Consider the following 57,012-nt stretch of genomic DNA (forward strand, 5'->3'; position numbering starts at 1 on the left):
GGCAATCGGTGCGACGGTCAAGAATATTGCGAATCTGGTGTCGGATCGCGATCCTATTGCGATCGTGCGCCTGATGTCAGACATTTATCCTGCTGACAATACATAACAAATTAACATACTTGCGCCTGGATCAGTTTATATACGCCCGATTACGCGTTGGTACGCCGGAGTACGATATTCGTCGAATCTCTTGTTGCGATCGGGAAACGCGTGCCTCTTCTATTTGTCCCCGTTGCAGTCCGGGTAGGCCGGACGGCTCAACGCATCGGGGACGATCATGCGAACATCCGCTCTTCACGAGGCCGCCGGCATGCGCGGCATTTCCATGCTGCGCACTGCCATGGGACCGGCAATCGCGCGACATCTATCGGACCCGTCCACCGTCGAAGTGATGCTGAACCCGGACGGGCGGCTGTGGATCGACCGGCTGTCCGAGGGACTATCCGATACGGGCGAGACGATTGCGCCGGCCGATGCCGAACGCATCGTACGCCTGGTCGCGCACCATGTCGGCGCCGAGGTGCATGAGGCAGCGCCGCGTGTGTCGGCGGAATTGCCGACCGGCGAGCGGTTCGAGGGCCTGCTGCCGCCCGTCGTAACGGCCACGAGCTTCGCGATCCGCAAGCCGGCGGTCGCGGTGTTCACCCTCGACGATTATGTCGCCGCCGGCATCATGACGGCAGCGCAGGCGATTTATCTCCGTCGCGCCATCGCGGGTCGGAAGAACATCCTGGTCGCCGGGGGCACCTCGACTGGCAAGACCACGCTGGTCAATGCCCTGTTGTCTGAAGTCGCCAGAACCGACGATCGCGTCGTCCTGATCGAAGATACGCGCGAGTTGCAATGCGCGGCCCCGAATCTGGTGGCGCTGCGCACCCGCGACGGCGTCGTGTCGCTCTCCGATCTGGTGCGCTCGGCCCTGCGTCTGCGTCCCGATCGTATTCCGATCGGCGAGGTGCGAGGCCCCGAGGCTCTTGATCTCCTCAAGGCCTGGGGCACCGGCCATCCCGGCGGCATCGGCACCCTGCATGCCGGTACTGCGATCGGCGCCCTGCGTCGGCTGGAACAACTGATCCAGGAAGTTGTCGTCACCGTACCCCGCGGCCTGATCGCCGAGACGATCGACGTGATCGCCGTGCTGTCCGGCCGAGGCAATGGCCGCCGGCTGTCCGAACTCGCCGAAGTCGATGGACTGGACACCATGTCCCGCGATTATCGGCTCAACACCTTGAATGCGCCCGTTACCCGCGACCGGCGTCCTGACCCTGCCAATCAGTTCGATTTCGAGGAAACACTCTGATGTTGCAGACTCTGTCCGCGCGCGCGGTCGCGCGCGCTCCCTCCGGTCGCCTGTCTCGCCTGACGAGCATGGCCGGCATCGCCCTCTTCGCCACCATGTCGTCGGCATGGGCCTCCGGGTCCGGCATGCCGTGGGAAGAACCGCTCAACCAGGTTCTGGAATCGGTGCAAGGGCCGGTGGCCAAGATCGTGTCGGTGATCATCATCACCGTCACCGGCCTGACGCTGGCCTTCGGCGAAACGTCCGGTGGCTTTCGCCGCCTGATCCAGATCGTTTTCGGCCTGTCGATCGCTTTTGCGGCGTCCAGCTTCTTCCTGTCCTTCTTCTCCTTCTCCGGCGGAGCGCTGATCTGATGGCGCCCGGCTATGACGACGACGCGGTACCAGGCTTCCACGTTCCGGTGCATCGCTCCCTCACCGATCCGATCCTGCTGGGTGGCGCGCCCCGAGCGGTCGCGATCGCCAACGGGACGCTCGCTGCCGCGATCGCGCTGGGCCTGCGTCTGTGGCTGATCGGCGCCGCGTTCGGGATCGTCGGCCATACCCTGGCGGCGTGGGGGGCGAAGCGCGATCCGCTGTTCGTCGAGGTGGGGCGGCGGCATCTCCGCTATCCCGCCTGGCTGCGCGCGTGAGGAGGGCAGGACCATGATGTCACTTGGCGAATACCGCAATCGCGCTTCCCTTCTGTCCGACTTCCTGCCCTGGGCCGCCCTGGTGGAAGAGGGTATCGTCCTGAACAAGGACGGTTCCTTCCAGCGCACCGCGCGGATCCGCGGGCCGGATCTCGACAGCGCGACGCCCGCTGAATTGGTCGGTGTGACGGGACGCCTCAACAACGCGCTCCGGAGACTGGGTTCTGGCTGGGCCGTGTTCGTGGAAGCGCAGCGCGTGCCGGCGACACTCTATCCCGAGAGCGACTTTCCCGATGCCGCCAGCCAGATGGTCGATCTGGAACGGCGCGAGGCATTCGAGGATGAGGGTGCGCACTTCGAGAGCCGGTATTTCCTCACGCTAGTCTGGCTTCCGCCCGTGGAATCTTCCGATCGCGCCGCCAGATTTCTCTATGAGGGTATCGAACGTGACGGTCCGGACCCGCATGGCATGCTCAGGAGTTTCATCGATCGTACGGACCGGATGTTGGCATTGCTGGACGGCTTCATGCCCGAAGCCATCTGGCTGAACGACGGCGAGACGCTGACCTATCTGCATTGCACGATTTCGACCCGGCAACAGCGCGTGCGGGTACCGGAAATTCCGATGCATCTCGACGCGCTGCTGGTGGACCAGGAGCTTTCCGGTGGTCTGGAGCCAAAGCTCGGCGACGCGTTCCTGAAGACGCTCACGGTCACGGGATTCCCGTCCCGGACCTTTCCCGGAATTCTGGACGACCTGAACCGGCTGGCGATGCCCTATCGCTGGTCGACGCGTGCCATCCTGCTCGACAAGACGGACGCTGCCAAAGTGCTGACGAAAATCCGCCGCCAGTGGTTTGCAAAACGCAAGAGTATCGCAGCCATTGTCCGGGAGGTCATGACCAACGAGGCGTCGGTGCTGGTCGACAGCGATGCTGCCAACAAGGCCGCCGATGCGGATCTCGCCCTGCAGTCCCTCGGTGCCGACAATGTCGGACAGGCCTATATCACCACGACGATCACGGTCTGGGATGGCTCTCCCTCGGTGGCCAGCGAGAAATTGCGGCTGGTCGAGAAGATCATCCAGGGCCGGGACTTCACCTGCATGACGGAAAGCCTCAACGCCGTGGAGGCATGGCTGGGATCGTTGCCCGGTCATGTCTACGCCAATGTGCGCCAGCCGCCAGTCTCGACCCTGAACCTGGCGCATATGATCCCGCTTTCGGCGGTATGGGCGGGGCCGGAACGGGACGCGCATTTCAGGGCGCCGCCGCTCTTCTACGGCAAGACCGCGGGCGCCACGCCATTCCGGTTTTCGCTCCATGTCGGCGACGTCGGCCATACGCTGATCGCCGGTCCGACGGGCGCGGGAAAATCCGTCCTGCTGGCGCTGTTGGCGCTTCAGTTTCGACGCTACGAGGGATCGCAGCTCTTCGCCTTCGATTTCGGCGGCTCACTGCGGGTGGCGGCGTTGGCCATGGGCGGGGATTGGCATGATCTTGGTGGAGGCTTGACGGACGGAGATGCCGATATGCCCGCCGTGTCGCTCCAACCGCTGCTGGGGATCGACGATCCGAATGAGCGCAAATGGGCCACCGAATGGGTCGGCCAGATCCTCGCGGATGAAGGGATCACGCTCACCCCCGATGTAAAAGCCCATCTCTGGTCGGCGCTCAACTCCCTCGCGTCGTCGCCGGTTCATGAACGAACCCTGTCGGGCCTGGTGGCGCTCCTGCAGTCGAATGCCTTGAAACAGGCCCTGGTCCCCTATTGCCTCGGCGGTCCCTATGGGCGGCTCTTGGACTCCGATTCCGAGCGGCTGGGCGACGCGGAAATCGTGACGTTCGAGACCGAGGGGCTGATCGGCTCCGGCGCCGCGTCGCCGGTGCTGTCCTATCTTTTTCACCGCATCGAGGGCCGTCTCGACGGGCGGCCGACCGTGCTGGTGATCGACGAGGGCTGGCTGGTTCTGGACGACGGGAACTTCGCGGGCCAGCTGCGTGAATGGCTGAAAACCCTTCGTAAGAAGAATGCGTCAGTGATTTTCGCGACGCAGTCCCTGTCCGACATCGCCAATTCTCCGATCGCCCCGGCGGTGGTGGAAAGCTGCCCGACCAGGATCTTCCTGCCCAACGAGCGGGCGATCGAGCCACAGATAATGGCGATCTATCGTGATTTCGGGCTGAACGACCGGCAGATCGCCATCATCGCCCGCGCGACACCCAAACGCGAATATTACTGCCAGACCCAGCGCGGCAACCGGCTGTTCGAACTGGGGCTCGGTCCCGTCGCGCTGGCGCTCTGCGCGGCCTCCGGCAAGGACGATCACCGGCTGATCGACCAGGTGCTGGCCGAGCATGGGCGGAACGGATTCCTGCTGGCCTGGTTCGCGGCGCGGGGTGTGGCCTGGGCTGCCGACCTTCTCCGGGAAGGACATGTGCCATGAAGCAGGTCCTGCTTTTTGGTGGCATCGTCAGCGTATTGTCTCTTTCGATCACCCCAGCCCACGCCCAATGGGCGGTGTTCGACGGTGCCAATTTCGGCCAGAACGTGATGATTGCGGCGCGGGAACTCCAGCAGATCGACAACGAGATCTCGTCCCTCGCCAATCAGGCACAGATGCTGGTGAATGAGGGCCGCAATCTCGCGACGCTGCCGCTTTCGACATTGTCGACGCTGCAATCGACTATGTCCCAGACGACGGCTTTGCTCGCCCAGGCGCAGAACATCGCCTACAGCGTTCAGTCGGTCGAACAGCAATATCAGCAGGCCTATACGTCAGTCTCGTCCGGCATGTCCAACAGCGCCCTGTTCAGCCAGGCCCAGACCCGCTGGCAGAATTCCGTCGGCGGGTTCGAGGACGCGCTCAAGCTCCAGGCCCGTGTGGTCGGGAATATTCCGAGTGACAGCGCGGCGATGACGCAGCTCGTCTCGGCCAGCCAGACCTCGGCCGGCGCGCTTCAGGCGGCCCAGGCGGGCAATCAGCTCCTGGCCCTGCAATCGCGGCAGCTCTCCGATATCCAGGCGGAACTGGCGGCCAATGGCCGCGCCGCGGACCTTGATCGGGCACGACAAGTGGCCAACGAGGCCGCGGCGGAAGCGCAATATCAGCATTTCGCGCAGTACGACGCCTATGTTCCAGAAGCCGTATCCGTCCCCAATTCCGGAAACTGAACGATGGATCCGAATAATGTCGGGATCATCGACGGGTTTCTGAATATTTTCGAAACCACGATCGATTCCGGGTTCGGGCTGGTGCAGGGCAGCGTCATGTCACTGGCGCGCTCGCTGTCGGTCCTCGACATCATGCTCGCCGGCCTGTTCTGGGCCTGGGCAGCGGACGAGGACATCATCCAGCGGCTGGTGAAGAAGACGCTCTATGTCGGGTTCTTCGCTTTTATAATCGATCATTTTTCCAACCTGTCTTCGGTCGTGTTCAACAGCTTCGCCGTTCTCGGCCTCAAGGCCGGCGGAGGTACGCTGGCGCTCGGGGATTTCATGCACCCCGGCCGGCTGGCCGCAACCGGCCTGTCCGCCGCCCAGCCGCTGCTGGACGCGGCGACAAAGCTCGCCTTCTCCTTCGGTGTCCTGACCGGCGTGGTGCAGATCCTCGTCCTGGTGTTGTGCTGGTTCATCGTGCTCGCGGCATTCTTCATCCTCGCCGTGCAGCTCTTCGTGGCGATCGTCGAGTTCAAGCTGACCTCGCTCGCCGGTTTCGTGCTGATCCCGTTCGCCCTGTTCAACCGCACGGCCTTTCTTGCCGAGAAGGTGCTGGGCAACGTCGTGTCCTCCGGCGTGAAGATCATGGTGCTGGCGGTGATCTCCGCCATCGCCTCCGTTCTCTTCAAACAGTTTACCACCTCCTACGGAGACAGTGCGCCGACCATCGGGCAGGCGCTCTCCGTCGTGCTGGCGTCGCTGTGCATCGTCGGACTTTCGATCTTTGGCGGCTCCCTGGCCAACGGACTGATCTCCGGCGCGCCGCAGCTTGGCGCGGGTGCCGCCGTCGGCACCGGCATGGCAGTGGGCGCCATGGGAGCGGCCGCTGTCGCGGCACCCGCTGCCATTGCTTCCGGCGGTGGCGCCGCTCTGGCCGCGACGGCCGCTGCCGCGCGCGGCGGGGCCGCGGCGGCGGGGGCTGCTTCTACGGCCTATTCGATGGGCACGATGAGCGCCGCCGGTGGCAGCGCGGGCGCACGGATGGCCGCCGGTCTCGGCGGCGTCGGTCGTGCCGCCGGCGCCGCCGCGATGAACGCCGCGAAGAGCAAGGCATCCGGTGCGGCGGCCTCCATGAAGCAGAGCTATGGCGCTGGGGCGCGCGGCGCCTTTACCGCGACAGGGGGACGCTTCACGGGCGGCGCATCGTCCAATGACGGCGGCGGAGATTCCGGCGGTCCCTCGGGCAGGGGCGGCGATGGTGCAGGCGGCGGCTCCGATCCTGACGGCAAGCCGCCCCGTTGGGCACGAAACATGAAACGCCGCAATGCCGCGGCTCATGCGGCCGAGGCCGCCAATGTCATCCGTTCGGCCGACGGCGCCGGCGGATCCGCATCCATCGATCTCTCGGAGAAAGAATGATGTTTCGTCGTTCCACCACACGCTACGGGGACTCGCCGATACCGGTGACCCCCTATCAGAAAGCCGCCCAGATCTGGGACGAGCGGATCGGTTCGGCTCGCGTCCAGGCGCGTAACTGGCGCTTGATGGCGTTCGGCTCGCTCCTGCTCGCCGCTGCATTGGGCATGGCGCTGATCCAGCAGGCCGCTCGCGGCACCATCGTGCCCTGGGTGGTGCAGGTCGACCGGTTGGGACAGGCACAGGCCGTCGGACCCGCGACCACGGCCTATGTGCCCACCGATCCGCAGGTGGCGTGGTATCTGGCGCGCTTCATCGAGGATGTGCGCGGTCTGTCCGCCGACCCGATCGTCGTGCGGCAGAACTGGCTGCGCGCATACGATTTCACGGCCATTGGCGGGGCACAGGCGCTCAACGACTATGCGCGCCTGAACGATCCGTTCTCGCGGATCGGGCACGAGCAGGTCGAAGTGGATGTGTCGTCGGTGATCCGGGCGTCGCCGAACAGTTTCCGCGTCGCCTGGACGGAGCGTCATTATCGCGGTGGTGCGTTCACCGGCACAGAGCGCTGGACCGCCATTCTCACGGTGATGATCATCACGCCGCGCACGGCCGACCGTCTGCGGAAGAATCCGCTCGGCATCACCATCACCGCCATCAACTGGTCGAAGGAACTCGGACAATGATCCGCACGGTCTTGCGCGCCCTGCCGCTGCTGCTGCTCGCCCTGTCCGCCTGTGCCGGGCCCTATCATCCGCCGACCATCCGCTATGATGACGCCGTGCGCGCGACGCGGCTGCCGGACCCGCCGAAGCCGGTGCAGGTCGTGGAGGTGCCTCAGCCACTGCCCTTGCCCGGGCAACTGAAGCCCTTGCCGCCGCGCAGGTCGAGGATGCGGCATGTCACGCCGGACGTCGCAGACCCGACCGCGCGCGTGACTCAGGCCAATCTGGCGGCGCGAATCCAGCCGACGCGGGCCGGGTTCATCAATGCCGTTCAGGTCTATCCCTACAGCCCCGGCGCGCTCTATCAGGTCTACGCCTCCCCTGGCGAGATCACCGACATCATGCTCCAGCCCGGCGAGAAGCTGGTCGGCTCCGGTCCGGTCGCGGCCGGCGATACCGTGCGCTGGGTCATCGGCGACACGTCGAGCGGCACGGGGGCCGCCAAACGGGTGCATATCCTGCTCAAGCCGACGCGTCCGGACCTGACCACCAACCTGATCGTCAACACCGACCGGCGGACCTATCTGGCGGAGCTACGCGCAACGCCGGCGACCTATATGGCGTCCGTGTCGTGGGACTATCCCGAGGACGATCTGATCGCCTTGCGTCGGCAGGACGACGTGGCTGACGACGAGACGCCTGTCGATACCGGGTTGAATCTCGACGCCCTGAATTTCCGCTACGCGATCCAGGACGTGAAGGGCGGCCCACCACCCTGGCAGCCGCTACGGGCCTTCGATGACGGACGGAAAGTCTATATCGCCTTTCCAGGCGGGATCGGGCAGGGGGACCTGCCGCCGCTGTTCGTGCTGGGTGCCGATGGCGGCCCGCAATTGGTGAATTACCGCGTCCGCCAGAATTGGATGATCGTCGACCGGCTGTTTGCCGCCGCCGAACTGCGGCTGGGCGATAAGCACAGCGAGCAGTGGGTGCGCATTGTTCGCACCGATGGGAGGCCGTCATGAGCGACGAGCCGGAGAGCAACGGACGGTCGGAGCCGGTCGCGGCGCCGCCCGACTTGCGCCTGCGCGCTGACCGGCCGCGCGTGGTGCGGTTGTCGCGCACCGTCATCTGGTCGCTGGGCGGGATCGGCGTCATCGCAGTGGCCTTTGCGCTGGGCTATGCGCTGGAAGCCAGCCATCGACCGCCACCGGGGCCGGCCGGACCGGACAACGCATCGCCGCCCGCCGCGGCCGGACTGGACAATTTGCCGAAAGATTATGCCGGCGTGCCGAAACTGGGCCCCGCGCTGCCCGGAGATCTTGGCCGGCCGATCCTGCATGCCCAGCAGCAGGGGAAATCGATCCCCACAAATGCCATCGGCAACGAGGATGCGCGCCGGGCACAGCAGGAGGTCGACGCCGCTATCGGCAGCAAGCTGTTCGCCTCGATCGAAGCCCGCGAGCCGCATGACGGGCAGCCGATCCCGACCTTGACCTCCGCCTCGCCCGGTCAGGGGCAGGGAACAGCCGATACCGGACCGCAGGCCGGAAACCGCGCTTTCCTCGCGGGGCAGCCTGATCGCCAGACCCTCAGCCCGGACCGGATCATGCCGCTTGCGTCGCCCTATATGCTCCAGGCGGGAACAGTGATTGCCGGTGCGCTGAACACGAAGATCAGCTCCGACCTGCCGGGGCAGATCGTCGGTCACGTCACCCAGAACGTCTATGACAGCCCGACCGGCCGTTATCTTCTGATCCCGCAGGGCAGCACGCTTTACGGCGCCTATAACAGCGGGATTTCCTTTGGCCAGCAGCGCACCCAGATCATCTGGACGCGGCTGATCTTTCCGGATGGCGAGAGCCTCGTGCTGGAGAAGCTGCCGGGCGCGGATGCGATCGGCCAATCGGGACTGTCCGACGAGATCGATAATCACTGGGGTCAACTGTTCAAAGCCGCGCTGGTGACCACCCTGCTCAGCGTCGGCTCGGAAGCCGGCACGAGCCAGAGTGAGAACAATCTGGCCCAGGCCATCCGCAGTGGCGCCAGCAACGGGTTCTCCATGGTGGGCAACCGGCTGGTCGATCGCAGCCTCGATGTCCAGCCGACGCTGACCGACCGGCCGGGACTGCCGCTCACGGTTCTATTGTCGCGGGATTTGATTCTCAAACCGTATGTCACGCAAGGAGGCACACGTCGTGGATAAGCTCCGAATCACTGAAATTCCTGATCACCGTCCTATCCGAGTGACGGTCGCATTCCCCGCTGAGATCCATCGCGATCTTGTCCTTTACGCCCAGTTCCTGGCCGAGGAGCAAGGAGCGGCCCGCGGGAACTCAGCCAACCCGGCCCGGCTTGTCCCGGTGATGGTCGCGCGGTTCATTGAACGCGATCGCGCCTTTCTGAAAAGACGGCGGGATAATCCAGAGATCATTTCCACGCCCTCGCTTAGGCAAAAATGATTCGCCCAAGGTGGGAAAATGCAATTGGAAACCGGAACAGAAGCCTGATACCTCTAATCCGACGCAGCGGCCTCCCGCACATGCCGAGCGGCCAAAAAGGGAAGCCGGCGCCGACTTTGTCCGGCCATACCTGAACCAGTCATGGAACCGGCGCATATATGGCAACGTCTCGCAACCCATCCGACCACTGGCGACTCTGTTGCAACGGACCTCAGCGTCTGTGCTCGGGTCCAACGTGCCCTGCTCAGACGCATATGCATCGGCGTTCGTGGTCGCTCGCTACGGTTTGGGCCAATCCAACCTGGCGGCACCGGTACACGCTGGCCGTTCAGGTGATATAGTAATTGAACGGAACGGTCGTTCGTGGTTCTCTTATATTCCTCGAACGACCCGCCGAACCCCGCGTTTCGATTGGTTCGGAGAACTGCGATTGTGCGCTTGAACCGGAGGCCTCGCAATGACACAAGCCGTGATCAAGAAGCGCGGCGGCCGCCCGAATAATCGAGCTCATATCCTCGACACGGCGAGCAGCCTGTTCGTGAGGTTCGGCTTCCGCGACGTCAGTGTCGACAAGATCAGCGAAGCCGCCGGAGTTACGAAACAAACACTATATTATCATTTTCGTAACAAAGACCAAATCGTGATCGAAGCCCTGGATGACTGCTTGGAGAACATCTCGCTATCGCTTGCTGCCTCAGTCAGAGCCCGTAGCGCACCCCGAGACCGTCTTAAGGCGATTTTCGATTGGTATACCGACTGGTTCAGTCAGCCCGATTTTACGGGATGCGTTTTTATGCGCGCGGCATTGGAATATAATGGCCAGAACAGCGCGATCAACGAACGGGTCACGCTGCACAAGCAGACTTTGAGGGGAGCGCTCAAGTCGCTGATCGAAGACGCCGGTGTCCCAAAGAACAGGTCTGATAGCGTCGCGCGCGCCTTCGCGTCATTGCTGGATGGCGCCGTCGTCAGCGTCATGGTGCTCGGAGAGAAGGACGCCGCATGCACGGCCTGGAAAGGGGCACTGACGGTGTTGTCAAACCAGATACCAAGCACGTAGCCTGCGCACTCGGAATTTATCGATGCGCGTCCCACGCACCGACAGCCTGCCGAAATCGGGAGGGGCGCCTTGCTGCCATGCGCTTGGCTGACCGGAAGGACGACGTGAAGGCCTCCTATGATGACATTGTGATTGCTGCCCGCGAACTGCTCCGAGAACGGGGCTATGCCGGTGCATCGATGCACGACATCGCCGCGCGAGCAGGACTCAGGAAATCCAGTATCTATAATCGTCTGCCGAACAAGGAATTCCTGGTAACGGCGGTGCTTGATCTTACGTTGCGCGAGTTGCTTGAGGGACTGCCGGACCCCATGTTGGACTGGCGTCAAAGCTATCGTGAGTTAATCATGCGAATCGCGAACGTTCTTGGAGAACACGGCGGATCAGTGGTCTTTCACCTGGCATTGAGCGTGCCGAAGGATGCTCCAACAGCAAAAGCGGCCATCTGCAAGTTCGTATTCCGACTCCGTGCGCGCCTGGCCTTGATTCTGAGTGTGGGGGGCTTCGCAGATCCGATGGCTGCCGCGACCGACGCGCTGACGCGCCTACAGGGTGCAACGTTGTGGTTGGCGGCGCTTGGGGAAAACCAGCCGTTGCAACGCGAGGCGCTCGGGGTCCTCGCCGCGGCCGGGATCGATGTCACGTGACCGGTCCTCTTGTGGCTTCGGCGTCCTTCTTCCGAAAAAAGTAACATGAACAACGTGCCGGGATCGCACGTTGATCAATGACGGACCAGTCTGTATTTTGCTGTGCGCATAGCCGGCTCAATGATAGGCTGCCTTACTACGTTGGATCAGGACGATGGACGAGGTGGCAACCGGATTTCACGAAGGCGAACGGCGTGCGCAGGCGCTGTCCGGAGTTGCGTCACCATCCAGCGCCTTCATCCGGCCTTTCATGCCGGAGCAGCATCGTGGCTTCTTTGCCACGCTGCCCTATGTCGTCCTGGGCACGCTTTCTCCCGACGGATGGCCGATCGCCACATTCGCGGCTGGACCACCTGGTTTCCTTTCCAGTCCCGACGAGACGACGCTTTTCCTTGGCTGGAAGCCGCCCGCTGGCGATCCCGTAGCCGTGGCCATCGGTCCGGGCGCTCCCATCGCCGTCCTTGGGATCGAATTCGCGACGCGCCGACGTAACCGTGCCAACGGCGTTGTCCTCGCGACCGGTCCAGATGGTGTTCGCGTGCGGGTTCTACAGAGCTTCGGAAACTGTCCGCAATATATTCGCACGCGCGACGTACTGCCGGTGGGGGGCGCGCCTGGACCTGTGGAACGCCTGTCCGAACTCGATGCCGAGGCGCATGGCCTGATCGCGGCCGCAGCCACATTTTTCGTGGCGTCTTGCGCGCCAGACATTGCCCTTGGCGGCATGGATGTCTCGCATCGTGGCGGTCCCGCCGGCTTCGTCCATGTCAACGGCGACATCGTCACCGTCCCGGATTATCCGGGCAATCGGTATTTCAATACCTTGGGAAACTTTCTAAAAAACCAACGAGCTGGTCTTATGTTCATCGACTTTGCAAGCGGCGACGTTTTGCATGTTGGAGGCACCGTATCCGTTTCATGCACCCCACTAGAGCGGTCGTTCAGCCTTCGTGTCCGGGAAATTATTCGACGGCGACGGGCTGTGCCGTTCGAGTGGAGCGAGGGGCCGCAAGTCAGGGAACCGATGCCGCGCGCGTCAGGGTAATGGCGGTCGACGTCGTGAACGCGGCCAGCCACGCCGTATCCTGACCGTGGCTCATTCCGCCGGCCGGTCTGACCTGAAACGTCATCGTCGATCACGGGATGTGCGACCTCACACTGCCCGTGAGCCCGCCCGTCGTCTGACGGCCTGTCGCGCACGCGCTTGGTTCGGGCCGTACGTCGCTTCCTGGCGCCGATGATCAAATCTGGTGACGGATCACCGCTTGACCCGCTATTATACTCATCGGTACAAAACAGCATATCGTATGGAGGGCCTGCGCGATGAATCCAAATCATGCACTCGCGGAAGACCCGGGGGCTGGTCACTATCTCAGTGTAGCGATCGACCGGATCGGTGGTAAATGGAAAGGCCTCATACTTTACGCATTGATGACGCGCGGACCACTGCGTTTCAATGATCTTCGCCGGTGTCTGCCCAAAATCACCCACCGCGTTCTGACGATGCAACTGCGCGAATTGGAGGACACCGGGCTGATCGATCGAGAAGTACATCTGTCCGCTCAGTTGCGCGTCACTTATATGCTGACGCAATATGGCGAGGCGCTTCATCCGGTCATGGCCGCTCTGGAGGCCTGGGGTGCGCGAGGCAGAACCTCCGAAACGCGTGGTCATTACGATTCGCGGGACGATGTCCCGACTATTGCGTGTGAGGAGTCCCTGCTGGTCAGGGGCAGGCAACGCAGCGCGCACGTTCGGGTCGCAACCTGATCACGATATGGCTGTAACACGAACGTTCCCGCCGCGTTTCAGGACCTGCCGTCCTGTCGCGCGGTCGCATGCGCCACAGGTCCCAGGAAGTGTGCTGCTGTCGGAGACAGGCGGGCTACGGCGGGTACGCCAGCCAGATCTTCCGGCCGGAAATGCCGGGTCGCGTTGACCTTCACGCTTGCGACCCGGCGACAACTCAGTCGCGTTCAGGCGCGAGATGCACCTCGAAGCCTCTTACGCCCGGCGGGACCAAGTTCGGCAGCACTTCCATCGTCGGAATCTGATAGTCGCCGAAGTTCTGTCGCCGATAGGGGATCGGCTTGGTCGTCTCCAGGGTCCGCACGCGCTCGCGCAGTTCGTCCGCGACCACGCCAAACGTCGTATCGTCGAGGCGATCCACGCGGTAGGCGACAAAAGGCGGCAATACGGTGAAGCCGGGGTAGAAGAGGATTCCGTGATTGATCGGGAACAGCAGGTCATCGATCGGGCCGTTGATCCCGCGTTCCGAATAATGTTCGGGCCAACCACCGGCCGTGACGATCAACATCGCGCGCTTGCCTTCCATGACGCCCTCGCCATAGCGATCGCCCCAGCGCTGTTCGCTGTGCTCCCCGACCCCGTAGGCGAAGCCGGAGGCATAGACGCGGTCGACCCATCCTTTGAGGATGGCAGGCATGGCGAACCACCACAATGGAAACTGCAGGATCACCGTGTCGGCCCAGCGCAGCTTTTCCTGTTCGGCCTTCACATCTTCCGTCAAATCACCTGCCGCGAACCCGTCATGCGAGGCCTTCCACACCTTTAGCGGCGCGTCGGACGACAGGCCGGGAAAATCGCCACGGTCCACGGCAGATTTCCAATGCATGGCGTACAGGTCCGACACCTGAACCTTATGGCCCTGCGCTTCCAACTCTCGCACGGCGACGTCCAGCAGTGCCCCATTCAGCGATTGCCGTTCCGGATGGGCGAAAACGATCAGAACATTCATGGGCGCATACCTCTCTTCAAGACAATTTGCACAGCCCCGTGAAAATAGGCGATATGGTATTGTCGGCCCATAGGGTTCCACCGGATAGGACTATGCCGAAAAATGGAACAATCTGGCATCTCACTCGACCGTATGCGCACCTTTGTGCGGATCGCGGAGCGAGGCAACCTCTCCGGCGTGGCACGGGAGACTGGAGCGGGACAGTCGACCATAACGCGCCATCTCCGTGAGCTGGAAGATGCCCTCGGGGTGGTACTCCTTCGGCGCACGACCCGTCGGGTGTCGCTCACGGAGGAAGGCACCCGCTACTATGGTCACTGCCAGCAAATCCTCGGCCTCGTCGAGGAGGCCCAGCAAGAATTACGCGCGACAGGACGGTCGATGGCGGGTTCGGTCCGGATTTCCTGCACGGCAGCACTCGGCGTCCTGCATGTCAGCCAGTCGATCTTCGATTTCCAGGACGAGCAGCCGGATATCCGCATTGCGTTTAACTTGACTGACGATCGCGTCGATCTGGTCCAGGACGATGTCGATATCGCCATTCGCCTGGGGCCGCTGACGGATAGCGCCATGCGATTGCGCTCTTTGGGCACCAGCCAGCGCGTGCTGGTCGCCGCGCCGATGTGGGTCGAGCGGTATGGCGCGCCACGCCGGCCGGCGGACCTCGCTGAACGTGACGGGGTCCGGCTTTCGCGCGTTCTGGGCTCGGACCGGTTGGTCCTGCAGGGTAAGGCAAAGGCTGGAAAGCCTGCCATCCTGCCATTTCATGCGCGCCTGAACGTCGATCACGGACTTGCCCTGCGCGAGGCGCTGCTCGCTGGGCGCGGCTATGGGCCGGCCCATCTCTGGCTGGTCGAGGATTGTCTCGCCGATGGCCGTCTGACGCGCCTTCTCCCGTCTTGGGCGCTCATGCCGGTCCCGTTGAGCATGCTGATCGCGCCAGAACGCGCAAACCTCGCTCGCGTCAGGCTGTGCGCCGACTTTCTGTCTGAAAGGATCAAGCGGCTTCCCGGCATCCGCCGTTAGCGCACCCGCCTGGCTGGCATGCCTGCCGCGAGATGTTGGCAAGCGTGCGGCGACGCATTGCGCCGCTGACCGGGCGGATCAGATACCAGTATGGCGCAAAGCGTCGGCGTGTAGCTGACATCGGGCAAAAAATACTGGTTTCGGTGATGAGGCGGACCGTCCTGTATCCGATCTGCGCCACGCGGAAACTCAGAACGAGGCGGCAGACGTCGGCGCGCCGCAGTGTCAGAAATTCGTGGCGGCTTGCGCAACGGACAAGGCCGAAACCCGCTTGCCAGAAAGCGCCAACGAGACCGAAGCCGAGCCAGGAATCGCCCTCGCGCCCAAGATCGACAAAGCTGTCCATGTCGAAAGGGCGCGCAGGCTGTCGCCCAAGCCGCCGCCCCGGCAATTCGCGTACCGCGAGAGCCAATCGCAAAGCCGGATCCTGCCGGATCTGAAAGCGGGCAGCGCAGTCGAGGACTCTTTTCGCCGATGCCGCGATCACCCAGTCGTGGCACTCCCGGAAGTCTGGCGTGGGCAGAAAGTTGTCGAACATAGGTACTGGCTCTCCATGTCGGCCGTGGGACTTCCAGAGGCCCCGCCAGAACGTGTCCGTGTGCAGGGGCAGCCCGTCTCGCCGTTTATTGTACGTATTAACTCTATCGACAGACAAACATCCGGCGATAGGATGACTGAGTCATGTCCCAGGATTCCTTCTCGCCACATGCTGTGGCTCTGCCCCAGGCCCGACGCCAGTCTCTCGTCGACTCCGCCCTTGAAGCCTTGAGCGAACACATCGCCTCGGGAATGTGGCCGGTCGGCGCGCGCATCCCCACAGAGGGGGAGCTCGGTGAAATTCTCCGTGTCGGGCGCAATACGGTGCGCGAAGCAATCCGGGTGCTGTCTCACGCGGGCATCCTCGAGGTGCGCCAGGGTGACGGCACGTATGTCCGCTCTCTGGAAGACCCGGGGACGCTGATGCGGACAATCAGTCGGTCGAGCCTGCGCGAACATTTCGAATTGCGGACGATGCTGGAGATCGAAACCGCCCGCCTCGCGGCGCTGCGCCGCTCAACAGGTGACCTGCAGCGAATCAAGGCCGGGCTCAATGCGCGGGGGGAATGGGCTGAGGGCGAGAGTGTCGACGCCTTCCTTGAACGCGATTCGGCTTTTCATCGCGCCATCGCCGAGGCGAGCCGCAATGGTGCGCTGATCCAGCTCTATCGCTATTTCCTGGGCACCGCGCGGGACGCCGCGCGCGCGGCTATATTGGAACACGGCGTCACGGAACCGAGTCTGTCGCTTCATGAGGGTCTGTATCACGCAATCGAAGCGAGCGATCCCGCCCGTGCGGCTCGGGCCGCGCGCGCGATCCTTCGACCGCTGACCAAGGCCTTCAGTCTGGACCGCGACCCGGCAGCTATCGGCGCCCGTCGGCGGAAGGACCCGACCATGACGAGACATCCGCGCTAGTCCAGTGCCGCTTCCGTCTTTGTCACGTCGATGGCCGGCTTCCGCGAGGTAACACGAGGAGACATAACCTGCGTCACCGTGCGCCGAAGCCATTGGTGGACCTGGTCGTTCTCGTGCCGCGGGTGCCACGCCTGAAAGATCGCGACGGGATTGAGGTCGATCGGCATCGGAAAGGCAAAGAGTCCCAAACGCTCGAGCGGAGCGGCGTTAATGACAATATCGGGCACCGGAAGGACCAGATCGGTCTGGGATAGTCCTTGAAGCGCGGCGTAGAAGGACGTGAGTAAAAGAGCGACGTTGCGCGTCAGGCCGTACTGATCGGACAGAACGTCGTCGATCGGTCCCCGTCGCCGGCCCCGGCGCGAGACGGCGATGTGATCGTAGGCCACCAGCGCCTGGGGTGTGATGTCACCCAGCAGGATCGGATGACCGGCGCGTACGACCCCCAGAAAACGGCTTTCGAACAGGGTCTGGCGCATGATTTCGGGGCGCAGGAACGCCGTGGCGCCGATATAGAGATCGATCCCACCCTGCCGCAGGAAATCGCTGTCGTCGCTGTTCGATTCCGCCGTGAAGATCAATGTGGTGTCCGGGCAGTCGGCACGCAGGGCGCGCAGCAGCGCCTCGGCGTAGGGGCCGATCACCACATCGGCGGCCCGAATCCGGAAGGTCGGCGTCAGGCCGGTGAAATCCAGGGCATGCCGCGGGCGATATAGATCGCTGATCGCCGACAGGATCTGGCTGACGCGCGGCTGCATCTGCAGGGCGCGCGGTGTGGGCACCATGTGCCGGCCCGACTGCACCAGAATGGCATCGTGGAACGTCTCGCGCAGGCGGGACAGGGTGCGGCTCATGGTCGCGGCACTCACCTGTAGCTTCTCGGCCGCGCCCGTGACACTCGACTCCTCAACCAGCACGTTCATGGCCTGCAGAAGATTGAGATCGTAGCCACGTGCCACGTTTGCCATCGCGTATTCCTTTTATCGTGAAAGCTGACCTGAGGCCGGGGGAAAACAGCCTATCATAGGATGAATATATGCTCCCAAGGGCGTGTTTCGGCTGAAGCTGGCAGACACGGCGCCAGGTCGCAATCGAAATCTGATATCCGACCATTCCATATCTGCTTCCCGACGATTTCATAATTGAGTGTTCCCAAACATAGGACGTTTCTTCAAGACTGTCGGCATTCTCCAATGATGTCGCCGCGAGGTGTCCCGTGGACCACGCCGATAGCCTGACGCTGCCGCCACCCGTCGCCGACGCGGAGTCTTCCCACATGGCGACGCGCCCCCAACCCCCGCCGGCGCCCCCGAAAGCGCCCGTATTCGGTCCGCGCCTGGCGACGGGATTGGCGGGTGTGCTGCTGGCGGTCCTGCTGGCGGGATTCAACGAGCACACGACCGAGGCGGGGCTCGCCGATATCCGGGGCGCGTTCCATCTGGGGCACGACGAGGGGACCTGGATCACCGCCCTGTTCGAGGCGTTCAACATCGCCGCGATGGCATTCGCGCCGTGGTGCTCGGTGACGTTCTCCATACGCCGCCTGACGATCGCGATGACCGCTCTGGTCGGGGTGCTGGGGATGGCGGCCCCCTTCATGCCGAACCTGTCGTCCCTGCTGCTGCTGCGCTGCGTGCAGGGGCTGGCCTGCGGCAGCCTGCCGCCGATGCTGATGACGGTGGCGCTGCGGTTCCTGCCGCCCAACATCAAGATCTACGGCCTTGGCATCTATGCCCTCACCGCGACGTTCGGGCCGAATCTCGGCGGCGCGCCGCTGGCGGGGTTCTGGTTCGAATATCTCGGCTGGCCGTTCCTGTTCTGGCAGATCGTGCCGCTGTGCCTGATCTCCATGGCCTGCGTGGCCTGGGGCCTGCCGCAGGACCCGATCCGGCTTGAGCGTTTCCGCCAGTTCGACTGGCGCGGCCTGCTGACCGGGCTGCCCGCGATCTGCATGCTGGTGATCGCGCTGGAACAGGGGGACCGGCTGGACTGGTTCCGCTCGCCGCTGATCACGCACCTGTTCTTCGCCGGCGGGTTTCTGTTCGTGCTGTTCATCGTCAATGAATGGTTCCACCCGGTGCCGTTCTTCCGCATCCAGTTGCTCAAGCAGCGCAACGTGACGGATGCGCTGCTGACGCTGGCGGCGGTTCTGGTGCTGGGCGCGGTCACGGCGGAAATCCCGGCGGTCTATCTGGAGGAGGTGCGCGGCTATCGCCCGATCCAGATCGCGCCGGTCATGCTGATCCTCGCGGTGCCGCAGGTGCTGGCGCTGCCGCTGATCTCCGCCCTGTGCAATATCCGCCGGGTGGATTGCCGTCATGTGCTGATGGCCGGGCTGGCGATCCAGGGTCTGTCCTATTTTCTGGGCACCTGGATCGATGCCGACTGGGTGCGCGAGAACTTCTACGCCATGCAGCTCTTGCAGGTGGCCAGCGAGCCGATGATGGTCATCGCCATCCTCATGCTGGCGACGATGGGCCTCGGCCCGGCCGACGGGCCGTTCATCTCGGGCATGTTCAACATGACCAAAGGGCTGGCCAACGCCATCGCAGCCGGTGTCATCTCGGCCCTGCTCCGCCGGCGCGAGCAATTCCATTCCACCATGCTGCTCGACACCTATGGCACCAACCATAACGCGTTGCAGTCCTGGGGCGACCCGGCGCAGGCGCTGCTGGCGCCGCACATCGCCGATCCGGCCTGGCTGGACTGGAACATGACCGTCCTGCTGCACGGCGAGGCGTCGGAGCAGGCGCTCATCCTGGCCTGTGCGGACATCTACACGATCATGATCGGCGTCTGCGCGGCCCTGTTCGCCCTCAATCTGGTTCTGCCGCAACGGGTCTATCCGCCCCGCGCGCCCTCCACCACCGCTCCCGCGCGCTGACGGCGGCGGACAGTATGTCATGCGAGATTAATATGAAGACCAGTTCGTATCGGGATACGCGCCGACTGCGGCATCCAGACATCCCATCATCGGATCAAATGGGCAACGCGACGGCATCGAGATGGACGCTGCGCGACCGCATTGAGGGGTACTTCGTCGCTCTTGTCGTGACGCTCTACCTGAAGCTGACCTGACGGTCCCGCGCATCCGCGACAGACGACGCGGCCGCCGGGGCCGCCAGAGGGAATATTCATGAACGGAACAACGAAGGCGCTGCTGCTGGCGGCCGGCGTGGTGGTGCTGGGGGCCGCGGCCTGGGGCGGCGACCGCCTTGTGCTTGGAGACGGCGTGCGGGTCGAGACCAACGACGCCTATGTGTCGGCCTATTCCTCGGTCGTCGCCCCCAAGGTCGGCGGTCGCATCGAAGCCGTGATGGCGCAGGACAACGAGCAGGTCCGCAAGGGCGAGGTGCTGGCCCATATCGAGGATGACGACTACCGCGCGGCGCTCACCGTGGCGCGGGGCAATCTCGCCGCCGCGCGCGCCGACATCGCCAATCTGCAGGCGGAATTCACCCGGCAGGACGCACTGATCGCGGCGGCGCGGGCGGCGGTGCAGTCGGACGACGCCCAGCTCGTCTTCGCGCAGCAGGACGAGGCGCGCTACCGCAACCTGGCGGCCGGCGGCGCCGGCACGACCGAGCAACGCCAGCGCACGGCGGCGCAGACCCGCGAGGCCACGGCCGCGAAAGCCCGCGACGAGGCGAGCGTGCAGGCCGCGATCCAGGAAAAGGATGTGCTCGCCGCCCAGATCGCGCGCGCCAGGGGTAATCTGACCCGCGCCGAAGGCGAGGAGCAACGGGCGGAACTGGACCTGTCCTATTGCACCATCCCGGCGCCGGTGGACGGCGTGGTCGGCGCGCGTGGCGTGCGCGTGGGCAACTACGTTAATCCCGGCAGTGCGTTGATGGCGGTCACCCCGGTCCAGGATGCGTTCGTGGTTGCCCATTTCCAGGAGACGCAGCTCACGCACGTTGTGCCGGGGCAGAAAGCGACGGTGTGGGTCGATACGTTCCCAGGTCAGCCGCTCCGTGCCCATGTCGACAGCATCCCGCCGGCGACCGGTGTCGCGTTCGCGCCGATCCAGCCGGATAATGCGACCGGCAACTTCACCAAGGTGGTCCAGCGTCTGCCGGTGCGCATCACCTTCGATCCGGGGCAGCCTCTGGCGGCGCGGGTCCGGGTGGGGATGTCGGTCGAGGTGGCAGTCGATACGGCATCGCGCCCGGAAGGTCCGAAGGCGGACGACCCCCGCTATGCGTGGCGGTGAGGGACGGATCATGACCGCAGTCCTCAACCGCCGCATGCTCGCTCTGGCGAGCGCGCTCCTGCTCGGCGCCTGCACGGTCGGGCCCGACTATCACAAGCCCGATCTCGCCAGCGCGCCGCACTGGCATCGCGGCCTGGCGGATGCCGAAAGCCACCCGGTGGAAAGTGCCGCCGATCCGCAATGGTGGACGATCTATCGCGATCCGGTGCTGACCGCGCTGGAACAGCAGGTGGCGTCCGCCAATCTGGATCTGCGCGCGAGCGCCTATCGCCTGGCGGAAAGCGTCGCCGAGCGGCGGATTGCGAGCGCGGCACAGTTCCCGCATGTGGAGGGGAATGCCTCCTACGCACGCGAGCGGGCCAGCACCAACGGTATCCTCGGCCTGCTTGGCACGCTGGAGCGCGCCGGCGCGGGCGATGTCGCCAGCGGCGCGCAGGGCTTCGGCCCCGTGGCCGTGCCGGGCACGGTCGGCAATCCGTCCTTCAACCTGCCGCAATACGGCATGAGCGCGTCCTGGGAGGTCGATCTCTGGGGTCATGTCCGGCGCCAAGTCGAGGCCGCCACCGCGGCGGTCAAGGCGACGCAGGACATGCAGCGGGATGTCCTGGTCTCGCTGATGGCCGAGACCGCGCAGGATTATCTCGATCTGCGCGGCGTGCAGGCGCAGATCGCCATCGTCGGCCGCAATATCGACACTGCCCGGCACAGCGTTGCCCTGACGGGCCTGCGCTTTGCGCAAGGCGCCTCCACCCAACTGGACGTGGCGGATTCGCGCGGACAGCTCAGCGAATTCCAGTCGCGCCTGCCGATCCTGCAGAGCCAGGAAGTGCATCTGATCAACGCGCTGAGCTTTCTCGTCGCGCGAGAGCCGGGCGCCCTCAAGACGCAACTGGGCACGCCGGCTCCGATTCCGCCGGTGCCCGATGCGGTGCCGATCGGCCTGCCGTCGGAACTGGCGGAACGCCGGCCGGACATTCGCGTGGCTGAAGAGCAGTTGCATGTCGCCACCGCCAGCATCGGCGTGGCCGTGGCGGATTTCTTTCCGCGCGTTACGTTGTCCGGCAGCCTTGACGTTCAGGCGCTGCAATTCAGCGGGCTCGGCTCCTGGGCGTCCCGGCAGTACGGGTTCGGCCCGACCATGACGCTGCCTTTGTTCGAGGGCGGTCGCCTGACCGGGCAATTGCGCCTGCGCCGGGCGCAGCAGAAGGAAGCGGCGATCACCCTGCAGCGCACCATCCTCAAGGCATGGCAGGAGATCGACGACGCCATGGCCGATTTCTCCGCCGCGCAACAGCAGCGCGACCGGCTGAAGGAGACCGTGGCCCAGAACGAAACGGCCGTACGTCTGGCCCAGCAGCAGTATGTGCAGGGGGCGTCGGATTTCCTGAATGTGCTGACCTTGCAGAACGCGCTCCTGGCCAGCCAGAACCAGCTCGTGCAGTCGACGACGGCGGTTTCGGTCTCGGTGACCCACCTTTATCGCGCGCTCGGCGGCGGTTGGGAGGCGCGTTATCCTGTCACGACCGCCCAACGGTCGATGCTTCCCCGCTCGAGGCAGGGAGAGCGCCAGGGATGATCACGGTCCGGCATCCTTCCGAGCTGGGCCATTTGGTCCAGGAGGGCGTCAAACTCGACTGTCACTTCGCGTTCCGAGATTACGTCCACTCGGCTCCCGTGCATTGGGGACGGCTCCGGGTGCTCAACCGGATCGAACTGGAGGCGGATGCTGCCTTCAGGCTGGACCATGAAAGCGCGATGGAGATCGTGACTCTGGTGCTGGAAGGCGCCGTCGTGGCAATGGCGGACGATCTGGGCGACAGCCTATTGAAGCCGGGCGATTGTCATGTCGTCAGTACCGGCGATGGCGTGGCGCTGGCAACGTGGAAAACCGGCGGTGCGCCGGCCTCGCTCCTACAGCTATGGCTGCTGCCCGAAGAGGACGGGGGCGCACCGGAAATCGGCCTGCGCCGCAACGGGGATCGCTTCGGGCATCAGCATGCCCTGCTGGCCAGCGGCTTTCCCGCCGACGATCCGGAGGAAACGGATCAGGGGCGGTCGGGTGACCCGCTGCCGCTGAAGGCGCGCGCCCGCGTGCTTCGCCTCACGCTCCCGGTCGGTGGACAGGCCGTCGTCCCGACCTATGCGGATCGCTGCGTCTATGCTCTCGTCGTTGCGGGACGCGTGGAAATTCTTGGGCACGACGCCGACGTGGGCTGTGGTATTGCGATCACGGGATGCGAGACGGTGACTGTGCATGCGCTCGAGCCATCCACCCTGGTCGTCTGCGATTCTGACTGAAGTAGACGAGCCTGAAGGCGGGGGCGGGGAAACCCAAGCGTGTATGGAATTGCCGGACATCCGTGGCGGGCCCCAGCGGCGATACGCTCAGTCTCGGCGCCGCCGGTAGAAGGAGGATATAATTATGAGGCTCTGTCGCTACGGCGCTCCAGGGGAAGAACGGGCGGGACTGGTGGACGCGGCGGGTGGCTTGCGCAGCCTGGCGGGTGTAATCGGGGATGTATCGCCGGAGGTTCTGGCTCCGGCGCGCCTAGCCGCTCTGGCGGACATCGATCTCCGGACCTTGCCGCCCGTGGAGGCGGGTGTGCGCCTCGGGGTGCCGGTTGCGGGGATCGGAAAATATGTCTGTATCGGACTCAATTACCGGGACCATGCCGATGAGGCGGGTCTACCGGTGCCCGAGGAGCCGATTGTGTTTCTCAAGGCGATTACGGCGCTCTCCGGGCCTGACGATCCGATAATCCCGCCGATTGGCGCAACACAGTTGGACTGGGAAGCCGAACTCGCGGTCATCATCGGTACGTGCGCGAAGAACGTCACGGTGGGCGAGGCGCTGGACCACGTCGCGGGTTACTGCATCGCCAATGACGTCTCCGAACGCGCCTTCCAGATGCAGTCCAGCCAGTGGGACAAGGGCAAGGGCTGCGACACGTTCGGTCCGCTCGGCCCGTGGCTGGTGACCCGGGACGAGGTGCCCGATCCTCAGGACCTGGCGATCTGGCTCGAGGTGAACGGGCGCCGGATGCAGAGCGGCAACACGCGCACGATGATCTTTTCCGTGGCCGAGATCGTCGCGTACGTCAGCCACTACATGACGCTGATGCCGGGCGACGTCATCGCCACCGGAACCCCTCCGGGCGTCGGGATGGGGATGCGGCCGGAGCCCGTCTATCTCCAGTCCGGCGACGTCGTGGAACTCGGCATTGATGGGCTTGGCCGGCAGAGGCAATGCGTGGCCTGATGGGCTTCGCGCCGCGTGCGGAGCAGATTGAACAGAGGCAGAAAGCATGATGAACGCGATTTTGGACACAATGCTCGCGCGGCGGGCGACGAAGCGCTTCGATGGGACTCACAGGATTCCGGACGAGACGCTGGCCGCCATCCTGCACGCCGCCCGGACGGCGCCCACGGCCTTCAATATCCAGAACTGGCGTTTCCTGGTGGTACGCGACCCCGCCGTGCGGGCCGAGATCAAGGCGGTGGCGTGGAACCAGCCGCAGATTGAGGAATGTTCGGCGCTGATCGTCCTGTGCGCGGACATGCATGCCTATGCGAAGAATCCTGGTCGCTACTGGAAGGACGCACCGGAGGCGATGCGGGAGAAATATGTCGGCATGATAACCCAGTTCTACGAGAACAACCCGGCGATGCAGCGTGACGAGGCGTTCCGCTCCGCCGGCATGGCGGCCTATGCGCTCATGATGGCGGCAACCGCGCATGGCTACGATACTTGTCCGATGGACGGGTTCGATTTCGAGCAGGTGGCGGAGATCATCCGGTTGCCGAAGGACCACGCCCTGGTCATGTTCGTCGCGATCGGTAAGGGGACCGGCGAACTGCCGCCGCACGGCGGACGCATCCCGGACGCCGACATCATTGTCCATGACCGGTTCTAGGCGCGCTATGTCACGCAGGTATGGGGACGCACGGTCGCGATAAGGGTCGCGACGGCGGTGGGGTTCGCAAGGGTCGAAAGGTCGCCGAACCCTTCCGTGTCGCCGCTGGCGATTTTCCGCATTAACCGCCGCACGATCTTACCCGATCGCGTCCGCGGCAGATCGGGGACGACATACACGCGCTCCGGCGCGGCATAGCGGCCGAGCCGCGTTGAGATGGCCCGCGCGACGCGCGACAGGATGTCATCCGGTGCAGGGCCGTTCGACACGACGAAGACCACGATCGCCTGTCCCTTCAGGGCGTGAGGAACACCGACCGCCGCGGATTCGGCGATGGCGGGCTCAGCGGCCAGGGCGTCTTCGATTTCGGCCGATCCGATACGATGGCCGGACACGTTGATCACGTCGTCGACGCGGCCTGTGAGCCAGAAATAGCCATCCCGGTCGCGTCTGGCACCGTCACCCGTGAAATAGAAGCCGGGGAAGGGTCGCAGATAGGTCGCATGGAAATGCGCCTCGTTGCCCCAGATGCCCAGTGCGCGACCCGGCCAGGAACCGGCAATGCACAGCATGCCTTCCGCCTCGCCCTCCAGAATAGTGCCCGATGCGTCCAGCAGGAGCGCGGTGACACCCGGGAGCGGGAATGTCGCCGCACCCGGCCGCGCCTCGATCGCGCCGGGAACAAGCGAAATCATGATGCCACCCGTTTCGGTCTGCCACCACGTGTCCGCCAAGGGACAACGCCCGCCGCCGATCGTGGCATGAAACCATCCCCAGGCTTCCTGGCTGATCGGTTCGCCGACCGAACCCAGGACGCGCAGGCTGGAGAGGTCGTGGCGTTCCGGAACCGCGTCGCCTTCCGCCATCAGCGCGCGGATCGCTGTCGGTGAGGTATAGAACCCCGTCACGCGGTGCTTTTCGATCACCCGCCACCACCGCCCGGGATGGGGATGCGACGGCATGCCCTCGAACAGCAGGATCGTGCCGCCATTCGCCAGCGGGCCGTAGACGACATAGCTGTGGCCCGTGATCCAGCCGATATCGGCGGTGCACCAGAAAATGTCGCCAGGCGCGTGCGCGAAGACCAGGGCGTGCGTATAGGCGGCCCACAGCAGATAGCCCCCGGTCCCATGTACGATACCCTTGGGTTTCCCCGTGCTGCCGGAGGTATACAGCAGGAAGAGGGGCGCATTTGCTTCCATCGCTTCCGGATCGCACAGAGCGGACGCCACGGAGAGCAGTGGGGAGAGGAAACGGTCGCGGCCGTCGGTCATGGGAATGGTCTCCGATGTGACCGACACGACGAAGACATGCCGGATGGGAAGCGACGCGCCATGATCCAGTGCCGCATCGATCGTCGCCTTGAACGGGATGCGCTTGGCACCGCGACGCCCGACATCGGCGGTGATGATCACGCCGGCGCCGCTGTCCGCCAGCCGATCGGCGATCGCCTCCGGCGAAAACCCCCCGAAAAGCACGACATGAATCGCACCAATGCGCGCGCACGCCAACATCGCGATCACGCCTTCCGGCACGCCGGGGAGATGAATGGCCACCCGGTCCCCCGGCGCGACGCCGTGGTCGCGCAACACGTTGGCCATTCGGCACACCTGTGCGAGCAACTGCCGGTAGCTCAGGTGAAGGACATCGTCCTCTTCTTCTCCCTGCCAGATCATGGCCGTCGCGTCGCCGTGCGTTTCAAGATGCCGGTCGAGACAGTTGACGCTGGCGTTCAGCCGGCCATCCGGGAACCAGGTCCCATTGGCATCCACAGCGTGAGTCGGCTGCGCGATCCAATCCAGAGCGCCCGCGCACCTTAGCCAGTAGCGTTCCGGATCGCCGCGCGCTTCATCCCGCCGCCCGTGATATTCACCAAGAGTCGACACCAACGGGAACGCCATTGCGCCATCGCCTTATACTTCATGGTTGAGAAAACGTTGACGTTCCGACGTCGCGTCGATGCCGAACCAAGCCAGTGCGACCGATTATCATTCGACTCACACAGATTCTGCAAACAGAATTTTATCTTATTTTAATAATACAAAGAATGGTACGTACTCTTACGTTGGCTGCCACGCCTTTCAGATGCGCCTTTCGCCTAATTGGCCAATTTTTTGCTTCGGCGATCAAATGGCGCGCGCAAGAATAAAGCGCTTATAAAACAGATATGTAAGAGTCCGTTGGGAACGCCCTTGTGAGTAAATCTATTGGATAGTGTAGCATGGCATGCCGTCCTGAATGGTTTGACGTGCTCCCCGAAAATTGGACCACTTGACGTTGGAATTTTCCACTTATGATCCCGCGATGGGGATGAGGAGAGTTCCATGAAGGCATCGAAGTTCACCGAGGCGCAGATCGCGTTTGTTTTGAAGCAGGCCGAAGGGGGAACGTCGGTCGCCGAAATCTGCCGCAAGGCAGGTATTTCGGACGCGACGTTCTACAATTGGTCGAAGAAATACGCGGGTCTGATGCCGTCCGAGATGAAGCTACTGCGTCTGCTTGAAGACGAGAACGCCAAGCTGAAACGGATCGTGGCGGACCTGTCGCTGGATAAGGCGATGCTGCAGGATGTTCTGTCAAAAAAGCTGTGAGGCCTGCGCGCAAACGCGAACTCGTGGACACGCTTCAGGGCGACTGGAAGGTCTCGACACGGCGCGCCTGCGCGGTGTTGCGGATCGACCGTTCGGTTTACATCTACACGTCGAAGCGTGGCACGCAGGCCGAACTGACACAGCGGATCAAGGAGATTTGCGAAACCCGTGTGCGCTATGGCTACCGCCGCGTTCATATCCTGCTGAAACGAGACGGATGGGCGGTTAATCCGAAGCGGCTCTATCGTCTTTACAAGGAGTTGGCATGCAGTTGCGCAACAAGGTGCCCAGGCGCCGGGTCAAGGCGAAGGTGCGTGCCGCTTACGGCGCAATGGCAATTACGGCAACTGATGACAGAATTGTGTACAATATCATATTGATATCGAATAAATATATATAATAACTAGTATTGTCATGGTTGCGGATGGCGCAAAATTATCTCTAGGAGGTGTTTATGTCCACTTCCCATAAATTAAATATAAAAGCGGACCAGGTATTGTCGTATGACATCGCTACCTGCCACAGCACAGATGAGATAGTATCATCGATACGTGACTGTATTACATCTCTAGGCGGTAAAGATGAGCCCTTCATCATCTTCATGGATGAGGGTCTTCCGGAGGCGCACAGGAAAATATTTTTATCGACACTGGAAGAGCAAGACATAAGATTTTCACTTACTCTCGTACCAGGGGATGAAGATAACAAGACCCTCGAATACGTATTGAAAGTGGTGGATCAGCTAAACGCGGCCTCCGCAAAGCGGCGCAGTACGCCACCAATCGTGATCGGCGGTGGTGTCGTACTAGACGTTGTGGGAATGGCTGCAAGTATATATCGGCGCGGGATACCATTTATTCGAATTCCAACAACCTTGCTAGCTATGGTTGACGTTGGAGTTGCGGCTAAAACCGCAGTTAATCATCTCGGCTATCGCAACAGGCTGGGCACGTTCCATCCTGCTGTTCTCACGGTTATATTTCAGGGGTACCTTGATACGCTTCCTGTTGAACATATCTCAAATGGTTTGGGGGAGATATTCAAACTCGCTCTTATAAAAGACCGAGTTCTGTTTGATTTGATATCAGAACATGGAAATACACTGTTGAGTAATCCAGGAAAATCAACCGACGAGACTGATGAGATTATCATACGCTCTTTGGAAGGTATGGCAGTAGAACTTGAATCCAATCTGTGGGAGTCCGAACTAAAAAGGGTGGTAGACTTTGGCCATACATTTGGCCCTCTTGTAGAGATGTCATTCGTTCCAGATCTTTTTCATGGTAAAGCGGTCGCTCTCGACTGCCTTCTTAGCCTGCTAATTTCGGCAAATCGCGGAATGTTGGAGGAGGTCGACGTAGAATCGGTCTTCGAGGTCGCGAAAAAGCTAGGGCTCGCGGATCATCACCCAGGATTTGACGATGTTGACCTCCTCTGGAGGAGCGTTGAGGATGCCACCTTGCATCGGAATGGCCATCAGAATCTCCCACTGATGACGGGCATAGGATGCTCGACCTTTATTCAGGACCTTACGAAAGCCGAGGTAGCAAAGGCATCTGCCCAGCTAGGAAGCCGACTTCGTTCACCGGGAGTGTCCTGATATGTCAGTGGCGGAAAGAAAGAAGACGGTCCTGATTTTAGGAGGAACATCTGGCATCGGTGCAAGCGCCGCGCGTATTGCAAGTCGCGACGGTTATAACGTCGTGATAACTGGAAGACGTGAAAGCCTCGGTAGAGCTATTACCGAACAAATTATATCTCAAGGGGGAAATGCGCACTATATACAAGCAGATGCTCTAGATCCAGATGATACTGTCCGTGCAGTCGATACTTGTCTGCAATTGTTTGGGTCACTAGATGGCGCATTTAATAATGTTGCAAGTGGGTTGGCAGGAAATATTCGTTCGCTACATCTAAATGACGTAGAAATTATTCTACGGAAAAACATCATTGCGCTCTGGCATGCCCTCAAGTGCGAGATCGAGGCTATGAGGGCAAGTGGAGGCGGATCAATAGTCAACAACCTTTCTATACATGCTTTGCGTCCTATTTTTACAGGGGTTGGAATGTATGTTGCAACTAAATTCGCGGGTCTTGGCCTGACGCGAAGCGTAGCTATCGAAGAGGCGCTCAATCACATACGCATAAATGCCGTGGCGCCTGGTCCTATCGACACGGATATGTATAGAGACGCCGTCAAGAATGATGAGAACTCTAGGACGTGGGTCAGTAGAATACCGATGGGTCGAGTGGGGAAGCCAGAGGAGGTGGCGGAAGTGGTTTTATTTCTACTTTCTGATCGTGCTTCTTTCATAACAGGAGAAACCATATGTATTGATGGTGGTGTAAATGCTTTGTGATTTCTTGCTTGCCGATCATCATTCTACTTTAAAGTCTATAGATGCCGAGATTGGGAATGCAGTGAACAAAGATCGCAATGGAATAATACCAGTTGGCACTGCATTTGCACTCGATGGTGCGGTTATGGGCGTTTGGAGTTCAGAGCTTCCGCGAATCAAAATTGCTCTGTCTATGTCCAATCTACAGACTACGGTGATACTTACTGCTTTAGTCGTCGGTACCATAATATCTGTTATATTAAGAGGAACGTTATTAAGTCGAGTCGACTATAGAAGAATAATGGGGACATCAACATTAATACAAGTCATATTACTTACAGTTACAGTAAACTCAAACAAAATTTTTGTGCTGTTTGTTTTTACTATGCTACTCGGAATGTTTAGAGGTTTTACGGAGGTAATAATAAACCAGAAATCGCTGTTCTTGGAGACGAAAGTTGGCAAGCCAATAAATTCGTATTTCCATGCATTATATAGTATTTTCGGATTTGCTGCTTCTATATCTTTATCCACTATAGGAAATCTGTATTTCAGCGAACAATCATCCTCATATATATTGGAGGCGTGCCTTGTATTGGGTTCGGCATCTCTGTTTCTAATAGAAGCGCAAGCAAACCTCGATATCAGGCACACAAACGAAGTTGCACACGCATCTACATCCATAAACAGAGTTGGAAGTATGTTGGCGTGGCTCGGTGTTACAGCTTTCTTTGCAGTAATGGCAGAGTGTGCGGTCGCTGATTGGTCTGGCATACTGTTTCTCACCGTACATCATATTGATGCGAGATCAGCAGGTATTGGCTACGCGGCTTTCTCCGGGGGGATGGCGGTTGGAAGACTTTTAGGTAGCCATGTCTCCGCCACCATCGGGGATCGCTGGTGTGTCATGATAGGGTCTATGGCTGCGAGCGGTGGACTACTGGCTGGAGTTTATGGCTCTCAGATTATCGCCATATGCGGATTGGTACTCGCCGGCTTGGGGTGTGCGAACCTCGCCCCAATTCTCTATAGGGCGGCTCATAGGCTATCGCCCCGTATCGGGGTCGGGGTGGTCGCAGGGTTTGGCTACTCAGGACTGGTAGCGGGACCCGTTATCGTAGGTGGTATCACCATAGCCACTGGCTCACTGCCAGTAGCTTTTGCGCTTCTATGTGTCGTGTATGCCATGGTAGCTTTGCTGTCGAGATATGTAGTGCCTGCTGGTTAGGCTCCTAAAGTTTATAATCATATAACAAGGTAACAAAGATGTCTAATTCTGGCAATATAATGGACTTAGTCCAAAGTAAGAATTTCAGCGCTTTGATATTCGATTGCGATGGGACTTTGGTTGATACGAAATTTTTCCATTTCTTCACCCTAAGGGGTGCATTGCACGAAGTAGGTATAACTCTCCGGCAGGATTGGTATTTTTCTAGACTAGGGCTTTCCAGGGATGACCTTTTCATCGAAATAAAAAAAGAACAAGACGCTGAATTCGATGAGGAGTCCGTAAAAGAAACAATAAGCAAGACGTACAAACAAAATATACATCATGTAAAAGAAATAGAGCTAGTATCTAGCATTGCTAGGAAGCTTTCAGGAAAGTTACCTCTATCTGTCGCTTCTGGAGGACAGCGGGAGATAGTGCTAAGGACGCTTGCAGCCGTTGGACTCGATAGTATATTCGACTTCGTCGTAACTGTTGAAGATGTCACAAGAGGAAAACCGTCACCTGAACTTTTCCTTCTTGCTGCTTCGAAAATGGGAGTGGCGCCGTCACAATGTCTTGTTCTCGAAGATAGCAACGAAGGGATTGAAGCGGCACATCGAGCCAGTGCGTTGTCGATAGATATTCGAGAGTTTGTATAGCTGCTTTTCCTCTAGATGTTTGGTCCCGGGGTTTGATGGTGCGGATTTTGCGTGAACCTTGATGGCTCGTGTTGCCATTGCTGACAAATGAATTCGTAGGGCGTGAGGCCCCGAAGCGTTTTCAGCCGGCGGGCGAAATTGTAGGCCGCGACAAAGTCACCGAGATGCTGGCGGAGCTGGTCGTGCGTCTCGTAGTAGAAGCGCTTGACGGTCGCGTCCTTGAGCGTCCGGTTCATCCGCTCGACCTGGCCGTTCGTCCACGGATGACGCGGTTTGGTCAGGCGGTGCTCGATGTCGAGATCGGCGCAGGCCAGTTCAAAGGAATGGCAGCGGAACAGGATTTTTTCGGCACGCATCGCCTTGATGTCTTCGGGCGTCCAGCTGTCACCGGACGGATCGGTGAAATGCGTGCCGTTATCCGTCAGCACCGTGTGGATCCGATACGGCACTGAAGCCGCCAACGTGCGTAGGAAGTCGCCGGCTACACGACGCGTGGCCTTTTCATGCAGTTCCACAAACGCGAATTTCGATGTCCTGTCGATCGCGACGAACAGGTAAAGGCGTCCAGCCTCAGTTCGAACCTCGGCCAGATCGATATGGAAGTAACCGATTGGGTAGCGCTTGAACTTCGACCGTTTGGGCTTGTCGCCCATGGTGTCGGGAAGCCAGGAAATGTCATGGCGCTGCAGGCAGCGATGCAATGAAGAGCGCGTCAGATGCGGGATCGTCGCCTGCAGTGCGTAGAGGCAATCATCGAGCGGCAGCAGCGTGTGGCGACGGAACGCCACGATCACGGCTTCTTCTTCGATCGACAGCACCGATGATGATACAGAGCGCGGCCCCGTCGGGCGATCCACAACGTCCGACCGCTTCCTCCACTTCGCGACCGTCTTCTGATTGATGCCGTAACGCTGGGCCAGAGCCCTCAGGCTCTCTTGACCATGCTGTATTGCTCGACGGACTGCCGCGGTCGCAGTGCGCGCTCCCGTGGTGTATCTGGCCCATAATGCCTCCTTCCATTCGAGTGAAAAGATCGCACCATCAAACCCCGGAACCAAACACTCGATCCACCCGCAAGCCCGGACGACGCCTTTTGTCCGGGCCGAGATTGCCCGCTCGACGGAAACGACTGGCGCGTTGGCGCGACGCTTCGGCATCAGCGACGAGACCGTGCGTAAATGGCGCAAGCGCGGTGCCGAAGCATGTTCGGATCGCAGCAGCAAACCACGATCGTTAGCCTGGAAAGGCGGACGCCCGCGTGTGCCCGACCGTGCGGCGATCACGGGGATACTGTTCGTTCTGCTGACGGGCATTCCGTGGGAGAGGCTACCGCGCGAGATGGGGTGCGGTTCGGGGGTGACCTGCTGGCGCCGCCTGCGCGACTGGCAGGAGGCGGACGTATGGGCGAAACTGCACCGTGAGTTGCTGACCCGGCTGCATTGCGCGGGCCGGATCGACTGGAGCCGGGCTTGCATGGACAGTTCGTCCATTCCTGAAAAAAGGGGGCGATGCGACCGGTCCGAACCCGACGGATCGTGGAAAGCCGGGCTCAAAGCGCCACGTCGTCACTGACCGACAGGGTATTCCGTTGACCGTCCTGCTCTCTGGCGCCAACGTCCATGACAGCCGGATGCTCGAGCCCCTGCTCGATGCGATCCCCGCCATCCGGGGTAAACGCGGCCGCCCGAAACATCGGCCCGCAAAGCTCCATGCCGACAAGGGATATGATTACCGGCGCTGCCGCGCCGCCTGCACGCGACGCGGTATCAGGCACCGTATCGCCCGCAGGGGTATCGAAAGCAGCCAGAATCTTGGCAGGCATCGTTGGGTCGTCGAACGAACCTTCGCATGGATCGCCCGCTTCCGTCGCCTCGCCGTTCGCTACGAAAGACGGGCCGACATTCATCTCGCCTTCACGCTCATCGCTTGCGCACTCATCTGCTTCAAGGCGCTCAATTCATGGTTTTGAAAGGCACTCTTAAGAGTTGCGCGATCGTGTCGCGTTTCCATAACCTGTCCATCGCACTTCGACGGTAAGAGGCGCTTTCTTACCAAAGAATGATATCATTAATGATACCAGCGCACAAAAAAGTACGCTATTGACTCAAACATAGGATGATTTGCAAAGATGGGCGTCGTCGACTGCCCCATCTATCCAGATCTGCTTCGTGTCATTGCGGCATAAGTGTCAAAAATCAAGAATAAATAAGTCTAAATCCGTCTTGTGCCCGTTTCTGTGAGCGCCACGAACGCCGGCTGAAGCGTCGATATTGAAAGACTGTTTTTCTTGAGAGGATCGTGCCGATGAGCATCAGTCAGAAATCTGAGGGTCGCAATTCGAGCGCCCATGTCGAGCCCTCTGCGCGAAAGGACGCGCGCGAAGCCGCCGTCATGAGACCGGTCGGTTTCTTCCCCGGACTGGGCAGCCGCGCGGCGTATCGCCAGCTTGAACGCGATCTGTTCGAGAGTGACGTACCGGACGTTCGTCAGGTTTTCCCGGAAGCGGCGGAAGCCCTTGGCTATGATCCCCAACGCCTCGTCCTGCGGGATTCCAATATTCCTGTTGATCGGATCGAGCGGCAGGCGTTTCTGGGTGCCGCGCTGCTGGTTCACGGGATCGCCTTGCATCGCTATCTCGTCGATGTCGCGCGACGAAACGGGACGGAGATCCGCTTTGTGGCCTTCACCGGCGAAAGCTTCGGCATCATCACCGCGGCGGTCGCCGCGGGTGCCCTGTCCGTCGCCCACGGCGCGACGCTCGCCCATGCGCTGGCCCCGTTCATCCTCGTCGGCGCCGAGGGCGTGTCATCGCCGTCGCTTCTGCAGGCGCGTGTCGCCAAAATGCTGGCCGCTGTCGGCGTCACACAGCCTCTTGTGCTCCAGCCCGCGCATGTCGTGGCGCTGACGGGTCATCCGGACGTCGTGAATCGCGTCCTGGTGGCGATCGGCGATGTCTATGACGTGTCCGACGTGGAACTGCACAAGACCTATGCCGCGAATCAGGCGAATGTCTATGTCCGGACGGGCGCCAGGGAAAGCTTCGGGCTCTTCATGCGCAACTTCCCGGACATCGCGGTGCAGGAACTGAAAGAGCCGACACGGTTCATGGCACACGCGGCCCGCATGGCGCCGATCCGGGAAGCATTCGCTCGAATGATGGACAGCGAAGGCATCCGGTTCCGGGATGCGCACACGCCGCTGATCTGCAATCATGCCAATCGCATCGTCCACCAGGCTGCGGACGTGCGCGATGCCGTTCTGTCCATCATCGATTGCGTCATGGAATCGCGCTGGACCGCCGATAATTGCGAGCATGTCGGCGGCAACGTCGTGCTGGAACTTGGCCAGGGCGGCAAATCGGTGCAGCTTCTGGTCGATAACGGCATCACCCTGCCGGCGATCGCTTATGCCGGCGGCCAGGACGATACGGACGCCCTCGTGGCGGCCGCGACGCTGCTGCAGGAGGTTGGCGGCGTTACAGCGCGGGACACCGATGGGAGGGCACACCTCCAGGACGGTGATTTGGCCGTGTTGAGGCGGATGTTCGGCGTGCCGGCACGCTATCCCGTGGTCCGGGACTTTATGCTCCGGGAATTCACGCGCATGATTGCTGCCTTTCAAGTGACTTCCCCGAGTTCCTTATCGCCGTCGCTGCGACGGTTTCTTGAGATCTACCAGCACACCTCCGCCGCGCGCGACGATCTCGACCTTGCGGGAGGAGAACTCGCGCTTCAGGTGCAAGCGAAGAAGAGTGTCGTGGGGGACAGCCACACGCTGGGGCGCGTGACCACGGAGATCAAGATCCTCAAGCCGGACGGTTCGGTGACGGACCGGTGTTCCGCCGGTCGCTGGACGCCGGAGGCGCTGGTCTTCCATTTCAGCTGCCTGGACGACGCTCCGGTGCTGGACCTGATCCGCAGAGCCCGTCGCATGGCCGAACATCACGAAGAGGTCGCAGCGCTCTATGAAAAGTTCACGTCCACGCTGTCGTTTGACGCCAGCGCGGATGCGGCGGGACCGGGGGCGGCCGGGGTGATGTCCCCGCAGGCGGTCGCAACGCTTCAGATCCTGCATCAGCTTGCACTGCTGATCCTGTTGCGGGCGGAACGTCCGGCGATCTTCCTGTCACACGACTACTATTTCGCGGGCGGCGATGTTCTGGGGTGGTGCGTGGCGCTCTGTGCCGCGGGTGCGCTGGATACCGAAGACGCCGTAACGCTGTATGCCGATCACCTGCGCGGCGCCATCATGGTGGACGCGACGCCGAATGCCGGGCGCAATGACGTTCTCGGGCGGCTTCGGGACGCCGCGGCCCCGCTTGTCTCTGCGGCTGGCGTGCCGGTGACGGCGGCCAAAGATATCGCGTCCGCGACGCGGGGCCTGTTCGAACTGCCCCTCGCCGAGCAACGACCCTGTTCGCTTCGTCTCAACGGCGATGTCCAGATTGTCTGCCTGGGCGCGGATCCCGGCGAGGGCACATTCGATACGGCGCCCTATGGCAGCGCGGTCACCGTCGTGCTTACGGCGGAACAAATTGCTCAACGCAGCCATAGCGCGTCTCTCGAAGCCCTGGAACATGGATGCGTATCGTCCCTCACCGGCGATAACCAGCGTGTTCTGCATTTCGCGCGCGGCCGGAAGATCCTGAGCAGCACCGTTTTCTCCTACATCAAACTCGGCGAGCGCGTTCTGGGTTTTGGAAAGGGCGGCAGCGAATCCATGACCATGTTCGTCACCGCGGAGGACCACCATGCAGCATGAAAACGTCATCGTTCGGAAGATCCTGAGCGAAGCCCTGATCGCCGTCGGCTGGAATCCGGAGGGGACCGGCGTCATGCTGCCGCCCTTCACCAAAGCCAAGCGGCAGGCTGAATTCCTGCAGGCCCTGCCGGACCCGGCGCGGCGCTACTTTCCGCGCGTGTTCGATATCCTCGAACGCGAGATCCCGGTGCCTACCCATTATCTCAAGGAAACGGACCGCCCCACCTTCAAGGAACTGATCTATGAGATGAGCTTCGTGCCGGGAGAGGAGGTCAGCCGCTATGTCGAGCGTTGCAGCCCGCCGCCGGCGATCATGGCCCGCATCTACGAGCAGATCGCCCTCGTGCTGCGCAACGACGTGCACAGCCTGCGGCGCGTGGCGTCTCCGGGCGATACGCTGGAGGCATCCTATTTCCGGAAGATCGAAGACCGCCTGGATCTGTGCCGCAGCACCGCGCCAAATACCTTCAACGAAAAACTACTGGATACGGACCACATTATCATCAACGGGGTACGCTATCGGAACTTCCGGAGGATCCTGGGCATTTTGCGGGAAAACGCGGCCTATTGCGATGTGCTCGAGCCGCGCTTCCATGCCCTCGTCATGGGAGATACCAATACCGAGAATATCAAGATCAATGACGTGGCGCCTTTGGTCCGTGCCCAGGCGCTGATCGAGGCAGATGCACCGGCGGCGGACATCGAGGCCGCGCTGGACGCCATTACGGCGGCTTCGATCGATTTACGGTTCCTCGATCCGCGCGCGATCGGCTTCGACAGCGAAGGTGCTGAGACGCGCGACGACCCGATGTACGACAACAAGCCCTGGCACAATTCGCTCGGTCACTACGACGAAGTACATCACGAGCGCTTCGATCTTTCGGTCTCGGTCGGGGAGGGACGCACACCCGAGGTCGAAATCCGCTATGAACCAGGCAATCCGTATGAGCACTCCTACAGGGTCGAGGATCTGACCGAGCGCAACATCGACATCGACGAACGTCCCGATGTGACGGGGATGGAGCGCTATTTCGCGCCGGTGATGCGCAAGCTCTATGACCTCGACAATCCTCATTCCGCCGCGGTTGCCGAGGATCCGCACTGGCTGGTCCGGTTCGTGTTCATGATGGGGGCGCATTTCACCGCCATGCCGCCGTTCCATTTCCAGATGGAACTCGACGGCAGCCTGGTCGACTCGTATCTCGTGCAGCGGCGTCCGGTAGCCATCTTTTGCGAGGGAATCCGCTGGCTGAACTGGTCGCTGGAAATGCTCGAGGGGAAGCGCCGGAAGTTCCTGGGAGTCCCCGTGCCCGATTACGCGGTGCCGTCTCTGTCCGAGCCGGCGCTGGTGGACGTGATGGAAGCGTAGCAGACGAACTGACGCGTCGCCCAAGACCCAATTTCCGGTCGGACATGGTCGGCGGCCGTTGAGCCGCCTCGAAGGAAGAATGTGATGGTCACAACGCCCAATCCCGCATTGTCGCGCTTCGGCATGGCGGCTCTGGCTCCCGAATCGCGTGTCATCTGCACGCCCTGGAGCCGGATGGTCCGGGGGCTCTCCCTCGGCCAGTACCCAGTCGATTATAACGAACCGCTTGCGTCCGTCGTCCATCAGGCGCGCGACGTCCTGCTCCGCAAAATCTCCCGGCCCGAGGGCTATCTGCGCTTCGCGCTGCTGCTGGCCGATCTGGCCGTCCAGTCGTGCCGTCCCGGCGCCCGGGTCGACCGCGCCGGGCTCAAGGCCAGCGCGACTGGTCTGATGGACGCGCTGCGCGCGGAGAGAAATCCCTATTACGCCGTCGTCGGCGGTGGCATCCTGTTCGACGCCTTCGCCAAATTGCGGCTCGATATCACGCTGCTCGTCAACGCCGAACGCGATTTCGCGGAGGAGATGCTGGCGACGGTCGATCGCATCCAGCCCGACCAGATCAAGGACGAAAATGCCGGCAACCACGGCGAATACGAGAAGCTGTTCGCCTATACGTCGCTCTTCCTGGGTATGGGGCAGGCGGGGCTGCAAGGGAAACTGACCGCGGGCCGCCGCAATCGCGTCCGGGAGGCGCTCGACCTGATCCAGACGGTTCCGTCCCCCTTTTTCAAGGGGCGTGGCTGCTCGATGCTGTTCTCGGTGCTGTCGGCGATCGGACTGGACGGGATGATTTTCGACGACGGCCATGACTTCATGAAGGACGTGCTGGACTACGTCGATCAGGATGATGAGATCAGCTTCCCGCTGCGCTTTCCGCAGCCGATCTCGCCGGCCTATGTCAAGATCTACCCGCGTGTGACGATGCTGAACGCGATCGCGGTTTCGGGGCGCACATCCTATGCGACGATGGGGCACGATCGGCTGGCCGAGCTGAAGCCGCTCTGGGCCGATCTGGAACCGCCGGAGAAGATGCACCAGGGACTGTATTACCTCATCGCCTTGCATAATCTCGGCAAGATGTCGGAGGAGATCGGCGGAGAGGGGGCCATCGTCGACGAACTGGTCCGTTATCTCGACGTCGTGGATCCCGGTGCCAATTTCTTCCTCAATGGCCTGTCGCATGCCTATATCGTGGAAACCGCGATGGTCACGGGACGGCTTGACGCGATCTCCGGTCCGGCGATCGACCGCATTGCCGATTGCTTCGCGCACATGGACGCGACCCCGCTCGACCGTGTCAGCCGTGCCTATCCGTTCGCCTATGACCTCAATGCCCTCGGCGAGGTGGGCGAAGCCGGCAAGCTGTTCGAGCCACGCCCGGCATATGGCGGTACCTCGGCATTCTCCTGGCTTGTCGATCAGTTTTCATCGGACGGCCAGGTCGAGGGCAGCCGAATTCTGATGCTGGGGAATGCCCTGATCGGGTTGGGATTGCGCCTGCGCGGCGTAGAAAACGACTCCACGGAAATGTTCGATCGCTTCGCGGAGCGAGTTGGCTGGGGCGATCGGTGTTTCACGTCCGGTGAATCTCGTGTTCGTGTTGCCTAATCTTCTGGCATTACATTTAGACTACGTCCGACGTGTGAATGGACTTCTTCCGGACTGGGAGCGATCTCATCGGTGGGTAAGATCGCTCCTAGACAAGTGGATAGAATAGCCTTAACGGCTTAGTATCCCGACTAGGGAATCAATGAAAATTTCTTGATTTTACGGAGAGTGTCTCGACAGAACGATCCACGGCAGCTCCACGGCCCCGGCCGGAATCGCGGTTGCCAACATCGGCAAGCAGGGCGGAGAGATCGGTGATCTCCAGCGCCACCAGATGCACGACCTCGCCTTCTTTCTGGAGCCGCCCCTTGATGCCGAGCATCTGCCCCGCGAGAACGACACGGCGATATTTTTCGAAAATATCCTTCCAGATGATGACATTGAGGACGCCGCTTTCATCCTCCAGGGTGAGGAACACGACGCCTTCGGCGGAGCCGGGGCGCTGGCGGACCAGGACCAGGCCTGCGGCATCCAGCCGCCTGCCATCGCGCGCCTCATGGGCTTCACGGCAGGAGAAAAATTTCCGCTGGCGCAGATCGTCACGGAGAAAGGCGACGGGATGATCGCGCAGCGTCAGGCCGATCCGGTTATAATCGCGCGTGACCTCGGCCCCGGCGCGCATCGGCTGGAGCAGCACGTCCGGCTCCTCGGCCTCGCGGGCGACCGCCGCCGCCGCGAACAGCGGCAAAGGCTCGTCCCGCAGCGCCTTGATCGCCCACAGCGCCTCGCGCCGGGCGAGGCCGAGCGCCGGCCGGAAGGCATCGGCTTCCGCGAGATGGGTCAGTGCCGCGACCGGCACGCCGGCGCGGCGCCAGAGATCGTTCACCGATGCGAAGGGCCGTGCCCCGCCCGCCGCCACGATGCGGGCAGCGTCGGTGTTAGCCAGACCCTTGACCAGGCTCATGCCGAGCCGGACGGCGAACCGGCCGCCCGCCGTTTCCGGCCCTTCCAGCGTGCTGTCCCAGCGGGAGGCATTGACGCAGATCGGCCGTATCTCGACGCCATGCTCGCGCGCGTCGCGGACCAGTTGCGCGGGCGCGTAGAAGCCCATCGGCTGGCTGTTCAGGAGTGCTGCGAGGAACACGTCGGGATGATGGCATTTCAGCCAGGAGGAGGAATAGGCAAGGATCGCGAAACTCGCTGCGTGGCTCTCGGGGAATCCATAGGATCCGAACCCTTCGAGCTGCTGGAAGATCCGCTCGGCGAATTCCTCGGTATAGCCGTTCGCCTTCATGCCCTCGACCAGCTTGGTCTGAAACCGGCCGATGGTGCCGGTGTTCTTGAAGGTGGCCATCGCGCGGCGCAATTGATCGGCCTCGCTGGCGGTGAAATCAGCGCAGACCATGGCCACCTGCATCGCCTGTTCCTGGAACAGCGGGATGCCCAGTGTCTTTTTCAGAACCTTTTCCAGTTCGGGGGTGGGATACTCTTCCGGCTCGATGCCCTCACGCCGGCGCAGATAGGGATGGACCATATCACCCTGAATCGGACCGGGGCGGACGATGGCGACCTCGATCACCAGGTCATAGAACACGCGTGGTTTCAGCCGTGGCAGCATCGACATCTGCGCGCGGCTTTCGATCTGGAACACGCCGATCGTGTCTGCCCGGCGGATCATGGCGTAGGTCAGCGGATCCTCGGCCGGGATGGTGGCGAGCGCGAAGCGCTGCCCCTTATGCTCGGCCAGCAGGTCGAGCCCCTTCTTCATGCAGGTGAGCATGCCCAGCGCCAGGATATCGACCTTCATGAATTTCAGGACGTCGATATCGTTCTTGTCCCATTCGATGATCTGACGGTCATCCATCGCGGCGGGCTCGATCGGCACCAGCTCGTCGAGCCGGTCATGGGTCAGCACGAAGCCCCCCGGATGCTGCGAGAGGTGGCGCGGGACACCAATCAGGCAGCACGCCAGATCCAGCGTCAGCCGGATGCGCCGATCGGACAGGTCGATACCGGCATCCCTGAACTGCTCCGGATCGGCATTTTTCGACCAGCCCCAGATCTGACCGGACAAGGTGCCGATCAGATCCTCCGGCAGGCCCATCACTTTACCCACATCCCTCAACGCGCCCTTGGCGCGGTAGCGGATCACCACTGCGGTCAGGGCGGCGCGCTCACGGCCATAATGCCCATAGACCCATTGAATGACCCGTTCGCGCCGCGCATGTTCGAAATCGACGTCGATATCCGGCGGTTCGCCGCGCTCCTCGCTGACAAAGCGTTCGAACAGCAGCGAATTGCGTGCCGGGTCGATGGCGGTGATGCCCAGCACATAGCAGACCGCGCTATTGGCGGCCGAGCCACGGCCCTGGCACAGAATGTCCTGGCTGCGGGCATAGCGGACAATGCTGTTCACGGTGAGGAAATACGGCGCGTATTGCATCCGCCCGATCAGGGCGAGTTCGTGATTCAGGCTGGCCGTTACCTCGTCGGGAATTCCTTCGGGGTAGAATCTCCGCGCCCCTTCCCAAGTCAGCACTTCAAGGGCCTGCTGCGGCGTCTGGCCCGGCGTCGAAACTTCATCGGGATATTGGTAGGCGAGATCATCGAGGCTGAAGCGACAGCGCTCCATGATCGCGATCGTGCGGTCGACCGCCTCGGGATAGCGGCCGAACAGGCGCGTCATCTCCTGGGGTGGCTTGAGATAGCGATCGGCGTGGCGCTCACGCGCGAAACCCGCCTCATCGATGGTGGTGTTGTGCCGGATGCAGGTCATGACATCCTGCAGGATGCGCCGGTCATGGGTGTGGAACAGCACATCGTTGGTCACCACCGTTGGCACACGTGTCTGATGCGCCAGGTTCGCCAGTTCATACAACCGCATCTGGTCATTGGGACGGCGCAGCAGGGTCAGCGCCATATAGGCGCGGTCATGGAACGCGTCCTTCAGCTTGCGCAGATGCAGGGCGCAGGCCTCATCCGCGATATCGGGGACCAGAACGGCGAGCAATCCGTCGCCCCATGCCACCAGGTCTTCCCAGAGCAGATGGCATCTGGCCTTGCCGGCACGGACCTTGCCCAGGCTGAGCAGCCGGCACAGGCGGCCGTAGGCCGCGCGGTCGGTCGGATAGACCAGCACCGGCGGGAAATCGGCGAGGTCGAGGCGACAGCCGACGACCAGCCGGACGCCGGTGGCCCTCGCCGCGACATGGGCCTGCACCGTGCCGGCCAGGGAATTGCGGTCGGCGATGCCCAACGCCGCGATACCGAGCGCCTTCGCCTGCTCGAACAGTTCGAGCGGCGATGACGCCCCGCGCAGGAACGAGAAATAGCTCGTCACCTGCAATTCGGCATAGCGGCTCATCCGAAGATCCCGTGCAGAAACCAGCCTTGCGAGCCGGTTTCCCCGCGCTCGCCGTCACCCGAGCGATAGACCCAGAACCGCTCGCCGGATGTGTCCTCCAGACGGAAATAATCGCGCACCGTGGTCAGTTCGGCATCGCCTTGCCACCATTCGCCGAACACCCGTTCCGGCCCATCAGCGCATTTCACCTTCCGCCGCACGCCACGCCAGATGAAGAACAGCGGCGGCTGGTCCGGCAGTTCCGCCATGGCCTGCACCGGCTCCGGCCGCGCCAGCAGGCGTGTCGGACGTGGCCAGTGCTCCGGCCAATCCTTCTGGTCGTCCGGCGCCAGCGCCGGCACCCGGCAGAAGGACCGCTCCGGCACATCGCTCTCCACCGGAGCGAAGCGATACAGGGAATGATGGCCCACGCGATTGGCCAGGGTGTCGATCAGGTCCGAGACATCCGGTTCCTCCTCCGCGATCAGCGAGGAGATTTTCTGGCGCGGCGCGATCAGCTCGGCCAGTGTGGCGGTCAGGACCATGCGCTCGATGCCGAAACCGGGATCGATGGTTTCGATCTTCTCGCATAGCAGCCTGACCAGGCGTTTGACGTCGCGCACCGGCGTCGCAGTGGCGATGCGGATCGCCTCGGTACGGCTGTCGACGCGGTGCAGCACCAGGTCGAGACGCCGGGCTCCCTGCCCGCGTTCTTCCAGTCCCTGACAGAGCGGCGGAACCAGTTTGCCGATATAGCGGGCAATCGTCTCGGCGGCCCCGATCGGCTCGGCAAAATTCCTGCTGACCGTGACCGGGTCAACCGGCCGGACCGGCAGGATGGCCTCACTGATGCGACCATAGGCCTGGTCCAGCCGGCGGGCGACGTCCGGCCCGAAGCGGAGCGCCAGCGGCGCGCGCGGCATAGCGGCAAGTGGGGCGATGGTCGCGACGCCCAGCGCGCGCAGGCCCTCGATCATACTGTCCGGCAGGCGCAGAGCCTCGATCGGCAGGTCCGCGATCGCGGCAGCCGTCTCCCCGGCCGGCACCACCAGGGTACGCGCGCGGCCATAGCGCGCCAGCGCATGGGCCGCGCCCAGCGTGTCGGCGACCACAGCCCTGGCGGTGATGCCGGCGTCTCGCAGCCGACCCACCATCTCCGCCAGCATGGCTGACTCGCCACCATGCAGATGATCGGCGCCGGTCGTGTCCAGCACCAGACCGTCCGGCACGTCCACCGCCACCAAGGGGGCGATCCGCTGCTGGAACCACAGCGCCAGTTTCTCCAATCCGGTCCGGTCACCCTCCAGGTCGGCATCCATGATGATCAGATCGGGGTAAAGCGCCTGCGCCTTGGCGACCGGCGTGCCAGGGCGCACGCCCGCCTTGCGGGCGGCGAGGTCGACCGAAAGCACGACGCGACGTCGTCCCTCGCGCCCGACCAGCGCCAGCGGCGCGTCAGGCTCGGGTGCGTCGGCGCCCAGCCTTTTCCTGATCCGGTCCGTCGGCCACAGCGGCAGGAAGAGAGAGATGACCCGACCCGAGCTTCCCATGGCCATCGCAAGCCTCCACTTCGAAATCGGCGGCCTCCCCGGCCCGTGCCCGGATCAGTTCCAGCAGCCAGCGCGCCCGCCCGACGCCGGGCACCGGCAGGGATTCGGACGGCAGGGCCGAAATCCGCCAGCGCGTGACACTGGCGGTCGGCTGGCCGAAATCAGCCGCCTCGGTCTGCCGTCGCCAGCGGCGGACGGCGATCCCCAGCGCGCCGGACGTCTCGGCCGCCAGTTGCAGCCGGCGGGAGGCGGTCATCGACAGGCGCGCGACCTCGGCCACGACGGCGCCCAGACCGCCATGCCGCAGCCCCTCCTCGAAGCAGGCCAGGGCGTCCTGGTCTGCCCCGGCCTCGACATAGATCACCCGGCTTCCACCCAGTCCGACCTGTTTCAGGGCGGGGGCGAACAGATCCTGGCGGGTGACGATCCACAGCACCTTGCCCTTGGTGCGCGCGGCGATGCCAGCGGCAAACTGCCCGGCGGCCGCGCTGTTGAGGGCGTCGTTCCCGCCGCCTGCCACCTCGTGCAAGGCGCCGAGGGCCAGGCCGCCACCCGGCAGGCGGCGATCGATGTCACGGATGCCAAAGGGCAGCACGGTCCGTCGGCGGGTGGCCGATCCTTCGAGGCGGCGGATCTGGTCCCGCAGCGCCTCCAGCAGGGGACGGGATAGGGGCGTGGACATGGTTGATCGGTTTCCGGGATCGGCTCCCAACCGGCGGTCGGGCAGTTTGTTCCCTATCTGTTCCTGACCCTACCCAAGAGTCAACGCCGCATCGGACGTGCGGGGGTCGCCCCAAGTGGACAGGCCGGGATCGACATCGTGGCGGCGACGGCGTGATTCCATTGCACGACAGGGGGTTACATCCGCATCATGAGAGCGGCCCCTCTCGACGGCTTGAACGCGGCGCGAAGTCAGGCCGTCATGCATCGCGCCAGAGCGGGGACCGACCGACCGCCCGAGTCCCCGACCACGAAAGGCCAGTCAGGATGGCGCAACTTCACGAAAAATAAAGTGTTCCTTGCCTTCGCCCCATGCGTTCCTGCCATTGCCGCATGTACGGAGATACCGATGCCCGACGATCTTCCCGCGGTCCGGACGCAAACCCTGGCCCGTATCATCGGGCCCTATCTCGTCGTTCTCGCTATCGCGTTGTTCGCCCGCCTGGGCACATTGCCCATGCTGCTGCCGGTCTTCATGCAGAACGGCCCGCTGGTGCTGGCCACCGGCGCGTTCACCCTAATGGCGGGCCTCGCCATCATCGCGCTCCATCTTCGGTGGAAGAGCCCGAGCGCGATTGCGATCTCTCTGATCGGCATTGTCATCACGCTCAAGGGCGCGACGCTCATGGTCGTGCCGAGCCTCGGCGCCGCCTTGACGGCCGCGGTCGTGGAAACGCCCCCGCTGCTGCTGATCGCCGCCGCGATCGTGCTTCTGTTAGGCCTTTGGCTGAGCTTCGTCGGCTGGATTTCGCGGGCATAGCCATCACGGGCGAGACAAGGGAGGAGAAAGAGCGACCCGTGTGCAATCTGTTTTCGATGACCACCAACCAGCAGGCGATCCGCGACCTTGCAAAGGTTATGGTCGACCGCACCGGTAATCTGCCGCCATTGCCCGGTGTCTATCCCAACATGATGGCGCCGATCGTCCGCAATTCGGCGGAGGAGCGCGAACTGATGATGGCGCGCTGGGGGATGCCGACGCCGCCCCGCTATCTCGCCGGCAAGACGGTGGATCGGGGCGTGACCAACATCCGCAATCCGCAGTCGCCGTATTGGCGGCCGTGGCTCGATGTCGCGCATCGCTGCGTCGTGCCCTTTACCAGCTTCGCCGAGCCCGAACCGCGGCCGGACGGTTCCCGGCCACCGGCCTGGTTCGCGTTCGGCGAGACCCGTCCGCTCGCTTTCTTTGCCGGTATCTGGTGCCGGTGGACGTCCGTGCGCAAGGCCAAGGACGGAGTGACGACCGATGACCTGTTCGGCTTTCTCACGACTCAGGCGAATCACGAAGTCGGAGCCATTCTTCCCAAGGCCATGCCGGTGATCCTGACCAGCCAGGGGGAGATCGACCGCTGGATGACGGCACCGATCGACGATGCCCTGCGCTTGCAGCGCCCGTTGCCCGACGGGACGCTGACCATCGTTGCCAGGGCGACTCCGGAAGATCCGGCGCCACAGAAGTAGACCCCTCTCGCTACCGCCCCCGGAACGGATCCGGCGGCAGACGCCGGTATCCCCGGACGGCCGCGCTTCGTTCCCTCGCCTGGTCAGAGGCTGGTCAGGACCCTTATCGCCGCGGACCCGACCGCGGCAGATGCGGAATGGGACCGGTTCGGCCCGTGTGGCACCGAGCGAAAGCGCAGGCCCGTTCTAATGTCACCTTCCGGCTTTTCCGACGCGCCCATTTTCGCTACGGTACCTATCGGCGCGTGATAACGCCTTTTGCGACGAGGCGGCCTCCTATGTCGGGTGGCCTGCCGAATACAACACCTGGACCTATGGTCCATGCGGTGAACCGCTTTGGCTGTTCAACGCTGGAAATAGGCAGGGCGTGGCTATGCCTCTCGCAAACACGTTATCACCCGCCCGACGCCAGGGAAGGGCGGTGGTTACCGATGTCTGGAATGTGCGGCCACCCGTGTCTGAAATATAAAGTACGAACTGGTCCTTCCTGACGTCGAACATCGATCTTGTTTTGACTTCCTATCGAAAATGCCGAAGATGCGTCGCCGCCTCTCCGGCCGGAGAGAGAAAAGGAACGACCGGTCATGTCATCACCAGTTCTTTACAATTGCCCCCCATCAGGGAATTGTTACAAAGTCCGCCTGTTTGCCGCCCTGACGGGAATTTCACTCGATGTCCGTAACGTCGATCTCGCCGCAGGTGCACACAAGACGCCTCAATTCAGCGCCCTCAACCCATGGCAGCAAGTTCCGGTGCTGCAAGATGGCGAGACCGTCATCTGGGACTCCCAGGCGATCCTGGTCTACCTCGCGGAAAAGCACGGCACGACGGAGTGGTGGCCGGCAGATCCCGGCGCCCGCGCTCGCGTCGTCGCGTGGCTCTCGGTCAGTGTCAACGAAATCCAGCACGGTCCAGCCGATGCACGCTTGATCAGGAAATTTGACTATCCCTTACGATATGATGACGTAACGACAGCCAGCGCGCGGACGTTAACCGTCATCGATCGGTATCTTGCCGATCATGCGTGGCTCGCAGGCGACGGGCCGACCTTGGCCGATTGCGCCGCCTATCCCTATCTGGCTCTGGCGCCGGAAGGCGGGATTTCACTCGATGCTTATCCCGCTCTTCGCCAATGGCTGGGAAGAGTCGAGGCACTCCCGGGCTACATCAGTGTCGAAGCATAGCAGGGTTCATTCCACACGCCGGGCATGATCTATGCCCGGCACCTTGGGTCTCCCGTTCAGACCGGAGCCTTCCGGCGGCCTCTCTTGCGCTCGGGAAGCACTGTTATGCGGGGCGTATCCTCCTGCGCGGACACACTCTCCACCGGAGCAGGAATTTCCGGTGCCCCCGCCGACACCGCGCCCGCACTGTCTTCGCCTGTCTTACGACCGAGACCACTTGCGCGCGCCAGTTCTGACTGGCGCGTCGCATAATTTGGCGCCACCATCGGGTAATTGCTGGGCAGTCGCCAGCGTTCCCGATATTGCGCCGGTGTCATGCCATAAGCGCTGCTGAGATGGCGCCGGAGCATTTTGAGCTTCTTGCCGTCTTCGAGGCAGACGATGTAGTCAGGAAAGACCGACCGTTTGACCGGTACCGCGGGTGTTCGTGCTTCGGTATCCGCAATGTCGGTAGGCTGGCCTATTGAACTGAGTGTCCCATATACAGCCCGGATCAGGGTCGGCACCGTATCGGGCTGGACTGCATTGCGGCCAACATACGCAGAAACGATCAAGGCTGTCAGCTTCAGGGGCAGGTCCTTTGTAGACAACGGGTCGCTCGCCGATACCGATTGCATGTCACTCATTGTCAGCCCATTCAGTCTTGAGACGGTTGGATATGCAGATGTCTCCTCATAATCATGACAAGTCGATGGAGCCTCGTCCATCCGCCGTCGCGTCCGGGCAGATAATCGATTGCACTGCGCCGTCCGGTCCCCAGCGCGGTTGTTGCGCCGATTGACGATCGCATAGGTTCAGTGAGCGTGACAGTGAGGCTGCCTTCCGGCGTAAGGCCGCTCAGTATGAGAGCGCCGTGGGAGGAAGAGGGAAGGGAGGGGTTCTGTGACGGATTTCGAGGCGGGGAGAGGGTCTTCCAGCCGTCCGTCGTGGAGTTTCCTGCCATGGCAAGCGCCATTCAGAAAATCAGTCTCAGTTCATCACGGGATATCCCGTTCAATAAGCTGGTTCTGTCCCAGTCCAACGTCCGCCGCATCAAGGCCGGGCAGTCGATCGAGGAACTGGCGGCGGACATCGAGCGTCGCGGATTGCTGCAAGGTCTGAACGTCCGTCCTGTTCTTGACGATGGGGGGATCGAGACCGGCCTGTTCGAGGTGCCGGCAGGCGGACGTCGTTTTCGCGCCCTCGAGTTGCTGGTGCGGCAGAAAAAGCTGAACAAGACCGCGCCGATCCCCTGCGTCGTGCGCGCGGCCGGATCACCGATCCTGGCCGAGGATGACTCTCTGGCCGAGAACACGCAGCGCGCGCCGCTCCATCCTCTGGATCAATTCCGGGCTTTTCGGAGTTTACTGGAAAAGGGCCTGTCCGAGGAGGAAGTCGCCGCCGCGTTCTTCGTGCCGGTCACGGTTGTCAAACAGCGACTGCGGCTGATGACCGTCTCCGACGCCCTCCTGTCCGTCTATGAGGAAGACGGCATGCGCCTGGAACAGCTGATCGCCTTTTCGATCAGCGACGATCACGAGCGTCAGGCACAGGTCTGGGACATCATCTTCCAGAGCCATAATCGCGAGCCCTATCTGATCCGCCGGATGCTGACGGAGAAAGCCGTTCGGGCGTCGGATGCCCGGGTCCGCTTTATCGGTCTCGACGCCTACGTGGCAGCCGGCGGTCACGTCATGCGCGATCTATTCGAGGCCGACGATGGCGGCTGGCTGGACGATCCCACGCTGGTCGACCGGCTGGTCATCGACAAGCTGAACGCCACCGCCGAGGAGATCCGTGCCGAGGGATGGAAGTGGGTCGAGGCGGCACGGTCATTCCCGTGGGGCCATACCCGTGATTTCCACGAAATCGAGGGGACAACGGTCTTGCTTTCGGAAGACGACGCGGCCAGCCTTCATGCGCTGCGTGCCGAACGGGAAATGGTCGAGGCGGAGTATGCCGAAGCCGACGAACTGCCCGAGGCGATCGATGCGCGGCTCGGCGAGATCGAACAGGCGATCGAGGCGCTTGAAGAACGCCCGCTGGCCTACGCGGCGTCGGATATGGCGCGTGCCGGCGTCTTCGTCAGTCTCGACACCGATGGAAGCCTGCTGATCGAGCGCGGTTTCGTCCGCGCCGAGGACATGCCGGTGGTCGAGGACGATGCCGGCGACGACGACGGCCTGGATCATGTCGATGATCCCGCGGCGTGTGAAGCGCGTTCCGAGCGTGACGCGGATGATGTCTCCATCTCCGTCGCGGAACGGGAGGCGGAAGAAGACGAGGAGACCGGCAAACCGTTGTCCGACCGCCTGCTGACCGAACTGACGGCTTGGCGCACGCTCGCCTTGCGGGACGCGTTCGCGGCCAATCCGCACGTGGCGCTCACCGAGTTGCTGCATACGCTGGTCCGCGACCTGTTTTGGCAGAGCGCGGGCACGGACTGTCTGGAAGCCTATGTCCGGGAGATCCCGCTCCCGGTCCATGCGCCCGACATGCCGGGTGGCGCGCCGGCCCACGCGCTGCGTCAGCGCAACGAGGGCTGGAAACACGATCTGCCCCAGGACGACGCGGACCTATGGCATTGGCTGGACCGGCTGGACGAGACCAGTCGCATGGCGCTGCTGGCGCATTGCCTGTCGTTCGGCATCAATGCGCAATATGAGCGCATGCCGTCCTATGGTGCGGTGTCCCAACGCGGCATCAGCGACAGGCTGGCACGTGCCGATCGGCTGGCGAGCGCTTTGAGGCTCGATCTGGTCGACGCGGGCTGGCAGCCGACGGTCGAGAATTATCTCGGCCGGGTGACCAAGGTCCAGATTCTCGAGGCGGTGCGTGAGGCGCGCGGCGACGCGGCCGCTGCCCGGATTGCACATCTCAAGAAGGGCGATATGGCGCGCGAGGCCGAACAGGTGCTGGACGGCTCCGGTTGGCTCCCCGAGGCGTTGCGGACCAAAGGGCCGATTGCATCTGATGGTGACGGCGAGATGGTCTCCGGACCGGTGGATACGCCCAACACCATCGCGGCGGAATGATGGATCTTTACCGCACGGCGGCTTCCGGTTCCCGGAAGCCGCCGAGATGATCGTCGATCGCAACAAAACCCATATGGCCAGGGAGGCGGGGCGGCGGCTATAAGGTCCGGGCCAGCGTTGCAGCCGCCGATATATCCCTCCCGGAAGACGATGATGGAATAGGTTACGCCACGCTTCGACGTGTTCCTGAGTCCGAAAATTGCCGCATAGAAAATCATCGACGTTTCTTGCACGAACGTGACTTCCGGTCGACGGAAGGCGCATTTTTGATTGTCTCGTATTCCACATCACGGCTCGGTGACGGGCTCACGATCCACAAATTTTTCGAGGGTGCGATTCATCCGCTCAGCAAGCCACGTGCAGAATGTCCGTTTTCGGTCATCCTGTGCGATATTGGCCGCCGACAGGCAGATATAGCGTGTTCCGTCGCGCGCAAACCGGCGGGGCGCCAAGAGGAGCCCTGCCTCGATATCCCCGGCCGCCATGAATACTGACGCAAGCGCCGCACCCTGTCCGGCCTGCGCGGCCTGAAGCGCCAGGTAAAAATGCTCAAACGTGAGTTTGGGAGTACGTGTGCGTTTTATACCCGAAAGACTCAGCCATTGTTTCCACGCGTCGGGACGCGTCATCGTGTGCAGCTGAACGCTTCTGAAGAGGGTGTCTGCCTTTCCGTCCGCGACCAACGCGGGTGCCACCACTGGTCCGGTCGCCTCGTCGCAGATTGGATAAATGTGCAAATCCTGATCGACCCGAAAATCTTCCCGGCGAATAGCGAGATCAATCCGGTCCTTCTCGAAATCGATCGGTCCCCCGGCGGCAAAGACCTTCACATCCAGGCCGGTATCGCGCTTAAGGTCGCCAAGTGTCGGTATCAGCATTTTCAGACACAGCGTCGGCTCACATGAGATCGACAACGGCGGAACAATGCCATCGCGATGAAAGTCCTCCAGTGCCTGTGCGAGATCCTGAAAGACCTCATGGAGCTTTGTCGCAAGTGCGCGGCCACGGTCGTTCAGAAGGTTGGTACGCGCACGACGCGTAAACAGCTCTTCGCCCAGTTCGTCCTCGAGTTGTCTGATCTGCCGGCTGACGGCTCCGTGGGTGACGTGCAGTTCGTCCGCGGCCGCTTGCAGCGTGTCATGCCGGGCTGCCGCTTCGAAAGCGCGCAATGCGTTGAGCGAGGGAAGGCGGACAGGAATACGCATGCTTTCTTCATCTCCGCGTCGCAGCATGGACATGTGAGATTACCTCACGAATGAGCGTCAGAACAAATCGATTTTTTGCCCCGCCACACCGTGTCATTTGCGGAATTGTCGCGAATGCGGCACTGGCAGAAACTGTTGTGGACATAATCATGTCGTTACCAATACTCGCCGATAGTCCCGATGATCGCCGCACCATCGAAAACTCCTTGAAGCCTATTCGCGACGCCATCAGGTCACAAAGTTATTTCATGTCTGACGGACACATACTGAAAGAGGTGTTTCAATCTGCTTCGGAGTGCAGCGCTGCTCGTCTCAATGACTTCTGTGATTCATGGAACGACATGCCAGTCGATACCTATATGGGTGATCGCGGCGTTTATCGTCGCCGTCGACATGCCACATATCATGTATCGAACGATCATCGAATTCAGAGACTGTCGCACAGGCCGCATTATCAGACGGTCAACTATAACCATCTCAATGGCGGGGTAGAGCGACATTTTGAGCCAATCCCTGACACGATTGCCAATGGGGTCGTGCTCAATACTCTTCTTCGTTTTGCTGCGACGGTTTTCTCTGGCGTTGATCCGGCGGCATCCTGGTTCGTCGAAGTCCACCAGTTCCGAATTGAAGCCATCGAACACGGAGGCAAACCCACCCCGGAGGGTGCTCACCGGGACGGGGTCTCCTTTGTACTGATGGTACTGATCGATCGTCAGAATGTCACTGGCGGGGAGACAACCATCTATTCCCGCGCGGGCGTTCCTCTTGCGGATTTCACGCTCCAGGAACGTTTCGATATTGCCCTCGTGGATGACGAAAAGGTCGTCCATGGCGTCAGCCCGGTATTTCCGAGAGACGGAAACCAGGTGGCATATCGCGATGTGCTCGTCATCACGTTCCGCGCGGTAAGAGGCTTTACCGTAGAGGAGACATGTCCGTGAACCAGATCGCTCTCGTCTTCGGCGTGACCATGCTGGCTGTGATAAGTCCGGGTGCGGATTTCGCAATGGTCTCGCGCAACAGCTATCTTTATGGCCGACAGGCAGGCATTCTTTCGGCACTGGGCATAGCGGCATCATGTTGGACCCACGTTTTTTACGCGGTCTTTCTCCTGTCCTCAATGCAGGTGATCCTGCCTGATCTGCTTCTCTATGTGCGTTACGCCGGCGCGGCTTACCTGCTCTATGTTGGAATCCGGACCATCCTGTCCGGGTCCGCGATCGAGGAGGCCGAGGAGCGTGTCTCATTGATGCCGCCTTCGCGTTCCTTTCTCGACGGTTTCCTCACCAATGCGCTCAACCCGAAGACGGCCGTCTTCGTCATAAGCCTCTACACGCAGGTCATCGGGCCTGCGTCACCGGTCAGCTACGCGCTGCTGTGTGGCATGATGATCTCGCTTTGTCATCTGGCCTGGTTCGTCGCTGTCTCCTATGTGCTGTCACAGAGTGCGACCCGTCGTTGGATCCTTGCCCGGGCCGGAATGTTCAATCGTGTCATCGGTGTGTTTCTCGTCTGTATCGGTCTGACCCTCGGCTTCTTCGATCATGGGGGGGCGCACTCATGAAACAGGACAAAACGGTCTTTCTCGATCTTGAGGGCGTGCTCGCCCCTGAAATGTGGCCTTATCTCGGCAAGAAATTCGGCCTCGACGCATTGATGGCCACGACGCGCGAGGAACCGGATTACCGGCACCTGATGACGCGGCGGGTCGAAGCCCTGAACGCGCATGGGATATCCATGTCGGCCATTCAGGAGGCGATCGCGGCGCTCCCCCTTTTCGACGGCGCGGTCGATTTCGTGAGGTGTCTTGCTCGCGAGATGACCGTCATATTGGTCACCGACTCGTTCCGGCCAATGAACGAACCTTATATCAGGGAACTCCGGCCCGACGGTGTCTTCTGCCACAGTTTTCTGCTGGATGACCGGGCCCGTATAGTCGGATTTGATTTCTGGAACGAACTCCGGGGCAAGCATGAGGCGATGTCCGCCTGGGGTCGTCATGCCGCGAGGACCTTTGCCGCCGGTGACGCGTTCAACGACCTAACCCTCTTACGCGCGGTCGACCGGGGTATCCTGTTCAGACCGTCTCGAGCCACACAGGCGGCGGCGACTGACCTGCTCTGGGTCTCCACGTACGAGGAACTACTCGGACTGTTCTTGGCCGATCTTGAGCCGGCGACTATCGCGCGTGCCGCCCCGCCTCACAGACATGCCCGATTCGCCGGTGAGAACAGGGGATCATAGAGCCCATTGTCGTAAAGCTGATCATGGTGTTTCGAGGCGGCTTCCGGTTCCCGGAAGCCGCCTTTTTTCGTGTCGGGCTGGCCCTGAAGGAGGGAGAGGGCGGCTTCGCCTTTTATGCCGAATGTCCGGCGAAAAGGAGAGTTTCCATGTCCAGCACCCTGTCGTCCGTCCGTCCCGCTGCGGGATTCCGCGTCGATCCGTCCCGGGGGGCGCGCGATGCGCGCGTGTCCTCGGAGTGGTTTTCCCGGCCCGACGATGAGCGCTACCTGTCCCTGGCCGATCTGCACGCCGCGACGCTGGCCCGTGCGGAACGCGCCACCGCCCGTACGGTGGAAAGCCGTGCCATCCGTGTCGAGGCCAGTCGCGACAACGCCGAACGCCTGACCCTGACCGTGCCGGGGCAGTCGGCCCCCGTCGCGCCGACGCACTGGTCCTTCGGTCAGCTGTCGAGCCTGGTCGGGGCGCCGTCGTCCTATCTGCGTTCGCTGCCTGCCCCGCTGGCGGCGATCAATCTGCAGCACGGATTGCTGTCCCATCGCGCCGAATTGGTCAAAACCTACGAAACCGACAATGACCGCATAGAGCTGCGTGCGGTGACCGGTCCGGATTACGGTCGCGTGCTCGATCACGAGGTGGTTGCGGCGATCCGTAAAATCGCAGGTGATGGTACCGGGGATACCGCATGGAAGGTGCCCGGCTGCATCGACTGGTCCAGCATGGTGCATAATCCCCATGTCGACATCACCAGGGAAACGACGACGCTTTATGCATCGGATCGGGATGTCTTCGTCTTTCTCACTGACGATACCCATCCGATCGAAGCGGGACGGTTGCCGAGCGGAGAGCCCGATCTGTATTTCCGTGGATTCTACGTGTGGAATTCGGAGGTCGGCAGTAAAAGCCTCGGTATCGCGTCGTTCTATCTGCGGGGAGTGTGTCAGAATCGTATGATCTGGGGGCGCCAGAATTTCGAACAGATCACGATCCGGCACAGCAAGTTCGCACCGTCGCGCTTCGTGCATCAGGCCGCACCCGCCCTACGGAACTTCGCCAATGCCAGCCCGTCGTCTTTCATTTCCGGTATCCAGGCGGCGCGCAAGACGATTGTCGCGCGGGATGACGACGATCGCGAGAGCTTTCTGCGGCGCCGTGGTTTTTCAAAGCCTGAAACCGCGAAAATCATCGAAACGGTGCTTCGGGAGGAGCAGAGGAAGCCCGAGACGATCTATGATTTCGTACAGGGCATCACCGCGCTGGCGCGCACGAAACCTAATCAGGACGCCCGTCTCGACCTGGAAGGCAAGGCCCGGCAGCTGATGGAGAAGGTTGGATGAGACAGGTGCTATTGGCACGGGGGCGGGTCATTCGGGAGGCGGCGGGATTGTTCCGCCGCCTTTTCTTCGTCTGGCGATCAGCCGTTCAGGCTGTCCTTCAGTGCCTTCGCCGGCGTGAAGGTCAGCTTGCGCGACGCGGCGATGGTGATCGTCGCCCCCGTGGCCGGATTGCGGCCTTCGCGGGCCGGAACGTCCTTGGTCTTGAATTTGCCCAACTCCGGAATCGTCACCTCGTCGCCCGCCTTGGCGGCGCCGGCCACGGCGGCGACCAGGGCGTCGATGGCCTTTCGGGCGTCGGCCTTGGAGAGGTTAGCGGCGCTGGAGATATGATCGACCAGTTCGGTAATCTTCATCTGCGGTTCCTTTTCGATGGGGGCCGGAGCCCGTCCGCACCGCCGTTAGCGACAGATTATGGCGGTATCAAGCCTGCCGGGAGGGTGACATGACCGGGCATGATCGAGACGACGCCGGCGATCTGTCCCGGCGCCTGGCCGAAAACGCCGTGGCTGTCTGTCGTCATTACCTTTCTGCTGGAAGGCGGCACGGCAATTACTGGCTGGTGGGCGATGTCCGCAATACGCCGGGCCGGTCGCTTTATGTCCGCCTGCATGGTCCATCGGAGGGACGGGGAGCCGCTGGCCGGTGGACGGATGCGCAATCGGGCGAATATGGCGACCTGCTCGATCTGATCCGCGAAAGCTGTGGCCTGTTCGACTTCCGCGACGTCGCTTACGAAGCTCGGGCGTTCCTCAGCCTGCCGGCTCCGGAACCGAGGTTCATGGCTTCTGTCGATCATTCAGTGAGCGACCGGGGTCCTGCAGGTCACACCGAAGCCGCACGACGCCTGTGGTCTATGACCCGCCCGCTCGCCGGCACGCTTGCAGCGGCCTATCTGCGGCATCGCGACCTGAAATGGCTTCCCGGCGTCACGGCGTTGCGCTTTCATCCGACCTGCTACTATCGCCCGGACGATGACGGTCCCACGGAGACCTGGCCGGCGCTGATCGCCGCCGTCACCGATCTCGACGGCACTTTGACCGGGGTGCATCGCACCTGGCTGGCGCCGTACGGGCACGGCAAGGCGCCGGTCGATCATCCGCGCCGCGCCCTGGGAGGCTTGCTAGGCCATGCCGTGCGTTTCGGGGTGGCAGCTGGCGTGCTGGCCGCCGGGGAGGGGATCGAGACGGTCCTCTCGCTCCGGCAGGTTCTGCCCGATCTGCCCTTGGCCGCCTGTCTGTCCGCCACGCATCTCGCCGCCATGGTCTTCCCGCCGTTGCTGCGCCGTCTCTATGTCATACGTGACGACGATCCGGCCGGCGATCATGCGTTGGAGACGCTGTCGGAGCGCGCCCGCGTAGCCGGAATCGAGCTGATTGCCCTGTCGCCAAGGCTGGCGGACTTCAACGACGATCTTCGTCATCTTGGCCGTGCCGCTCTGCGGGCGATCCTGCATCCGCAACTCGCGCCCTCGGACGTCGCGCGGTTTCTGGACACGGCACACGCCTGAAGCGGGCCGGGAAGGAGGCAGGTGGGTTTCGTGTCTGTCGGGGCCGTCGCAGGATCTTCATCCCGGCAGTCTGTCCGCGCCGACGGCCTTTCAGGAGGGGAGCGGGCGTCAGCCGGGCCGAGCCTTCAATGGCGGGCGGCGGCTATTTTCCGCCGCGCAGGCTTCGCCTGCGCTTTGCATCGCGAGGCAAAATAGCCGCCGTCCTGCCATCCTGCGCTGCGCTTCGGCCGCGCGAACGCGCGGTTCCGGCCCGGCCCTGGTCTG

The 57,012-nt window shown here is 62.2% G+C and carries 49 protein-coding genes and 3 pseudogenes; 41 read left to right on the forward strand and 11 right to left on the reverse strand.

Annotated features, from left to right (window positions below):
* Positions 1–277 precede the first annotated feature (277 nt).
* The 14 genes from trbB to HLH48_RS10700 all read left to right on the forward strand — a co-directional run bounded on the left by trbB (position 278) and on the right by HLH48_RS10700 (position 13,110).
* Positions 278–1,300: a P-type conjugative transfer ATPase TrbB gene (trbB, locus tag HLH48_RS10635; protein WP_182997488.1), complete on the forward strand. Its 1,023-nt coding sequence runs from the start codon at positions 278–280 to the stop codon at positions 1,298–1,300.
* Positions 1,300–1,653, forward strand: coding sequence for a TrbC/VirB2 family protein (locus HLH48_RS10640; RefSeq protein ID WP_182997489.1), 354 nt, complete (start codon positions 1,300–1,302; stop codon positions 1,651–1,653). Before trbB ends, HLH48_RS10640 begins: the two co-directional genes overlap by 1 nt.
* Positions 1,653–1,931 (forward strand): VirB3 family type IV secretion system protein, encoded by a 279-nt coding sequence (locus HLH48_RS10645; RefSeq protein ID WP_182997490.1) that lies wholly within the window; start codon positions 1,653–1,655, stop codon positions 1,929–1,931. The genes HLH48_RS10640 and HLH48_RS10645 overlap by 1 nt, the downstream gene beginning before the upstream one ends.
* Positions 1,932–1,944: 13 nt before the next feature.
* A complete protein-coding gene (gene trbE, locus HLH48_RS10650; RefSeq protein WP_182997491.1) occupies positions 1,945–4,377 on the forward strand; it encodes a conjugal transfer protein TrbE in 2,433 nt (810 codons plus the stop codon).
* Entirely contained in the window at positions 4,374–5,105 is a 732-nt protein-coding gene (gene trbJ / locus HLH48_RS10655; protein ID WP_182997492.1) for a P-type conjugative transfer protein TrbJ, read from the forward strand. The genes trbE and trbJ overlap by 4 nt, the downstream gene beginning before the upstream one ends.
* A gap of 3 nt (positions 5,106–5,108) precedes the next feature.
* Positions 5,109–6,509, forward strand: coding sequence for a P-type conjugative transfer protein TrbL (gene trbL, locus HLH48_RS10660; protein WP_182997493.1), 1,401 nt, complete (start codon positions 5,109–5,111; stop codon positions 6,507–6,509).
* Entirely contained in the window at positions 6,509–7,192 is a 684-nt protein-coding gene (gene trbF / locus HLH48_RS10665) for a conjugal transfer protein TrbF (RefSeq protein WP_182997555.1), read from the forward strand. Before trbL ends, trbF begins: the two co-directional genes overlap by 1 nt.
* Positions 7,189–8,196, forward strand: a complete 1,008-nt coding sequence (trbG, locus tag HLH48_RS10670; protein ID WP_182997494.1) for a P-type conjugative transfer protein TrbG — start codon at positions 7,189–7,191, stop codon at positions 8,194–8,196. The genes trbF and trbG overlap by 4 nt, the downstream gene beginning before the upstream one ends.
* Complete coding sequence (locus tag HLH48_RS10675; protein ID WP_182997495.1) at positions 8,193–9,377, forward strand: TrbI/VirB10 family protein; 1,185 nt, start codon at positions 8,193–8,195, stop codon at positions 9,375–9,377. Before trbG ends, HLH48_RS10675 begins: the two co-directional genes overlap by 4 nt.
* Positions 9,370–9,633 carry a DUF2274 domain-containing protein gene (locus HLH48_RS10680; protein WP_182997496.1) on the forward strand — a complete coding sequence of 88 codons (264 nt, stop codon included), beginning with the start codon at positions 9,370–9,372 and terminating at the stop codon, positions 9,631–9,633. Before HLH48_RS10675 ends, HLH48_RS10680 begins: the two co-directional genes overlap by 8 nt.
* Positions 9,634–10,090: 457 nt before the next feature.
* Positions 10,091–10,693, forward strand: a complete 603-nt coding sequence (locus tag HLH48_RS10685) for a TetR/AcrR family transcriptional regulator (protein WP_182997497.1) — start codon at positions 10,091–10,093, stop codon at positions 10,691–10,693.
* A 104-nt stretch (positions 10,694–10,797) separates the two neighbouring features.
* A complete protein-coding gene (locus HLH48_RS10690; protein WP_182997498.1) occupies positions 10,798–11,340 on the forward strand; it encodes a TetR/AcrR family transcriptional regulator in 543 nt (180 codons plus the stop codon).
* A 154-nt stretch (positions 11,341–11,494) separates the two neighbouring features.
* Positions 11,495–12,385: a pyridoxamine 5'-phosphate oxidase family protein gene (locus HLH48_RS10695; RefSeq protein ID WP_182997499.1), complete on the forward strand. Its 891-nt coding sequence runs from the start codon at positions 11,495–11,497 to the stop codon at positions 12,383–12,385.
* A gap of 278 nt (positions 12,386–12,663) precedes the next feature.
* Positions 12,664–13,110 (forward strand): winged helix-turn-helix transcriptional regulator, encoded by a 447-nt coding sequence (locus tag HLH48_RS10700; protein ID WP_182997500.1) that lies wholly within the window; start codon positions 12,664–12,666, stop codon positions 13,108–13,110.
* 196 nt (positions 13,111–13,306) lie between these two features.
* Here the strand turns inward: HLH48_RS10700 and HLH48_RS10705 are convergent, their stop codons facing one another.
* Complete coding sequence (locus HLH48_RS10705) at positions 13,307–14,098, reverse strand: NAD(P)H-dependent oxidoreductase (RefSeq protein WP_182997501.1); 792 nt, start codon at positions 14,096–14,098, stop codon at positions 13,307–13,309.
* A 102-nt stretch (positions 14,099–14,200) separates the two neighbouring features.
* Here HLH48_RS10705 and HLH48_RS10710 point away from each other — a divergent pair, with 102 nt between their 5' ends.
* Positions 14,201–15,124 carry a LysR family transcriptional regulator gene (locus tag HLH48_RS10710; RefSeq protein WP_182997502.1) on the forward strand — a complete coding sequence of 308 codons (924 nt, stop codon included), beginning with the start codon at positions 14,201–14,203 and terminating at the stop codon, positions 15,122–15,124.
* Here the strand turns inward: HLH48_RS10710 and HLH48_RS10715 are convergent.
* The gene (locus tag HLH48_RS10715) at positions 15,096–15,662 is read right to left on the reverse strand and encodes a hypothetical protein (protein WP_182997503.1); all 567 of its coding nucleotides are present in this window, start codon (positions 15,660–15,662) and stop codon (positions 15,096–15,098) included. The two genes, HLH48_RS10710 and HLH48_RS10715, sit on opposite strands and share 29 nt — an antisense overlap.
* A 143-nt stretch (positions 15,663–15,805) precedes the next feature.
* On the opposite strand from HLH48_RS10715, the gene HLH48_RS10720 reads away from it, so the two are divergent.
* Complete coding sequence (locus tag HLH48_RS10720; RefSeq protein WP_182997504.1) at positions 15,806–16,579, forward strand: FadR/GntR family transcriptional regulator; 774 nt, start codon at positions 15,806–15,808, stop codon at positions 16,577–16,579.
* Here HLH48_RS10720 and HLH48_RS10725 read toward each other — a convergent pair.
* Complete coding sequence (locus HLH48_RS10725) at positions 16,576–17,547, reverse strand: LysR family transcriptional regulator (RefSeq protein WP_182997505.1); 972 nt, start codon at positions 17,545–17,547, stop codon at positions 16,576–16,578. The two genes, HLH48_RS10720 and HLH48_RS10725, sit on opposite strands and share 4 nt — an antisense overlap.
* A 308-nt stretch (positions 17,548–17,855) precedes the next feature.
* Between HLH48_RS10725 and HLH48_RS10730 the strand changes: the two genes are divergently transcribed.
* The 7 genes from HLH48_RS10730 (at position 17,856) to HLH48_RS10760 (ending at position 24,706) form a co-directional block, all read left to right on the forward strand.
* Positions 17,856–19,463, forward strand: coding sequence for an MFS transporter (locus tag HLH48_RS10730; protein ID WP_182997556.1), 1,608 nt, complete (start codon positions 17,856–17,858; stop codon positions 19,461–19,463).
* Between the two features lie 32 nt (positions 19,464–19,495).
* A complete protein-coding gene (locus HLH48_RS10735) occupies positions 19,496–19,657 on the forward strand; it encodes a hypothetical protein (protein ID WP_182997506.1) in 162 nt (53 codons plus the stop codon).
* Between the two features lie 58 nt (positions 19,658–19,715).
* The gene (locus HLH48_RS10740; protein WP_182997507.1) at positions 19,716–20,792 is read left to right on the forward strand and encodes an HlyD family secretion protein; all 1,077 of its coding nucleotides are present in this window, start codon (positions 19,716–19,718) and stop codon (positions 20,790–20,792) included.
* A 10-nt stretch (positions 20,793–20,802) separates the two neighbouring features.
* Positions 20,803–22,368 (forward strand): efflux transporter outer membrane subunit, encoded by a 1,566-nt coding sequence (locus tag HLH48_RS10745; protein ID WP_182997508.1) that lies wholly within the window; start codon positions 20,803–20,805, stop codon positions 22,366–22,368.
* On the forward strand, positions 22,365–23,090 hold the full coding sequence (locus tag HLH48_RS10750; protein ID WP_182997509.1) for a pirin family protein: 726 nt from the start codon (positions 22,365–22,367) through the stop codon (positions 23,088–23,090). The genes HLH48_RS10745 and HLH48_RS10750 overlap by 4 nt, the downstream gene beginning before the upstream one ends.
* A 124-nt stretch (positions 23,091–23,214) precedes the next feature.
* Positions 23,215–24,051: a fumarylacetoacetate hydrolase family protein gene (locus HLH48_RS10755; protein ID WP_182997510.1), complete on the forward strand. Its 837-nt coding sequence runs from the start codon at positions 23,215–23,217 to the stop codon at positions 24,049–24,051.
* A 49-nt stretch (positions 24,052–24,100) separates the two neighbouring features.
* A complete protein-coding gene (locus HLH48_RS10760) occupies positions 24,101–24,706 on the forward strand; it encodes a nitroreductase family protein (RefSeq protein WP_182997557.1) in 606 nt (201 codons plus the stop codon).
* A 5-nt stretch (positions 24,707–24,711) separates the two neighbouring features.
* Here HLH48_RS10760 and acs read toward each other — a convergent pair whose 3' ends face one another.
* Positions 24,712–26,607, reverse strand: coding sequence for an acetate--CoA ligase (gene acs, locus HLH48_RS10765; RefSeq protein ID WP_182997511.1), 1,896 nt, complete (start codon positions 26,605–26,607; stop codon positions 24,712–24,714).
* Between the two features lie 423 nt (positions 26,608–27,030).
* On the opposite strand from acs, the pseudogene HLH48_RS10770 reads away from it, so the two are divergent.
* From HLH48_RS10770 to HLH48_RS10790, 5 genes and pseudogenes are all read left to right on the forward strand, one after another.
* Positions 27,031–27,613: pseudogene (locus tag HLH48_RS10770) on the forward strand (transposase); the annotation flags it as partial.
* Between the two features lie 138 nt (positions 27,614–27,751).
* Positions 27,752–28,897, forward strand: a complete 1,146-nt coding sequence (locus tag HLH48_RS10775; RefSeq protein WP_182997512.1) for a 3-dehydroquinate synthase family protein — start codon at positions 27,752–27,754, stop codon at positions 28,895–28,897.
* A 1-nt stretch (position 28,898) separates the two neighbouring features.
* A complete protein-coding gene (locus HLH48_RS10780; RefSeq protein WP_182997513.1) occupies positions 28,899–29,657 on the forward strand; it encodes an SDR family NAD(P)-dependent oxidoreductase in 759 nt (252 codons plus the stop codon).
* Positions 29,647–30,864, forward strand: a complete 1,218-nt coding sequence (locus tag HLH48_RS10785) for an MFS transporter (RefSeq protein ID WP_182997514.1) — start codon at positions 29,647–29,649, stop codon at positions 30,862–30,864. Before HLH48_RS10780 ends, HLH48_RS10785 begins: the two co-directional genes overlap by 11 nt.
* 38 nt (positions 30,865–30,902) lie before the next feature.
* On the forward strand, positions 30,903–31,505 hold the full coding sequence (locus HLH48_RS10790; protein ID WP_182997515.1) for an HAD family hydrolase: 603 nt from the start codon (positions 30,903–30,905) through the stop codon (positions 31,503–31,505).
* Positions 31,506–31,516: 11 nt separating this feature from the next.
* Here HLH48_RS10790 and HLH48_RS10795 read toward each other — a convergent pair.
* A pseudogene (locus tag HLH48_RS10795) lies at positions 31,517–32,510 on the reverse strand (IS481 family transposase).
* Positions 32,511–32,570: 60 nt separating this feature from the next.
* Between HLH48_RS10795 and HLH48_RS23230 the strand changes: the two are divergent.
* From HLH48_RS23230 to HLH48_RS10825, 4 genes and pseudogenes are all read left to right on the forward strand, one after another.
* A pseudogene (locus tag HLH48_RS23230) lies at positions 32,571–33,474 on the forward strand (IS5 family transposase).
* Between the two features lie 335 nt (positions 33,475–33,809).
* The gene (locus HLH48_RS10815) at positions 33,810–36,266 is read left to right on the forward strand and encodes an ACP S-malonyltransferase (protein ID WP_182997516.1); all 2,457 of its coding nucleotides are present in this window, start codon (positions 33,810–33,812) and stop codon (positions 36,264–36,266) included.
* Positions 36,256–37,635 carry a hypothetical protein gene (locus HLH48_RS10820; protein ID WP_182997517.1) on the forward strand — a complete coding sequence of 460 codons (1,380 nt, stop codon included), beginning with the start codon at positions 36,256–36,258 and terminating at the stop codon, positions 37,633–37,635. Before HLH48_RS10815 ends, HLH48_RS10820 begins: the two co-directional genes overlap by 11 nt.
* 84 nt (positions 37,636–37,719) lie before the next feature.
* The gene (locus HLH48_RS10825) at positions 37,720–39,243 is read left to right on the forward strand and encodes a hypothetical protein (RefSeq protein WP_182997518.1); all 1,524 of its coding nucleotides are present in this window, start codon (positions 37,720–37,722) and stop codon (positions 39,241–39,243) included.
* Between the two features lie 139 nt (positions 39,244–39,382).
* Here HLH48_RS10825 and HLH48_RS10830 read toward each other — a convergent pair whose 3' ends face one another.
* The 3 genes from HLH48_RS10830 to HLH48_RS10840 are packed head-to-tail and all read right to left on the reverse strand — an operon-like array spanning position 39,383 to position 44,758.
* Complete coding sequence (locus tag HLH48_RS10830; RefSeq protein ID WP_182997519.1) at positions 39,383–42,547, reverse strand: error-prone DNA polymerase; 3,165 nt, start codon at positions 42,545–42,547, stop codon at positions 39,383–39,385.
* The gene (locus HLH48_RS10835; protein WP_246387231.1) at positions 42,544–44,082 is read right to left on the reverse strand and encodes a Y-family DNA polymerase; all 1,539 of its coding nucleotides are present in this window, start codon (positions 44,080–44,082) and stop codon (positions 42,544–42,546) included. The genes HLH48_RS10830 and HLH48_RS10835 overlap by 4 nt, the downstream gene beginning before the upstream one ends.
* On the reverse strand, positions 43,982–44,758 hold the full coding sequence (locus HLH48_RS10840) for an ImuA family protein (RefSeq protein WP_182997520.1): 777 nt from the start codon (positions 44,756–44,758) through the stop codon (positions 43,982–43,984). Before HLH48_RS10840 ends, HLH48_RS10835 begins: the two co-directional genes overlap by 101 nt.
* 387 nt (positions 44,759–45,145) lie before the next feature.
* On the opposite strand from HLH48_RS10840, the gene HLH48_RS10845 reads away from it, so the two are divergent.
* From HLH48_RS10845 to HLH48_RS10855, 3 genes are all read left to right on the forward strand, one after another.
* Positions 45,146–45,556 (forward strand): hypothetical protein, encoded by a 411-nt coding sequence (locus HLH48_RS10845; RefSeq protein ID WP_182997521.1) that lies wholly within the window; start codon positions 45,146–45,148, stop codon positions 45,554–45,556.
* Positions 45,557–45,594: 38 nt separating this feature from the next.
* Positions 45,595–46,257, forward strand: coding sequence for an SOS response-associated peptidase family protein (locus tag HLH48_RS10850; RefSeq protein ID WP_182997522.1), 663 nt, complete (start codon positions 45,595–45,597; stop codon positions 46,255–46,257).
* 584 nt (positions 46,258–46,841) lie between these two features.
* Positions 46,842–47,441, forward strand: a complete 600-nt coding sequence (locus HLH48_RS10855) for a glutathione S-transferase family protein (protein WP_182997523.1) — start codon at positions 46,842–46,844, stop codon at positions 47,439–47,441.
* Between the two features lie 56 nt (positions 47,442–47,497).
* Here HLH48_RS10855 and HLH48_RS10860 read toward each other — a convergent pair whose 3' ends face one another.
* The gene (locus tag HLH48_RS10860) at positions 47,498–48,067 is read right to left on the reverse strand and encodes a MucR family transcriptional regulator (protein ID WP_246387233.1); all 570 of its coding nucleotides are present in this window, start codon (positions 48,065–48,067) and stop codon (positions 47,498–47,500) included.
* A 315-nt stretch (positions 48,068–48,382) separates the two neighbouring features.
* Between HLH48_RS10860 and HLH48_RS10865 the strand changes: the two genes are divergently transcribed.
* A complete protein-coding gene (locus HLH48_RS10865) occupies positions 48,383–50,455 on the forward strand; it encodes a ParB/RepB/Spo0J family partition protein (protein ID WP_182997524.1) in 2,073 nt (690 codons plus the stop codon).
* Between the two features lie 287 nt (positions 50,456–50,742).
* Here HLH48_RS10865 and HLH48_RS10870 read toward each other — a convergent pair whose 3' ends face one another.
* A complete protein-coding gene (locus HLH48_RS10870) occupies positions 50,743–51,693 on the reverse strand; it encodes a LysR family transcriptional regulator (protein ID WP_246387235.1) in 951 nt (316 codons plus the stop codon).
* 17 nt (positions 51,694–51,710) lie between these two features.
* Here HLH48_RS10870 and HLH48_RS10875 point away from each other — a divergent pair, with 17 nt between their 5' ends.
* From HLH48_RS10875 to HLH48_RS10890, 4 genes are all read left to right on the forward strand, one after another.
* Complete coding sequence (locus HLH48_RS10875; protein WP_182997525.1) at positions 51,711–52,604, forward strand: 2OG-Fe dioxygenase family protein; 894 nt, start codon at positions 51,711–51,713, stop codon at positions 52,602–52,604.
* On the forward strand, positions 52,601–53,227 hold the full coding sequence (locus HLH48_RS10880; RefSeq protein WP_182997526.1) for a LysE family translocator: 627 nt from the start codon (positions 52,601–52,603) through the stop codon (positions 53,225–53,227). The genes HLH48_RS10875 and HLH48_RS10880 overlap by 4 nt, the downstream gene beginning before the upstream one ends.
* Positions 53,224–53,907: a bifunctional phosphoserine phosphatase/homoserine phosphotransferase ThrH gene (thrH, locus tag HLH48_RS10885; RefSeq protein ID WP_182997527.1), complete on the forward strand. Its 684-nt coding sequence runs from the start codon at positions 53,224–53,226 to the stop codon at positions 53,905–53,907. Before HLH48_RS10880 ends, thrH begins: the two co-directional genes overlap by 4 nt.
* Before the next feature lie 146 nt (positions 53,908–54,053).
* Positions 54,054–55,241 (forward strand): DUF932 domain-containing protein, encoded by a 1,188-nt coding sequence (locus tag HLH48_RS10890; protein WP_182997528.1) that lies wholly within the window; start codon positions 54,054–54,056, stop codon positions 55,239–55,241.
* Positions 55,242–55,318: 77 nt separating this feature from the next.
* On the opposite strand, the gene HLH48_RS10895 is transcribed toward HLH48_RS10890, so the two are convergent.
* Positions 55,319–55,612, reverse strand: a complete 294-nt coding sequence (locus HLH48_RS10895; RefSeq protein WP_264812240.1) for an HU family DNA-binding protein — start codon at positions 55,610–55,612, stop codon at positions 55,319–55,321.
* A gap of 71 nt (positions 55,613–55,683) precedes the next feature.
* Between HLH48_RS10895 and HLH48_RS10900 the strand changes: the two genes are divergently transcribed.
* Entirely contained in the window at positions 55,684–56,748 is a 1,065-nt protein-coding gene (locus tag HLH48_RS10900) for a DUF7146 domain-containing protein (protein WP_182997530.1), read from the forward strand.
* The last annotated feature ends 264 nt before the right edge of the window (positions 56,749–57,012 follow it).

Origin of the sequence: Gluconacetobacter sacchari (genome assembly GCF_014174255.1) — a bacterium.
GTDB lineage: Bacteria > Pseudomonadota > Alphaproteobacteria > Acetobacterales > Acetobacteraceae > Gluconacetobacter > Gluconacetobacter sacchari.

What these genes read in the sequence shown, in the direction of transcription:
- thrH (WP_182997527.1), top strand. Translation starts at nt 53,224, where the DNA reads ATGAAACAGGACAAAACGGTCTTTCTCGATCTTGAGGGCGTGCTCGCC.
- HLH48_RS10695 (WP_182997499.1), top strand. Translation starts at nt 11,495, where the DNA reads ATGGACGAGGTGGCAACCGGATTTCACGAAGGCGAACGGCGTGCGCAG.
- HLH48_RS10745 (WP_182997508.1), top strand. Translation starts at nt 20,803, where the DNA reads ATGACCGCAGTCCTCAACCGCCGCATGCTCGCTCTGGCGAGCGCGCTC.
- HLH48_RS10785 (WP_182997514.1), top strand. Translation starts at nt 29,647, where the DNA reads ATGCTTTGTGATTTCTTGCTTGCCGATCATCATTCTACTTTAAAGTCT.
- HLH48_RS10720 (WP_182997504.1), top strand. Translation starts at nt 15,806, where the DNA reads ATGTCCCAGGATTCCTTCTCGCCACATGCTGTGGCTCTGCCCCAGGCC.
- trbF (WP_182997555.1), top strand. Translation starts at nt 6,509, where the DNA reads ATGTTTCGTCGTTCCACCACACGCTACGGGGACTCGCCGATACCGGTG.
- HLH48_RS10900 (WP_182997530.1), top strand. Translation starts at nt 55,684, where the DNA reads ATGACCGGGCATGATCGAGACGACGCCGGCGATCTGTCCCGGCGCCTG.
- HLH48_RS10865 (WP_182997524.1), top strand. Translation starts at nt 48,383, where the DNA reads ATGGCAAGCGCCATTCAGAAAATCAGTCTCAGTTCATCACGGGATATC.
- HLH48_RS10675 (WP_182997495.1), top strand. Translation starts at nt 8,193, where the DNA reads ATGAGCGACGAGCCGGAGAGCAACGGACGGTCGGAGCCGGTCGCGGCG.
- HLH48_RS10870 (WP_246387235.1), bottom strand. Translation starts at nt 51,693, where the DNA reads ATGTCCATGCTGCGACGCGGAGATGAAGAAAGCATGCGTATTCCTGTC.
- trbJ (WP_182997492.1), top strand. Translation starts at nt 4,374, where the DNA reads ATGAAGCAGGTCCTGCTTTTTGGTGGCATCGTCAGCGTATTGTCTCTT.
- HLH48_RS10645 (WP_182997490.1), top strand. Translation starts at nt 1,653, where the DNA reads ATGGCGCCCGGCTATGACGACGACGCGGTACCAGGCTTCCACGTTCCG.
- trbG (WP_182997494.1), top strand. Translation starts at nt 7,189, where the DNA reads ATGATCCGCACGGTCTTGCGCGCCCTGCCGCTGCTGCTGCTCGCCCTG.
- HLH48_RS10775 (WP_182997512.1), top strand. Translation starts at nt 27,752, where the DNA reads ATGTCCACTTCCCATAAATTAAATATAAAAGCGGACCAGGTATTGTCG.
- trbB (WP_182997488.1), top strand. Translation starts at nt 278, where the DNA reads ATGCGAACATCCGCTCTTCACGAGGCCGCCGGCATGCGCGGCATTTCC.
- HLH48_RS10760 (WP_182997557.1), top strand. Translation starts at nt 24,101, where the DNA reads ATGAACGCGATTTTGGACACAATGCTCGCGCGGCGGGCGACGAAGCGC.
- HLH48_RS10815 (WP_182997516.1), top strand. Translation starts at nt 33,810, where the DNA reads ATGAGCATCAGTCAGAAATCTGAGGGTCGCAATTCGAGCGCCCATGTC.
- HLH48_RS10780 (WP_182997513.1), top strand. Translation starts at nt 28,899, where the DNA reads ATGTCAGTGGCGGAAAGAAAGAAGACGGTCCTGATTTTAGGAGGAACA.
- HLH48_RS10750 (WP_182997509.1), top strand. Translation starts at nt 22,365, where the DNA reads ATGATCACGGTCCGGCATCCTTCCGAGCTGGGCCATTTGGTCCAGGAG.
- HLH48_RS10830 (WP_182997519.1), bottom strand. Translation starts at nt 42,547, where the DNA reads ATGAGCCGCTATGCCGAATTGCAGGTGACGAGCTATTTCTCGTTCCTG.
- HLH48_RS10730 (WP_182997556.1), top strand. Translation starts at nt 17,856, where the DNA reads ATGGCGACGCGCCCCCAACCCCCGCCGGCGCCCCCGAAAGCGCCCGTA.
- HLH48_RS10755 (WP_182997510.1), top strand. Translation starts at nt 23,215, where the DNA reads ATGAGGCTCTGTCGCTACGGCGCTCCAGGGGAAGAACGGGCGGGACTG.
- trbE (WP_182997491.1), top strand. Translation starts at nt 1,945, where the DNA reads ATGATGTCACTTGGCGAATACCGCAATCGCGCTTCCCTTCTGTCCGAC.
- HLH48_RS10715 (WP_182997503.1), bottom strand. Translation starts at nt 15,662, where the DNA reads ATGTTCGACAACTTTCTGCCCACGCCAGACTTCCGGGAGTGCCACGAC.
- trbL (WP_182997493.1), top strand. Translation starts at nt 5,109, where the DNA reads ATGGATCCGAATAATGTCGGGATCATCGACGGGTTTCTGAATATTTTC.
- HLH48_RS10860 (WP_246387233.1), bottom strand. Translation starts at nt 48,067, where the DNA reads ATGAGTGACATGCAATCGGTATCGGCGAGCGACCCGTTGTCTACAAAG.
- HLH48_RS10705 (WP_182997501.1), bottom strand. Translation starts at nt 14,098, where the DNA reads ATGAATGTTCTGATCGTTTTCGCCCATCCGGAACGGCAATCGCTGAAT.
- HLH48_RS10700 (WP_182997500.1), top strand. Translation starts at nt 12,664, where the DNA reads ATGAATCCAAATCATGCACTCGCGGAAGACCCGGGGGCTGGTCACTAT.
- HLH48_RS10740 (WP_182997507.1), top strand. Translation starts at nt 19,716, where the DNA reads ATGAACGGAACAACGAAGGCGCTGCTGCTGGCGGCCGGCGTGGTGGTG.
- HLH48_RS10735 (WP_182997506.1), top strand. Translation starts at nt 19,496, where the DNA reads ATGAAGACCAGTTCGTATCGGGATACGCGCCGACTGCGGCATCCAGAC.
- HLH48_RS10855 (WP_182997523.1), top strand. Translation starts at nt 46,842, where the DNA reads ATGTCATCACCAGTTCTTTACAATTGCCCCCCATCAGGGAATTGTTAC.
- HLH48_RS10640 (WP_182997489.1), top strand. Translation starts at nt 1,300, where the DNA reads ATGTTGCAGACTCTGTCCGCGCGCGCGGTCGCGCGCGCTCCCTCCGGT.
- HLH48_RS10725 (WP_182997505.1), bottom strand. Translation starts at nt 17,547, where the DNA reads ATGGCAAACGTGGCACGTGGCTACGATCTCAATCTTCTGCAGGCCATG.
- HLH48_RS10845 (WP_182997521.1), top strand. Translation starts at nt 45,146, where the DNA reads ATGCCCGACGATCTTCCCGCGGTCCGGACGCAAACCCTGGCCCGTATC.
- HLH48_RS10790 (WP_182997515.1), top strand. Translation starts at nt 30,903, where the DNA reads ATGTCTAATTCTGGCAATATAATGGACTTAGTCCAAAGTAAGAATTTC.
- HLH48_RS10710 (WP_182997502.1), top strand. Translation starts at nt 14,201, where the DNA reads ATGGAACAATCTGGCATCTCACTCGACCGTATGCGCACCTTTGTGCGG.
- HLH48_RS10825 (WP_182997518.1), top strand. Translation starts at nt 37,720, where the DNA reads ATGGTCACAACGCCCAATCCCGCATTGTCGCGCTTCGGCATGGCGGCT.
- HLH48_RS10890 (WP_182997528.1), top strand. Translation starts at nt 54,054, where the DNA reads ATGTCCAGCACCCTGTCGTCCGTCCGTCCCGCTGCGGGATTCCGCGTC.
- HLH48_RS10875 (WP_182997525.1), top strand. Translation starts at nt 51,711, where the DNA reads ATGAGCGTCAGAACAAATCGATTTTTTGCCCCGCCACACCGTGTCATT.
- acs (WP_182997511.1), bottom strand. Translation starts at nt 26,607, where the DNA reads ATGGCGTTCCCGTTGGTGTCGACTCTTGGTGAATATCACGGGCGGCGG.
- HLH48_RS10685 (WP_182997497.1), top strand. Translation starts at nt 10,091, where the DNA reads ATGACACAAGCCGTGATCAAGAAGCGCGGCGGCCGCCCGAATAATCGA.
- HLH48_RS10820 (WP_182997517.1), top strand. Translation starts at nt 36,256, where the DNA reads ATGCAGCATGAAAACGTCATCGTTCGGAAGATCCTGAGCGAAGCCCTG.
- HLH48_RS10835 (WP_246387231.1), bottom strand. Translation starts at nt 44,082, where the DNA reads ATGGCCATGGGAAGCTCGGGTCGGGTCATCTCTCTCTTCCTGCCGCTG.
- HLH48_RS10840 (WP_182997520.1), bottom strand. Translation starts at nt 44,758, where the DNA reads ATGTCCACGCCCCTATCCCGTCCCCTGCTGGAGGCGCTGCGGGACCAG.